The sequence below is a fragment of the Pseudoxanthomonas indica genome (genome assembly GCF_900167565.1).
In the GTDB taxonomy this organism is placed as follows: domain Bacteria; phylum Pseudomonadota; class Gammaproteobacteria; order Xanthomonadales; family Xanthomonadaceae; genus Pseudoxanthomonas_A; species Pseudoxanthomonas_A indica.
Window position 1 is genome coordinate 1,587,994 of record NZ_FUZV01000002.1, and the last position, 54,838, is coordinate 1,642,831.

The 54,838-nt window shown below is 64.5% G+C and carries 49 protein-coding genes (1 of these 49 cut by a window edge); 21 read left to right on the top strand and 28 right to left on the bottom strand.

Going from position 1 to position 54,838, the window contains the following annotated elements; translation table 11 throughout:
* The 3 genes from B5X78_RS18015 to B5X78_RS18025 all read left to right on the top strand — a co-directional run.
* Positions 1-442 carry the final stretch of a DNA translocase FtsK gene (locus B5X78_RS18015; RefSeq protein ID WP_079726093.1) on the top strand. The gene continues 1,934 nt to the left of window position 1, outside the view, so only the last 442 of its 2,376 coding nucleotides appear in the window; its start codon lies off the left edge, out of view; it ends in the stop codon at positions 440-442.
* A 122-nt stretch (positions 443-564) separates the two neighbouring features.
* Positions 565-1,191: an outer membrane lipoprotein periplasmic chaperone LolA gene (gene lolA, locus B5X78_RS18020; protein WP_139381624.1), complete on the top strand. Its 627-nt coding sequence runs from the start codon at positions 565-567 to the stop codon at positions 1,189-1,191.
* A 167-nt stretch (positions 1,192-1,358) separates the two neighbouring features.
* On the top strand, positions 1,359-2,651 hold the full coding sequence (locus B5X78_RS18025; RefSeq protein WP_079726269.1) for a replication-associated recombination protein A: 1,293 nt from the start codon (positions 1,359-1,361) through the stop codon (positions 2,649-2,651).
* A 6-nt stretch (positions 2,652-2,657) separates the two neighbouring features.
* Here the strand turns inward: B5X78_RS18025 and crcB are convergent, their stop codons facing one another.
* Entirely contained in the window at positions 2,658-3,056 is a 399-nt protein-coding gene (crcB, locus tag B5X78_RS18030; protein WP_229731097.1) for a fluoride efflux transporter CrcB, read from the bottom strand.
* Positions 3,057-3,425: 369 nt separating this feature from the next.
* Between crcB and B5X78_RS18695 the strand changes: the two genes are divergently transcribed.
* From B5X78_RS18695 to B5X78_RS18055, 5 genes are all read left to right on the top strand, one after another.
* A complete protein-coding gene (locus tag B5X78_RS18695; protein ID WP_217698690.1) occupies positions 3,426-4,562 on the top strand; it encodes a hypothetical protein in 1,137 nt (378 codons plus the stop codon).
* Positions 4,563-4,688: 126 nt separating this feature from the next.
* Positions 4,689-5,177, top strand: a complete 489-nt coding sequence (locus B5X78_RS18820) for a hypothetical protein (RefSeq protein WP_229731098.1) — start codon at positions 4,689-4,691, stop codon at positions 5,175-5,177.
* Between the two features lie 74 nt (positions 5,178-5,251).
* Positions 5,252-5,863 carry a C39 family peptidase gene (locus B5X78_RS18045; RefSeq protein WP_229731100.1) on the top strand — a complete coding sequence of 204 codons (612 nt, stop codon included), beginning with the start codon at positions 5,252-5,254 and terminating at the stop codon, positions 5,861-5,863.
* 13 nt (positions 5,864-5,876) lie between these two features.
* The gene (locus B5X78_RS18050; protein ID WP_139381625.1) at positions 5,877-6,398 is read left to right on the top strand and encodes a hypothetical protein; all 522 of its coding nucleotides are present in this window, start codon (positions 5,877-5,879) and stop codon (positions 6,396-6,398) included.
* A 25-nt stretch (positions 6,399-6,423) separates the two neighbouring features.
* Positions 6,424-7,878, top strand: coding sequence for an acetate kinase (locus tag B5X78_RS18055; RefSeq protein WP_079726097.1), 1,455 nt, complete (start codon positions 6,424-6,426; stop codon positions 7,876-7,878).
* 10 nt (positions 7,879-7,888) lie between these two features.
* Here the strand turns inward: B5X78_RS18055 and B5X78_RS18060 are convergent, their stop codons facing one another.
* From B5X78_RS18060 to B5X78_RS18070, 3 genes are all read right to left on the bottom strand, one after another.
* A complete protein-coding gene (locus B5X78_RS18060; protein WP_079726098.1) occupies positions 7,889-9,541 on the bottom strand; it encodes a GMC oxidoreductase in 1,653 nt (550 codons plus the stop codon).
* 138 nt (positions 9,542-9,679) lie between these two features.
* Positions 9,680-10,576, bottom strand: coding sequence for a DUF2950 domain-containing protein (locus B5X78_RS18065; protein WP_079726099.1), 897 nt, complete (start codon positions 10,574-10,576; stop codon positions 9,680-9,682).
* Between the two features lie 16 nt (positions 10,577-10,592).
* Positions 10,593-12,188 carry a DUF3300 domain-containing protein gene (locus tag B5X78_RS18070; RefSeq protein WP_079726100.1) on the bottom strand — a complete coding sequence of 532 codons (1,596 nt, stop codon included), beginning with the start codon at positions 12,186-12,188 and terminating at the stop codon, positions 10,593-10,595.
* Between the two features lie 151 nt (positions 12,189-12,339).
* Between B5X78_RS18070 and B5X78_RS18075 the strand changes: the two genes are divergently transcribed.
* Positions 12,340-12,972 (top strand): cation efflux transmembrane domain-containing protein, encoded by a 633-nt coding sequence (locus tag B5X78_RS18075; protein ID WP_079726101.1) that lies wholly within the window; start codon positions 12,340-12,342, stop codon positions 12,970-12,972.
* A gap of 24 nt (positions 12,973-12,996) precedes the next feature.
* Here B5X78_RS18075 and B5X78_RS18080 read toward each other — a convergent pair whose 3' ends face one another.
* From B5X78_RS18080 to B5X78_RS18120, 9 genes are all read right to left on the bottom strand, one after another.
* Entirely contained in the window at positions 12,997-14,235 is a 1,239-nt protein-coding gene (locus B5X78_RS18080) for an MFS transporter (RefSeq protein ID WP_217698691.1), read from the bottom strand.
* Between the two features lie 46 nt (positions 14,236-14,281).
* Positions 14,282-15,568: an MFS transporter gene (locus B5X78_RS18085; protein WP_079726103.1), complete on the bottom strand. Its 1,287-nt coding sequence runs from the start codon at positions 15,566-15,568 to the stop codon at positions 14,282-14,284.
* Between the two features lie 35 nt (positions 15,569-15,603).
* Positions 15,604-16,935, bottom strand: coding sequence for a guanine deaminase (gene guaD / locus B5X78_RS18090; protein WP_079726104.1), 1,332 nt, complete (start codon positions 16,933-16,935; stop codon positions 15,604-15,606).
* A gap of 17 nt (positions 16,936-16,952) precedes the next feature.
* Positions 16,953-17,861, bottom strand: a complete 909-nt coding sequence (locus tag B5X78_RS18095; protein WP_176140906.1) for an outer membrane protein OmpK — start codon at positions 17,859-17,861, stop codon at positions 16,953-16,955.
* A 150-nt stretch (positions 17,862-18,011) separates the two neighbouring features.
* Entirely contained in the window at positions 18,012-18,677 is a 666-nt protein-coding gene (locus B5X78_RS18100; protein WP_079726106.1) for a potassium channel family protein, read from the bottom strand.
* Between the two features lie 17 nt (positions 18,678-18,694).
* Positions 18,695-20,122 (bottom strand): efflux transporter outer membrane subunit, encoded by a 1,428-nt coding sequence (locus tag B5X78_RS18105; protein WP_079726107.1) that lies wholly within the window; start codon positions 20,120-20,122, stop codon positions 18,695-18,697.
* A 10-nt stretch (positions 20,123-20,132) separates the two neighbouring features.
* Positions 20,133-21,314, bottom strand: a complete 1,182-nt coding sequence (locus B5X78_RS18110; RefSeq protein WP_079726108.1) for an HlyD family secretion protein — start codon at positions 21,312-21,314, stop codon at positions 20,133-20,135.
* A gap of 3 nt (positions 21,315-21,317) precedes the next feature.
* The gene (locus B5X78_RS18115) at positions 21,318-21,893 is read right to left on the bottom strand and encodes a DUF3302 domain-containing protein (RefSeq protein ID WP_079726271.1); all 576 of its coding nucleotides are present in this window, start codon (positions 21,891-21,893) and stop codon (positions 21,318-21,320) included.
* Between the two features lie 5 nt (positions 21,894-21,898).
* Positions 21,899-22,321: a response regulator transcription factor gene (locus B5X78_RS18120; RefSeq protein ID WP_079726109.1), complete on the bottom strand. Its 423-nt coding sequence runs from the start codon at positions 22,319-22,321 to the stop codon at positions 21,899-21,901.
* 304 nt (positions 22,322-22,625) lie between these two features.
* Between B5X78_RS18120 and B5X78_RS18125 the strand changes: the two genes are divergently transcribed.
* Positions 22,626-24,503 (top strand): two-component system sensor histidine kinase NtrB, encoded by a 1,878-nt coding sequence (locus B5X78_RS18125; RefSeq protein WP_079726110.1) that lies wholly within the window; start codon positions 22,626-22,628, stop codon positions 24,501-24,503.
* A gap of 3 nt (positions 24,504-24,506) precedes the next feature.
* Positions 24,507-25,130, top strand: coding sequence for a response regulator transcription factor (locus tag B5X78_RS18130; protein WP_079726111.1), 624 nt, complete (start codon positions 24,507-24,509; stop codon positions 25,128-25,130).
* Here the strand turns inward: B5X78_RS18130 and B5X78_RS18135 are convergent.
* The 6 genes from B5X78_RS18135 to B5X78_RS18160 all read right to left on the bottom strand — a co-directional run bounded on the left by B5X78_RS18135 (position 25,119) and on the right by B5X78_RS18160 (position 30,972).
* Complete coding sequence (locus B5X78_RS18135; RefSeq protein ID WP_079726112.1) at positions 25,119-25,676, bottom strand: hypothetical protein; 558 nt, start codon at positions 25,674-25,676, stop codon at positions 25,119-25,121. The two genes, B5X78_RS18130 and B5X78_RS18135, sit on opposite strands and share 12 nt — an antisense overlap.
* Before the next feature lie 93 nt (positions 25,677-25,769).
* The gene (paoC, locus tag B5X78_RS18140) at positions 25,770-27,971 is read right to left on the bottom strand and encodes an aldehyde oxidoreductase molybdenum-binding subunit PaoC (protein WP_079726113.1); all 2,202 of its coding nucleotides are present in this window, start codon (positions 27,969-27,971) and stop codon (positions 25,770-25,772) included.
* On the bottom strand, positions 27,968-28,924 hold the full coding sequence (locus B5X78_RS18145; RefSeq protein ID WP_079726114.1) for an FAD binding domain-containing protein: 957 nt from the start codon (positions 28,922-28,924) through the stop codon (positions 27,968-27,970). The genes paoC and B5X78_RS18145 overlap by 4 nt, the downstream gene beginning before the upstream one ends.
* Positions 28,921-29,568, bottom strand: coding sequence for an aldehyde dehydrogenase iron-sulfur subunit PaoA (paoA, locus tag B5X78_RS18150; protein ID WP_079726115.1), 648 nt, complete (start codon positions 29,566-29,568; stop codon positions 28,921-28,923). The genes B5X78_RS18145 and paoA overlap by 4 nt, the downstream gene beginning before the upstream one ends.
* 104 nt (positions 29,569-29,672) lie before the next feature.
* Positions 29,673-30,161 (bottom strand): GNAT family N-acetyltransferase, encoded by a 489-nt coding sequence (locus tag B5X78_RS18155; RefSeq protein WP_079726116.1) that lies wholly within the window; start codon positions 30,159-30,161, stop codon positions 29,673-29,675.
* A complete protein-coding gene (locus tag B5X78_RS18160; RefSeq protein WP_079726117.1) occupies positions 30,121-30,972 on the bottom strand; it encodes a phytochelatin synthase family protein in 852 nt (283 codons plus the stop codon). Before B5X78_RS18160 ends, B5X78_RS18155 begins: the two co-directional genes overlap by 41 nt.
* A gap of 32 nt (positions 30,973-31,004) precedes the next feature.
* Here B5X78_RS18160 and B5X78_RS18165 point away from each other — a divergent pair, with 32 nt between their 5' ends.
* The 5 genes from B5X78_RS18165 (at position 31,005) to B5X78_RS18185 (ending at position 35,444) form a co-directional block, all read left to right on the top strand.
* Positions 31,005-31,319 (top strand): hypothetical protein, encoded by a 315-nt coding sequence (locus B5X78_RS18165; protein WP_079726118.1) that lies wholly within the window; start codon positions 31,005-31,007, stop codon positions 31,317-31,319.
* 208 nt (positions 31,320-31,527) lie between these two features.
* Complete coding sequence (locus tag B5X78_RS18170; RefSeq protein ID WP_425478750.1) at positions 31,528-32,358, top strand: hydroxypyruvate isomerase family protein; 831 nt, start codon at positions 31,528-31,530, stop codon at positions 32,356-32,358.
* A 31-nt stretch (positions 32,359-32,389) separates the two neighbouring features.
* Positions 32,390-34,075, top strand: a complete 1,686-nt coding sequence (locus tag B5X78_RS18175; RefSeq protein WP_079726119.1) for a GMC oxidoreductase — start codon at positions 32,390-32,392, stop codon at positions 34,073-34,075.
* A complete protein-coding gene (locus tag B5X78_RS18180) occupies positions 34,075-34,656 on the top strand; it encodes a gluconate 2-dehydrogenase subunit 3 family protein (RefSeq protein ID WP_079726120.1) in 582 nt (193 codons plus the stop codon). Before B5X78_RS18175 ends, B5X78_RS18180 begins: the two co-directional genes overlap by 1 nt.
* A gap of 44 nt (positions 34,657-34,700) precedes the next feature.
* On the top strand, positions 34,701-35,444 hold the full coding sequence (locus B5X78_RS18185) for a 3-keto-disaccharide hydrolase (RefSeq protein ID WP_139381627.1): 744 nt from the start codon (positions 34,701-34,703) through the stop codon (positions 35,442-35,444).
* 3 nt (positions 35,445-35,447) lie between these two features.
* Here B5X78_RS18185 and B5X78_RS18190 read toward each other — a convergent pair whose 3' ends face one another.
* The 5 genes from B5X78_RS18190 to B5X78_RS18210 form a co-directional block, all read right to left on the bottom strand.
* Entirely contained in the window at positions 35,448-35,747 is a 300-nt protein-coding gene (locus tag B5X78_RS18190) for a c-type cytochrome (protein WP_176140908.1), read from the bottom strand.
* Positions 35,744-36,613 carry a sugar phosphate isomerase/epimerase family protein gene (locus B5X78_RS18195; RefSeq protein WP_079726274.1) on the bottom strand — a complete coding sequence of 290 codons (870 nt, stop codon included), beginning with the start codon at positions 36,611-36,613 and terminating at the stop codon, positions 35,744-35,746. Before B5X78_RS18195 ends, B5X78_RS18190 begins: the two co-directional genes overlap by 4 nt.
* A gap of 72 nt (positions 36,614-36,685) precedes the next feature.
* Positions 36,686-37,810 carry a Gfo/Idh/MocA family protein gene (locus tag B5X78_RS18200; protein ID WP_079726122.1) on the bottom strand — a complete coding sequence of 375 codons (1,125 nt, stop codon included), beginning with the start codon at positions 37,808-37,810 and terminating at the stop codon, positions 36,686-36,688.
* Between the two features lie 11 nt (positions 37,811-37,821).
* Positions 37,822-39,039 carry a nucleoside permease gene (locus B5X78_RS18205; RefSeq protein WP_079726123.1) on the bottom strand — a complete coding sequence of 406 codons (1,218 nt, stop codon included), beginning with the start codon at positions 39,037-39,039 and terminating at the stop codon, positions 37,822-37,824.
* A gap of 27 nt (positions 39,040-39,066) precedes the next feature.
* Entirely contained in the window at positions 39,067-40,119 is a 1,053-nt protein-coding gene (locus B5X78_RS18210) for a sugar phosphate isomerase/epimerase family protein (RefSeq protein ID WP_079726124.1), read from the bottom strand.
* Positions 40,120-40,213: 94 nt separating this feature from the next.
* Here B5X78_RS18210 and B5X78_RS18215 point away from each other — a divergent pair, with 94 nt between their 5' ends.
* Positions 40,214-41,224 carry a LacI family DNA-binding transcriptional regulator gene (locus B5X78_RS18215; RefSeq protein ID WP_079726125.1) on the top strand — a complete coding sequence of 337 codons (1,011 nt, stop codon included), beginning with the start codon at positions 40,214-40,216 and terminating at the stop codon, positions 41,222-41,224.
* A 21-nt stretch (positions 41,225-41,245) separates the two neighbouring features.
* Here B5X78_RS18215 and hutC read toward each other — a convergent pair whose 3' ends face one another.
* From hutC to hutI, 4 genes are all read right to left on the bottom strand, one after another.
* Positions 41,246-42,031, bottom strand: coding sequence for a histidine utilization transcriptional repressor HutC (gene hutC / locus B5X78_RS18220; protein ID WP_079726126.1), 786 nt, complete (start codon positions 42,029-42,031; stop codon positions 41,246-41,248).
* 291 nt (positions 42,032-42,322) lie between these two features.
* Complete coding sequence (gene hutU / locus B5X78_RS18225; RefSeq protein ID WP_079726127.1) at positions 42,323-44,005, bottom strand: urocanate hydratase; 1,683 nt, start codon at positions 44,003-44,005, stop codon at positions 42,323-42,325.
* A 52-nt stretch (positions 44,006-44,057) separates the two neighbouring features.
* Positions 44,058-45,599, bottom strand: a complete 1,542-nt coding sequence (gene hutH / locus B5X78_RS18230) for a histidine ammonia-lyase (RefSeq protein WP_079726128.1) — start codon at positions 45,597-45,599, stop codon at positions 44,058-44,060.
* Positions 45,596-46,834 carry an imidazolonepropionase gene (gene hutI, locus B5X78_RS18235; RefSeq protein WP_079726129.1) on the bottom strand — a complete coding sequence of 413 codons (1,239 nt, stop codon included), beginning with the start codon at positions 46,832-46,834 and terminating at the stop codon, positions 45,596-45,598. Before hutI ends, hutH begins: the two co-directional genes overlap by 4 nt.
* A 295-nt stretch (positions 46,835-47,129) precedes the next feature.
* On the opposite strand from hutI, the gene B5X78_RS18240 reads away from it, so the two are divergent.
* From B5X78_RS18240 to B5X78_RS18255, 4 genes are all read left to right on the top strand, one after another.
* Positions 47,130-49,172, top strand: a complete 2,043-nt coding sequence (locus tag B5X78_RS18240) for a TonB-dependent receptor plug domain-containing protein (RefSeq protein ID WP_176140909.1) — start codon at positions 47,130-47,132, stop codon at positions 49,170-49,172.
* 90 nt (positions 49,173-49,262) lie between these two features.
* Positions 49,263-52,142 (top strand): sulfite reductase subunit alpha, encoded by a 2,880-nt coding sequence (locus tag B5X78_RS18245; protein ID WP_079726131.1) that lies wholly within the window; start codon positions 49,263-49,265, stop codon positions 52,140-52,142.
* Between the two features lie 15 nt (positions 52,143-52,157).
* Positions 52,158-52,643, top strand: a complete 486-nt coding sequence (locus B5X78_RS18250) for a hypothetical protein (protein ID WP_079726132.1) — start codon at positions 52,158-52,160, stop codon at positions 52,641-52,643.
* Positions 52,644-52,737: 94 nt separating this feature from the next.
* On the top strand, positions 52,738-54,672 hold the full coding sequence (locus B5X78_RS18255) for a S9 family peptidase (protein ID WP_139381628.1): 1,935 nt from the start codon (positions 52,738-52,740) through the stop codon (positions 54,670-54,672).
* Positions 54,673-54,838 lie beyond the last annotated feature (166 nt).

A 54,838-nucleotide genomic window follows, 5' to 3' on the forward strand; every position in this document is an offset into this window, starting at 1 on the left:
CGGTGCCGAAACCCTGCTTGGACATGGCGACATGCTCTATCTGCCGCCCGGCACCGCCATGCCCGAGCGTATCCACGGCGCGTTCGTCAGCGACGAGGAAGTCCATCGCGTGGTCGAACATCTCAAGGCCACCGGCAGCGCCGACTACATCGAAGGCGTGCTGGAAGAAGTGCAGACCCTGGGCGATGGCATCGTGGTCGGACCCACCGGATTGCCGGAGAGTGGCGGCGGTGCGGGCGATGAAAGTGATCCGTTGTACGACGAAGCCGTGCGCATCGTCACCGAGAGCCGGCGTGCTTCGATCTCCGGCGTGCAGCGTCGCCTGAAGATTGGCTACAACCGTGCGGCCCGCTTGATCGAAGCCATGGAAGCCGCCGGCGTGGTGACGCCGCCCGAACACAATGGCGATCGCCAGGTGCTGGCGCCGCCGCCGCCGCGCTAGCCCCTCGGCTGAACGCAGCCGGGCCTACGTCCGCGTTGGCGGGCCCGGCCATGCATCCGATTCATCTTGTTTGTCTCACACTCCCGCCCATTCCCCTCACGTCGCCCAGGACGCCCACGACGATGAAAGCCATTGCCCGCCCCGTACTCTTTCTCGCCACCGCCTTGCTCGCCAGCCAGGCCTGGGCCGGCGCACGCGATCAACTGAAGACGTTCACCACCGGCCTGAAAGGGCTGGACGGCCAGTTCGTACAGCAGGTGCATGACGGGGGCGGCAAGCTCAAGGAAACTTCCAGCGGCAGCGTCGCGCTGTCGGCGCCGCGCCTGTTCCGCTGGGAATACAACAAGCCATTCGAGCAGTTGATCGTGGCCGATGGCAAGAAGGTCTGGGTCTACGACCCGGATCTGAAGCAGGCCACCGTGCGCGATCAGGGCGTGGAAGAACAGAACAGCCCACTGTCGGCGCTGATTGACCCGGGCAAGCTGGACCAGCAGTTCAACGTCAAGGAAGGTGGCAGCCAGAACGGCCTGGAGTGGCTGACGCTCACGCCCAAGCGCGAAGGCGACGCCAGCTTCCAGTCGGCGCGTCTGGGTTTCAATGCCCAGGGCCTGGCGCAGATGGAAGTGGTGGACGCGGTTGGCCAGCGCACCACGCTCAAGTTCAGCGGCTGGAAGCGCAACCCCAGCTTCGCCAGCGGCACCTTCAAGTACGCCCCTGGCGCCGGCGTGGACGTGGTCGGCGGCGACTGAGGCCAGGTAGGCGGGGATCGATGCCCCTGTAGGAGGGGTTGGCCAGACGTGCGTCTGTCAGAAGCCAGCCCCGAAGCCGTTACAATCCCCGGGTGCCCAAGGCGACCCGGAAAAACCGCAGCCCCTTCCAGCAGCACGATGATCTGCTGAGCGTGGATCGCACGGCGATGCGGCCGCTTGCCGAACGCATGCGGCCGCACACGCTGGACGAGATGGTCGGTCAGCGCCGCCTGCTCGCCGAAGGCAGCGCACTTCGCCGCGCGGTGGAATCAGGCCGCATCCATTCAATGATCCTGTGGGGTCCGCCCGGTTGCGGCAAGACCACCCTGGCGCTGTTGCTGGCGCAGTATGCCGAAGCCGAATTCGTCGCCATTTCCGCCGTGCTGTCCGGCTTGCCGGAAGTGCGCGCGGTGCTGGCCGAAGCGGCGCAGCGTTTCGCCGAAGGCCGCCGCACGGTTCTGTTCGTCGACGAAGTGCATCGCTTCAACAAGACCCAGCAGGATGCGTTCCTGCCGCATATCGAGCGCGGCACCATCGTGTTTGTCGGCGCCACCACGGAAAACCCTTCCTTCGAACTGAACTCGGCGCTGCTTTCACGCTGCCGCGTGCATGTGATGGAAGCCGTCTCCACCGACGACATCGTCCAGGCGCTGCAACGTGCACTCGACGACGAGGAACGTGGCCTGGGCGGGCAGGGCATCGTGGCCAGCGCCGAATCGCTGCGCGAGATTGCCGGCGCCGCCGATGGCGACGTGCGCCGTGCGCTGACCCTGCTGGAAATCGCCGCCGAACTGGCGGCCGATGAAGGCAATTCCATTACCCCGCACACGCTGGCGCAGGTGCTGGCCGATCGCACGCGCCGCTTCGACAAGGGCGGCGAACAGTTCTACGACCAGATTTCGGCGCTGCACAAGTCGGTGCGCAGTTCCAATCCCGATGGCGCAGTGTACTGGCTGGCGCGCATGCTCGATGGCGGTTGCGATCCCGTGTACCTGGCGCGTCGCCTGACCCGGATGGCGGTGGAGGACATCGGCCTGGCCGATCCGCGCGCGCTGCAGATGGCGGTGGATGCGTGGGATACCTACGAACGGCTTGGCAGCCCGGAAGGCGATCTGGCGCTGGCGCAGGTGGCGATCTATCTGGCCAGCACGGCCAAGTCCAACGCCGCTTACATGGCTTTCAACCAGGCGCGCAGCGATGTGCGCGAGTACGGTACGCAGGACGTGCCACTGCACCTGCGCAATGCACCGACCAAGCTGATGAAGCAATTGGGCTATGGCAGCGGCTACCAGTACGACCACGATGCGGCAGGCGGCATCGCCCTGGATCAAACCGCCTTCCCGGATGCCATGGGCGAACGAGTTTACTACGAACCGGTCGAGCGCGGCCTCGAGATCAAGCTCAAGGAGAAACTCGATCGCCTGCGCACACAACGGCGACAGGCGCGCGGCGAAGACTGAGCGCGCTCAGCGCAACAGGCGCACGCTGGCAATGCCCAGCGCGGTCATCAACAACGAGCCGAACACATGGCTGCCAATCACCGTGGCGGCCCAGCCGTATTGCTGGCGCAGGATCAGTTGCATGGTCTCGGCCGAGAAACTCGAGAACGTGGTCAGCCCGCCCAGCAAACCGGTGATCACGAACAGGCGCCACTCCGGCGACACCTGCGGGTGGGTGGAGAACCACGCCATCGCCATGCCGATCACATAGCCGCCAATCAGGTTCGCGGCGAGCGTGCCATAGGGGAAGGGACCGTCCGCCGGGTTGAGCCAGATACTCAGTCCCCAGCGGGCCCAGGCGCCCAGCGTTGCGCCCAGGGCAATGGCGAACAGCGACTGCAACACCGGCATTACCTCGCGTGACAACGTTGAGAACAGGTCTGGCGACCTCGACAGAAGGCCGGACGGATCGCCGATGTGCTGCCGCTTGAACGCTGGCCCGCACCGGCGCCGGCTACCGATTGTCGGTCGAAAAAAGACCTTTTTGTGCGGCAGACGAGCGGCAAACGCCTTAGCGGAATCATAACAACTGGGCCAGAGATAACTAACATTTAATGTGCAAGCGTGACGGGCGTCGTTTTTTAGCGCCTCCCCTGGGCGCCAGACGACTCAAGGAGAAAAACAATGTGCACACGTAAGACTCTCATTGCATCCGCGGTGCTTCTGGGACTCGGTCTTTCGGGACAGGCATTCGCACAGGCAACAAGCAACGAAAGTGGTGCTGGTGATGACATCGTGGTCGCGGTCGACCTGGATGCCACCGACAGCAGCACTCATGATGACAGCGACAACAGCAACCACAGCAAGGCCTGGTCGGACGGCTACGGCACGGCAGCCGCCAGCAATGGCAGCACCGCGACCTCGACCTTCTCCAACTCGTTCAACAGCAGCAAGGCGATCGCCGAAACCAAGCTGATCGGCAGCGTTTCGGGCGTGGGCGTGAGCGACATTGGCAACTCCGCCAAGAACTGGGGCAGTGCTGATGGCGGACGCGGCGGCAGCGGTGGCGACGGCTACGGCGGCAAGGCCTATGCTGGTGACGGCGATGGCGGCAAGGCGATCGGCGGCGACGGCGACAGTGGCCGGGCATCCGGTGGCGGCGGCTACAGCGGCAAGGCCTATGCCGGTGACGGCGACGGCGCCCGCGGCAGTGGCGGCGACGGCGGAGACGGTGGCAATGCCAAGGGTTACGGCGCAAGCGGCGGTGACGGCAAGGCCGGTAGCGGTCATGCCCTGGCCGGCAGCGCAGCCGGTGGTGGCGGTGCCAAGGCCGGTGGTTGGGGCGGTGGCAAGGCCAACGGCGGAGACGGCGGAGACGGCGGCTACGTGCGTGAGCGCGGTGCTGGCGATGCGTCCGGCGCAGGTGGTGCAGGCGGCGCCGGTGGCGCAGGCGGCACCAATGGCGATGGCACTGCAACCGCAACGGGCGGCGCAGGCACCTCGGGCGCAGCAACGTCCACCAGTGGCGCAGCCACCGGTACCGGCGGTGCCGGCGGCTCCGTGGCCTCCAATGGTGGTGCGGCAGGTGCAGGCGCAGCCGGCACCGGCGGTTCCGGCACGGGTGGTGCGGCAACCTCGGGTGATGGCACCGGTGGTGCCGGCACGTCCGGCGACGGCACCGGTGGCTCGGCCACGGCAGGTGCGGGCACCGGTGGTGGTGCCTGGGGTGGTGCAGGCACCGGCGCAGCAGGGGGCGCAGGTGGTGCAGGCGGCGCGGTGACCAACGATGCAGGTGCGTTCAACATGTCGAACAACATGACCAGCGTCGGCCAGTCCGCCGCGGGCATCATGGTGGCGGCACAGAACAGCGGCATGGCCTCGCTGATCCAGCAGGGCATCACCGTGCAAGCCAACCTGACCGTAGGCCCATAAGCGCTCCTGGTCTGCCTGTCTGCTCCTGCAGACAGGCAGCCTGCATGCGCGAAATCCGATCCCGCCCGCGTGGCGGGATCGGTACTGCTGTCAGTCGCGCATGGACGGAACGCATGGCAAAGGAGAATGACCATGCAGTCCCCAGTTTCCGAGCAATTGCGGTCAACCCGGTTGCGACGTCGGCTCCTCTTGTGGGCTGGCCTGGCCAGTCTCGTGCTGCCCGGCATGGCGTGGGCAGCCGATCCGGCTGCGGTGGTCGCGGATCCGGCACAGACCAGCGCCGCGGCCGCGCCTGAAACGACTCTTCCAATCCCGCTGCCCAGCCAATGGACGGCAATGAAAGAACGCAGCGTCAACCTGCTGGGCGCGCCGGTCGGCGTGGCCCGCCTGGAGACGATGCGCGGCGGCGAAGACAAGCACGAGAGCGTCATCCTGGTCGATGGCAAGGTCGACAACAACACGGCCGATCACATCATCAGCGGTAGCAACACCATTACCGATACCGCCTTTGACAGCGCCAACGGCATCAACACCATCATCCAGAACACCGGGACCAACGTCCTGATCCAGAACGCGATGGTGGTGAACGTCAACTTCGGGGGCACGCCACAGTGAAATCGCGGCGCATCGCCAGCATCCTTCTCATGCTGTCGGTGGCATGCGCACCGTTGCGTGCCGCGGAGGTCCAAGTGCGCGTGCCCACCGGCGGCGCCTACACCATGCGCGTGACCAGCCTGAAGGAAGCGCGCTTCGGCACCACCATTCCGCAGCAGTACGACTTCAGTTGCGGATCGGCGGCGATCGCCACCTTGCTGACCTACCAGTACAACTATCCGGTCAGCGAGGAAGAGGTCTTCATGCGCATGTATACGCATGGCGACCAGGCGCGCATCCGCCGCGATGGTTTTTCCCTGCTCGACATGCGCCGTTACCTGCAGTCGCTTGGCTACGAGGCCGACGGCTTCGAGCTGCCGTTGGAAAAACTGCTGGAAGAGGGCGTACCGGCGATCGTCCTGCTCAACGACCGTGGCTACCGCCATTTCGTGGTGGTCAAGGGTCTGAAGAATGGCCGCGTGCTGCTGGGCGATCCGGCACGCGGCACCCGCGCCATGCCGCGCTCGCGATTCGATGCGTTGTGGGACAACCGCGTGATGTTCGTGGTCCACAACCGGCGCGAACTGGCGCAGTTCAACAATGCACGCGATTGGCGCACGGCGCCGCCGGCGCCGCTGGATATCGGCATCCAGCGTGACGGCCTGCGCAACTCCACTACGCCACGTCGCGGGCCAGGAGACATCTGACATGGAATGGACAATGGGAAAATCAATCAGCGCCTGCGCGCTGATGCTCGGCGCCCCCTTGGCGCAACAGGCCGCCGCACAGGACGTGGACGCGGCCAACAGCTCACCGGCCAAGAATGGCTTCGGCGACGAATGGGTGCCGGTCGATCCCGCCCGGCTGGACGAGATGCGCGGCGGCTTCGAGTTGCCGTCGGGGCAGGTGCTCTCGTTCGGCATTGAGCGCGCGGTCTACGTCAACGGCGAACTGCTGGCCAGCAACACCTTGCGCATCTCTGACCTGTCCAAGGTCAGTGCCGCCGATGTCAAGGCAATGACCGAGTTCAACAAGGGCCTGGTCGTGCAGATAGGTGACAACAACACCTTCGAGCCTGCCAAGGTGCCGGGTGCGGTGGTGATCCAGAACACCCTGGACAACCAGCACATCGTCAGCATCACGCGCATGGACATCGGCAGCAACGTCTTGTCCAGCTTCCAGGAAATGAATGCCAGCAATGCATTGCATGACAGCCTGATCAACGCAGCCAGCTACTACTAACCCCCACCCACGTGAGGATTCGCAGATGAAAGGGACGTCGCCGCTGAACCTGATGCTGCTGCCAATGGCCATTGCCGCCGGCCTGTCATCGCCGAATTCCGCGCAGGCCCAGCAAGCCGCGCCTGCGACGGCGCCGCCTGCGGTGCCGGCCGCCGCGCCCGGTGCGAGTTCGCTGGAAGATTTGCAGCGGCAAATCAACGAGCAGCGCCTGCGCCTGGAGCAGACGCAGCAGCAACTACAGGTGCAGCAGCAGGAACTGATGCGGCTGCAGGGTGCGTTGAACCAGGAGATTCTCGCCAGCGCACGCGCGCGTGGAGCGACGGCGCCGGTGCTGGTGCCGTCGTTGAACCAGGGCCCGGTGATGGTGTCGCCGCCGGCGCCGGCGGCACAAGGCGCGGTGGTCGCGCAGAACGCGGCCGCGTCCGCACCGGCAACGACCGCCGTCGCCGCAGCGCAGGACCCGGCCAAACCGCCTCAAGAGAATGCGCCACAGCCGGTGGGACAGGCGCCGGAATCCGACTCACGCCCACCGGAGGTGGCGCAAATTTTCGATCAGCCCGGCGTGCTCACGCCGCGCGGGAAATTCGTGCTCGAACCCTCGGTCCAATACGGCTACTCGTCCAATGATCGCGTGTCGCTAGTGGGCTACACGGTCATTCCCGCGATCCTGATCGGCCTGATCGATGTCCGCCAGGTCAAGACCACCACGGCGGTGACCACCCTGACCGGGCGCTACGGTCTGACCCGCCGTTTCGAACTGGAAGGCAAGCTGCCTTACGTCTACATCAACGGCGACACGGTCAGCCGCGAGATCTTCACCGGCACCGCGCAGGATCGCGTCTTCAATGCCGATGGCAACGGCATGGGCGATGTCGAGATGACCGCCCGCTACCAGATCAATGAAGGCGCGGCCGACAAGCCGTTCTACATTGGCTGGCTGCGCTACAAGAGCCGCACCGGCCGGGATCTGTTCGAAGTGGTCACCGACTGCGTGACCCGCTGCGTGCAGAACACCACCGGCACCGGCTTGCCGCTGGAGCTGCCGACCGGCAGTGGCTTCGAAGCCGTGCAGCCCGGCCTGACTTGGTTGTTCCCGTCCGACCCGGTGGTGTTCTTCGGCAGCCTGAGCTACCTGTACAACTTCGAACGCCACAACGTGCAGCGCAAGCTGCTGCTCGGCCAGACCGAGGAACTCGGCAACATCAAGGCCGGCGACATCATCGGCCTGAATCTAGGCCTGGGCCTGGCCTTGAATGAAAAAGCCGCCATCAGCATCGGTTACGAAATGAACAGCATCGGCAAGACCGAACAGAATGGCCGCGACGCGCCCGGTTCGGTGCGCATCACCCTGGCCTCGCTGCTGCTCGGCGGCACCTATCGCTTCAACGATCACGTCTCGCTCAACGTGGCGCTGGGCGCGGGCGTGACCGGTGATACCCCCGATGTCTCGCTGACCGCGCGCGTTCCGATTACCTTCTGAGCGCGCCGGCTCAGTACAGGAACAGATAGTCGCGCAGGTGATCGGCCAGGCGCATGCTCAGCGCGGCGATGGTGAAGGTGGGGAAGGCCCAGCCGCCGGTGGGAAACACCGAGCTGCCGACCACGTGCAGGTTGTCCACACCGTGCACGCGACCATTGCGATCGACCACGCCGCTGCGCGGGTCATCGGACATGCGGGTGGTGCCCATATGGTGGGCAGTGCCCTGCAACGCCGGTGCGGCGCCGCTTTCCTGCAACCAGTCATCCATCTGGAAGCGGCCACCGCAGGCGCGCGCCAGCTCATCGCCGAACAGGCCGGCGGCGGTGCGGTAGGTGTGCCAATCCAGATCGGTCAGGCGCCAGTCCACGTTGACCTGGCGCAGTCCCAGCGCGTCGGTATCGGCGCCCAGGCGCACCCGGCTGTCCGGATTGGGCGCCTGCTCGAAGTAGCCGATGACATCCACGTGATCCGCCTTGACCAGTGGCTGGCGGGCGAACTTGTTCAACATCCCGCGGGCGATGTCGCCCATGCCGGGCGCCATCTGCAGCGCCAGCCGCGCCATGCCCTCCGCGGGCTCGGCGGTTTGGGATTGCTGTGGGTACAGGCTGAGCGAGGCCGACATCTGGCCTTCCAGTGACTGGCCCTCGTCCGGCTGCTCACGGCGCATGCGTGAGCGCAGCTTGCGCATGGCGCGGATGCCGGGCGGTGCTTCGCCTTCCACCGCGACTGGTCGCACGCGGCCACTGAGCAGGCCATGGCGGCGCATCGCGGCATCGGCCAGGCACAGTTCCGGAAACGCGGGCGCCGGCCCTTTGCCGCCGGTGCGATCGTAGGGACGGGTCAGGCGCGTGGTCGAATCGGCATGCAAGGTGCCCAGCCGACCGCGCGGGTGATCCATGAAGTAGCGGCCCACCAAACCATGTTCATTGCCAAGACCATGCGACTGCACCGAATCGGACAGCAGCAACAGCCGGGCGTTCTCGATGCCGCCGGCGGCCAGCACGAACTGGCGCGCACGCACGTGCCCGCGGCGTCCATCGAGCGAACCGATGCTCGCCTGCTGCACCAGATCGCCTTGCGGGCTGGCCTGCAGCTCCAGCAGGTTGGCATTCAAGACCAGTTGCACGTTGCGCGACTGTTCCAGCTCGCGTCGATAGCGGTGGCCGAAAAACACCGGGCTGAGGACGAAATTGCGGTTGACCAGGCGCTCCTGATCAAACTGCAGCGGCGCGCGCGCCGCCGGGGTATGAAAGCCATGCTCGTCGAACTCGTGCTGGCTGATGTCCAGCATGGCGCGGGCGCGCTGGTAGTAGGGGTGCAGGTCGGTGTAGTCGAGCGGCCAGCCGCTGTCCGGCACCCACTCGCGTGTGTCCAGGTCCATCCGGCTCAGCGGCATGCAGCCACCACCCCAGACATTGGTGCTGCCGCCAAAGGCACGCAGGCGGCACCGCGCGGGATCCAGTTCCGGTTCGCCCACGCTGGCCCCGGCATACAGGGCCTGCACTTCGGGATCACCGGCCAGCCCACCGCCTTCCAACAGGCAGATGCGGATGTTGGAGCCCAGGAACTGATGCGCCAGGATGATCCCTGCCGGTCCCGCCCCCACGATGCACAGGTGCGCATCAAAGTCGTCCGGCCCATTCTGGCGGTAGTCGAACAGCATCACGTCTCCCCAAGGCGCCACCGACGTGGCAGCCGCCACGTCTTCGAAGTGGAAACGGCAGGAACGGCCCGCGCAGGCCACGCACGCGCACGCTGCCGATCCGGCCGTCAACGCGAGGTGAGGGAAGCGGTGGTCCGGCTAGGGCGCGGCGGCGGTCGGGGTATCCAGCTTCCAGCTGTCATCCGGGTCGAAGGACTTCAGCGCACGCGCCACGCGTTCGCCGCCGGCGCCCAGATCCTTCTCGAAGACATCGCCTTCGTGGCTGATCATGAAGCTCATCACGCCGGTGTCGTTGTAGCGGGCCGGCCACGCCACCATCGCAAAGCCGCGGCTCATGTTGTCGCCCAGCCGGTAGCTGTAGGCGCCGCCGGGCGCGGAAGGTCCCTGCGCGTCGAGGATGCGGAAGTGGTATCCGTGCCACTCGCCATTGGGCGTTTCATCACCGAACAGCGGGCCGAGCGGACTGATTTCGCCGCTGTCGTCGTCGGCCCAGTACAAGCCGTCATGTTCGCCGTCGCTGCTGACGAACTTCTGCGCGTACTCCAGCACGCCGTCGCCATCGCGATCGTCGTGCGCGTATTCCGATTGCGCATCGTGGTAGGCGAGCATGGCCTGCAACACCGCCAGTTCGTTGTTGCCGATGCGGCGGGCGCGGATCTCGTCGGCGCCGCCCTTGAGGTCGAACGACCAGCCACCGGCGCTTTGCCGCAACGGCACCGGCAGCACCCAGGCCTCCTTGCCCACGCTCAGACGCGACTTGCCATCGCTGCCGGTTTCAATCGCGTGGCGCTCGCGGTACTTGCGCAGGAAGGCATCCACATCCTTGCGCTCGACCTGGTCGGTGGGGATGTAGTCGCGCCATTGCTTGCCCAGCACCGTGGCCAGCTTGGCCGCGTCGGCCTTGTCCGTTCCGAGTGCATCGACCAGCGCCTGGCTCGCCGCGTCGGCACTGGGGTAAGCCTGTTGCGCCAGCGCCACGCCCACCACCAGCGCAGCGGTGCAGGGCAGCAAGGTCCAGAGCAAGCGTGTCTTCATGGCGGGCCTCATGGATTCAGCGATGGCGTCCGCCGCCACCCTGGCGTTGCGGTGGATGCGAAGCGCGGTTGACCTGATGTCCACCGCCGCCGCCGCGGGCAGAGGCGGTCGAGCGGTTGCCGGCGGCGCGGCTGTTGTTGCCGCGTTGCGTGGCCGCATGCGAACCGCCGGAGCGGCTGGCGCCGGCGAAGGCGTTGTTCTGCGCCGAGCCGCCGCCACGGTTGCTACCGGCGTTGTGTTGGCGCGCGTTGTTGCGTGCGGCGTTGTTGGCCTGGCTGCTGCGCGGCCGGTTGGCGGAGGCGCTGCGGTTCTCGCCGGAGTGGGCGCGATCCCGCGCCTGGTGCGACGACGCCGTCGAGGCTGCGCGATCGCGCGCGGCGTCGCGTCCGCCGGCTTGCGGTCGCGGCTGGCGCTGGTTGAGGTTGTCGAGATCGCGACCGGCATGGCTGCGGCCGGCCTGATCGCGGGCCTGGCGCGCCGAATCCCGCGCCTGCTGGTTGTTGCGCGCGGGCGCATCCACGCCGCGTCGCTGCATGGATTCGCTGGCGCGTGCGCGCGCCTGCGCGCGCGAGGCATCGTCGCCACGGAATTCGTTGCGGCGATCGGCGCCGTCCAGTTGCCGACCATTGCGTTCGCGATTGGCGCTGTCGCGATACGGCACGCCATCGCGATGGCGCGGGTCGTGCGTCCAGCGGTTCTGGTTGACGTCCAGGCGGTTGTTGACGTTGACATTGTTGTAGCGGTTGACGTTGATGTCGACGTCGTTGTCGTTCCAGTCGAAGCCGCCCCACAACGAATCGGTGATGGCCAGGCCCACGCCGAACGCCAGGCCGCTGGCCAGCGCCGTACCCACCGGGTAGTACGCCGATGGCGGCGGGTAGTAGGCCGGTGGATACGACGGATAGGCCCATGCGCCATACACCGTGGTGGGGTTGTAGCTCGGCACGTACACCACGTCGGGGCTGGCCGGTTCGATCACGATGATCTGATCACCGCCGCCACCGCCACCACTGTCGGCAGCGACAGCGGCAGAGCTTTGCGCCGGCGCGCTGCCGCCGCCCGCGGCCGGCTGCACGGCGACCTTCTGGTATTCGTTGCTCTGCAGGTTGCCGGCTGCCTGCGCCTGCCGGCGCAGTCGCTGCACGGCGTCCATCACATCATCCGGCTGCGCCAGAAACGCATCTCCCAGTCGCTGCACCCACCCCGGATCCTGTCCCATCAACGCCAAGGCCTGCGGAAACGCGACCAGCGATTGCACGCTCGGATCCCAGGGCTGGGTGGCCACCTGCTTCACCGCCTCGTCGCCCTGCGCCTTGGGGTTGGCCTTGGACCACGTCACGGCATCAGCCACATCGCCAGGGTAGGTGGCGGCCATCAGCACCTGTGCAAGCAGCGAGTCCGGGTAGAGCGCAATCGGCGCGACCATCTGATCCAGTTCCGCCTGTTCGAATACGGCTTCCTTGGCGGCAGGAACTGGCGCGGGTGCGGGTGCTGCGCTACTGGCGGCGGGCGTGGCGGCGGGAGGCGTTGCCGCCGGCGTGGGCGCTTCCTTCTTGCAAGCGCTCAGGGCCAGGGCGGCGATCAAGGCTGAGGTCACCAGTGAATAGCGCATGGGTCGGCTCCTTGCCGGCCCGTCAGGGCGGCGCTGGCACCTTGAGCCCGAGCTTGTTAGGTGACGGTGAATGCGTAAGAAGGTGCGGAATTCCCGCCAAAAACACCCATGCTCGCCGTTAAGATGGGCGCGATAGCGGAGTGTCGATTCCATGAGCGATTGTTGCGGTTGCGGCAAGACCATCGATGTCAAAGCCATGCAGGCCGGGCAACGGCGGGTGTTGCTGATCGTCCTGGTGATCAATGCGGCCACCTTCTTGATGATGGTCGCGGCTGCGGTGTACAGCCATTCCTCGGCACTGCTGTCCGGTGCACTCGACAATCTCGGCGATGCCTTGACCTACGCGCTCAGCCTGGCGGTGATTGCGGCCAGCCCGCTGGCCAAGGCGCGCGTTGCATTGTTCAAGGGCCTGTTGATCCTCGCGGCGGCCGGTGCGGTCGCCGTGCAGATGGCATGGCGCCTGGCGCATCCGGCGCTGCCGCTGTTCGAAGGCATGGGCGTGGCCGGGCTGTTGAATCTGGGCATGAACGCGGTCTGCCTGTATCTGCTCACGCCGTTCCGCAATGGCGACATCAACCTGTCGTCGGCCTGGGAATGCGCACGCAACGATATCTACGAGGGCATGGCCGTCATCGTCGCTGCCGCGCTGGTCTGGCTATTCGGCGCGGGCTGGCCGGATCTGCTGATCGCCGCGGCGCTGCTGGTGCTGTTCCTGCGCTCGGCGCTGCGGGTGTTGCGCGGGGCGTGGCAGGAACTGCGACAGGGCGTGCACGCTGCCGGATAAGCCGCCAGGTTTGCCGCGGCGCGTTCAGTGCGTGCCGTGACCCGGATACGTTTCGCGCATCAACGCCGCGATCACCCAGGCGATGCCGATTCCCAGCAGCAGCGGCCGGGCCGCAAACTGCGCCATCGCCAGGCTTCCCGTCGCCACGCCGGCATCGGCCGCCACACTGGCCCGCATGCCGGGCCGGCTGATCATCAAGCCGCCGACGATGAACATCAGTCCGTTGACGATGGCGGCGGAGGTTCCGATCCGCGCCGGTTCCACCACATCGGCCGCCGTGCTGAAAGCCAGCATGTGCGCCGCGTTGCCGAAGCCGAACAACAGGCACAGCGCGATATCAAGCCAGGCGCCCTGTGGCGGCAGATACAACAGACTGGCCAGTGCGACCAGCTGCAGCGCGATGCCCACGAGGACCGGCCCTTTGCGTCGACGCCAGTGGTCCGAGGCCCACGGCGCCACGAAACATCCCGCCGCCAGACCGAGCCACAGCATCGATGCGCCCAGGTTGGCCATGTCCGCGGGCAGCCCGCGCACCATCAACAGCTTCGGCCCCCACACCACGCCCAGGGCGAGCATCGCGCCAAAACACAACGCGCCAAACGCCGCCGCCACCCACACATGCCCGCGGCGCGCCACGCTCGCCAACGATTGCAGCACGCCTGCCAGGAACGGTGCGTGGCCGTGGCTTGTCACCGGTGCGGGATCACGCAGCCAGAGCACGGCCGCGAGCAACAGCAGCACACCCATGCCGCAGACCCGCGCGAACAGAGGACGCCACGCCAGCGCCTCCAGCGCCACGCCCAGCAGGTTCTGATTGAAGGCCGAGAACAGCGATGCCGAGAACTGCACCAGCCCGAACATGAAACTGAACCTGGCCCAGCCAAACCAGCTGCCGCCCACATAGCCCGCGCCGACAAAGCCGGTGCAGGCGCCCAGCGCGATCACCAGCTGCGATAACAGCAACATGGCAAAGCTCTGCGCGCTGGCAAACATCCCGATGCCCAGGGTGACCAGCACGATGGCCGGCAACAACACGCGGCGCGCACCCAGCCGATCCAGCAAGGGACCGCTCAGGAACTGACAGGCGGCGAACATCCAGGTGTAGACCGCTGCGATCACCCCCACCTGGGCAATCGACAGACCCACATCCTTCTGCACGCTGGCGTTGACGATCGAGTAGCCGGTCTGGAAGCTGAAGTAGTAGACGACAAACGCCACCGCCGTGGCCCACGCCAGCCAGGCGCGCCGACGGCCGCCTGGCAAGGGGGAAAGCGCGGGAGCCTGCATGGGCGGGCAGCGGCGCGGGTGCTCAGTGGTGCGCCGGATACGTCTCGCGCATCACCAGCGCGATCAGCAGCGCCAGCACGCACGCCACCAGCGCCGGCAGCGCCGCGTACTGGGCCAGCTGCAGCGAAGCGGGCGGCACGCCGGCTTCCAGGCCCCAGCCGATGCGCACGCCGGGACGATTCATCAGGATGCCGCCGAAGATGAACATGATGCCGTTGACGATCGCGGCCGAGGTCCCGATCTGGCTTGGCTTCACGACATCGGCCGCCGTGCTGAAAGCCAGCATGTGCGCGGCATTGGCGAAGCCGAACAGGAAGCACAGGATGAAGGCGAACAACAGGCCGATGCCGCCGAGGTAGAGCAGGATCAGCAACGCCAGCAGCTGCACTACCGCGCCCACGATGATGGGCAGCTTGCGGCGCTGGATCACATCCGACCAGTGCGGGATCACCGCGCTGCCCGCGGCCAGGCCGAACCACAGCATCGACGCGCCGAAGTTGGAGGTGCCTTCGCTGAAACCATGCACCTGCAGCAGCTTCGGCATCCACACCACGCCCAGCGCCAGCATCACGCCGAAGGAGTAAGCGCCACCCAGCGCCGCGACCCACACATGGCCGATCTTGGCCACCTCGGCCATGTTGCGCAGCACCGAGCCGAAGAACGCGCCGATGCCGCCTTCATCGTGATGCTCCACCGGGGCGGGATTGCGGATGTACATCAAGGCGAGCACGAACAACACGATCCCGGAGATTGCCGTCCAGTTGAACAGCGTGCGCCAGGTGGTGGCGCTCAGCGCCAGGCCGATCAGGTTGACCGAGAACGCCGAGGTCAGCGCCGCGACCACCTGCACCAAGCCGAACATGAAGCTGAACTTGGCCATGCCGAACCACTGGCCGCCGACATAGCCGGCACCGACGAAGCCAGTGCAGGAACCGATGGCGATGATCACCTGCGACAGCAACAGCATGCCGTAGCTGTGCGCATTGGCGAACATGAAGATGCCCAGCGTCACCAGCGCGATCGAGATCGGCAACACCTTGCGCGAACCCAGCCGATCCAGCAGCGCGCCGCCAAAGAACTGGCAGATCGCGAACGCCCAGGTGTAGACGGCGGCAATCGTGCCGACCTGGGTGATGTTCAGGCCGACATCCTTCTGTACGCTGGGATTGACGATCGCGTAGCCGGTCTGGAAGCTGAAAAGATAGACCACGAAGGTGACGGCAAGTATCCATACCCACCACGCCATGGTGCCGCCCAGCGGGAACGAGCGGGTCGGAGGCGAAATGGCGCCGGGATTGGTGACGGACATGGCAGGTTCTCCGTGGGTGGTTGAGGTAATCCGGCTCAGGCGGCGCGTTGGTAACGCAATTCGCCGGCAATGTAGGTGGCCTGCACGGCGCGGTCGTCGCCCAGGGTCATCTGTACGAACAGCGCTTCATGGATGTCTTCGACAAAGCTCATGCGGTAATCGATGATCGGCGTGGATCGCATGTCCAGCACCACGATGTCCGCTTCCATGCCCGGCGCCAGGCTGCCGACCTTGTCTTCGATGTACATGGCGCGCGCGGTGCCGCGCGTGGCCAGGTAGTAGGCGTGGCCGGCGGTCAGCTTGCGGCCGTTGAGCTGGGCGGCCTTGTAGGCCTCGTTGAGCGTGGCCAGGATCGAGAACGACGTGCCCGCGCCGAGATCCGTGCCCAGCCCGACGCGCGCCGGCCGCCGTGCATCCTGCGCCTTGAACACATCCAGATAGCCGCTGCCCAGGAAGAAATTGGACGTCGGGCAGTGCGAGATTGCCGAGCCCGTGCCGTGCACGGTCTGCAGTTCGTCCTCGGTCAGATGGATGCCGTGACCAAACACCGCACGCGGGCGACACAGCGCATGGTGGTCGTAGACATCCAGGTAGCCCTTGCGATCCGGGAACAGCGACTTGACCCAGGCCACTTCGTCGACGTTTTCCGAGACGTGGGTCTGCATGTAGCAGTCGGGAAACTCGTTCCACAGTTCGCCGGCCGACTGCAGCTGGTCACCGGTACTGGTGGGCGCGAAACGCGGGGTGATGGCATACATCAGGCGGCCGCGACCATGCCACTGCCGGATCAGCGCCTTGGAGTCGTCATAGCCGCTCTGGGTGGTATCGAGCAGGTAGTCCGGCGCGTTGCGGTTCATCAGCACCTTGCCCGCGGCCATGCGCATGCCCAGGCGCTCGGCCTCCTCGAACAAGGCGTCCACCGATTGCGGAAACACCGTGCAATACACGCAGCTGGTGGTGATGCCGTTGCGCAGGCACTCTTCCAGGAACACCTTGGCCACCGACGCGGCAAAGGCCTTGTCAGCATATCTGCGCTCGGTGGGGAAGGTGTACTTGTTGAGCCAGTCCAGCAGTTGCTCGCCGAAGGCGGCGATCATCGGCGTCTGCGGGAAGTGCACGTGGCTGTCGAGGAAGCCGGCCGAGATCAGCGCATCGGCGCCGTATTCCTTCACCGCCAGGCCGGCAGGCAGCTGCGGCAACACCTGCGCGGCCGGACCGAAATGGGTGATGCGGCCATCGGCCATCGCCACGACCGCGTCGGACTCGTAGACCATCGTCGCTTCCAGCCCCTCCTGGAACGGGTCGCCGCGAAAGGTCAGCGCTGGCCCGCGGATGGCGCGGGTGGGTTGCGATGGGTTCGCTGCCATGTCGTTTGCTCCCACGATCAGAAGTGGTACTTGAACAACAGGCTGGCGGCCTGCTGGTGAGTGTCGAAGCCGGACGAGTTGGGGATCTGGTACTTGTTCCACCACAGATCGACCTCGACGCCGGCATAGAATTTCCTGGGTGCGTAGCCGGCCAGCTCGCCCAGGTCCACGGTCAGTTGCGGATTGAGGTGGTAGCTCCACTGCTCCGAGCCCAGACCCAACACCCAGTCGTAGTAGCCGTCCAACAGCCAGTCGCTGCCGCCGACGGTGAACGGATAGCTGGCCACCATCGTGATCTGCATGTCGCGGAAACCGTGCTCCGTGCCTTCGGTCAGTTCCGCGCGGCCATAGATGTTCAACTGCACGTAGTTGAACTTGCCCAGCCCACCCAGCAGGCCGGCTTCGCGCACATCCAGGTTCAGTCCCAGTCCGACCAGGGCCGCTTCGGCCACGTCCGGGTCTTCGCCGCGTTCGTACTGCAGCGCCAACAACACGTCCTTGATCTCGAACAGGCTCCGCTTGAAGAACGTGTGGCTCAAGTCCTTGCCCGAGAGTTTGCCGAAGCTCAGGCGCGGGCCGAACTCGCCATACCAGGTGTCCTTGTCGAGCCCCGCCGGTGCACCATGCATGCGGGTGAAGTCGACGAACATGAAGAGGTCACCCACCTTCGATTCATGCGCGTGCTCCAGGGTGATCGTGGACTGCTCCGAAGGGTCGACTTCAAACCCGGTGCCCCAGGGCAGCACCGACACGCTGGTGTCGGTCCACAGGAAGAACGAGTCAGCCGCCGGAGGTGTGGCCGGCGTCGCAGCCGCATCAGCCGCTGTTTCCTGCGCGAACGCGGGCGTCAGGGCGCCCGCGATCCACGCGATGGCCCAGGCCAGTGCGTGACGACCGCCGAACTTCAACGAGCAGCAGGTCAACACCCAATTCTCCCGACGGCAGCGCCGTGGCCGCGGCGCGCGAGCGTACGTCGTGGAATACCGTCTCCACACCGATCGCCACGCTAGCGCGGAACCGGCGACGGCAGAATTGGCCCTTGGCCCAATGAAATCCCGCCGCTCCCACGTGCGCGTTCACCCGGAGCGGACTGCACCGCGCAGGCCGACGAGTCGTGCGATCAGCAGGGCCAGATAGAGCTGGCCGACGATGCATTCGAACAGCGCCAGGCCACGCATGACCTTGCTGGCCGGGGTGATGTCGCCGTAACCCAGCGTGGCCAGGGTGACGAAACTGAAGTAGAGCGAATCGCCAAAGTCCAAGCCTGTAGTGGCCGGCTGACCGCCCACCATCATCGACCCCGGCCAGACAGTGGACAGCGTCGCCACGATCACGCCACCGCACATGCCGAGCAGCAGGTAGCCGCTCAGGGCCGCGTAGAAGTGTTCGACATCCACCGCCACCGCCGACAACGAGTAGCGGATGGAATGGTAGGCCGCCATGCCGCCCAGACCGCACCACAGCACGGCGCCGGCGATGGGAATCACGTTGGTGTCGACATCGCGCGCCAGCCAGCGCAGCAGCTGCACGGCCAGGACCAGCAGCACCAGCACCGCCCGCCGGATCTTCACGCCGATCGGAAACACCGCGGCGATCAGGCAGCCGAACAGCAGCGCTTCCATGGCGTCATCGCCGAAGTGCAGCGCATCCAGCAGCGGGCCTACCGAGATCGTGGCCAGCAGGCTCCAGAACAACAAGGCGTAGCGGTGGCCTTGCAGCAAGTGGGCGGGCGAGGCACGCATGGAGTGGCGCGCCACACTCACTCGGTGGCAAGCGCTGGCGGCGGACCGAAGTCGCCGCCCAGCGCCAGGTGCAGATCCAGCCGTCGACTCAGATGTTCGCGCTGCACGCCCAGCAGCGCGGACTGCGCCGCCAGTGTCGCCATTTCCTGCGCATGCACGGCGCGCATGTCCGACTTGCCGATCCGCCACGAATCACGCACCTGCAGCGTGGCCTGCCGGTTTGCCGCCAGGCTGTCGGCCAGCACGCGCTCGCGCTCGGTCAATACGCGTTCGGCCGAGAGCGAATCTTCCACTTCCGCCAGCGCCAGCAGCGCCCGCCGGGTGTAGTCGGCCACGGCCTGCTTCTGCTCGGCGCTGCGCAGTCGCACCTGACCGGTGAGGGCGCCGCCGGTGTAGAGCGGCATCACCCCGGTCGCCGCCACGCTGGACGTGGTCTGCTCCAGATCCTCGCGGGTCTCGATCACCTCGTTGCTCAGCCGGCCATAGCCTGCGGAGAGAGAGAGTGTGGGCAGCATTGCCGCACGCGCTTCGCCAACGCGATCAAACGCGGCGGCGACACGGCGTTCGGCGGCAAACAGATCCGGACGGCGGTTGAGCATGTCGGCCGGGATGCCGGCCGGTACCGGCGGCGGCACGGCGGGCAGCGTGTCGGCCGTCTGCAGGGTGGCGCCGGGATAGCGGCCCAGCAGCAGTTCCAATGCGCGCACCGCCGAAAGGTGGGCCAGCTTTGCCTGCTCACTGGCATCCAGGTAGCTGGCCGTGCTGGCGCGCGCGGTCAGCGTTTCGGTGTTGCTGCCGATGCCGGTGCGCTCGCGCTGCTCGGCCAGCGCGACCAGGCGCAGCCCGTGGTCGGCCATCTGCTCGGCCAGCTGTTGTTGTTGGCGCGCCTCGGTGGCGACGAACCACGCACGCGCCACGCTGGCGGCCAGCGACTGTTGGGCGTAGCGGTAGTCGGCATTCTCGGCATCGCTGGCGGCGATGGCGGCGTTGCGCGCGTAGCGGAGCCGGCCCCACAGATCCAGTTCCCAGCTGACCCGCAGCATGATGCCGCTGAGCAGCGGCACCAGATCGGCAATCGGCTTGGAACCGGCACGGCCAATCAGTCCCACCGCAGGCATCAGCTGTGACCGTGCGATGTCCACCTGCGCGTTCGCCTGTTCGACCCGCGCCGCGGCGATCAACAGATCCGGATTGCTCTGCAGCGCCTGATGCACCAGTTCGGTCAGGCGCGGATCCTCGAAGCTCGCCAGCCAGCCCTGGTCAACCTGCGACTGCAGCGCCTGGGCTGACCAGTTGGGCGGGATCGCCACGGTGGACAAGGCCTGGTTGCGCACCTGTTCTCCATCCGGTTCGGGCAGTACGGCGCAGGCCACCAGCAGCGTGCAGGCCAACGCGCAGGCGGCGCCGCGCAGGGCAGGTGAGGGGCGTGAGCGGTTGGGTGCCATCGCGCCGGTCTCAGTGCAGTTTCAGGACCAGCCAATCGAGCTTGGTGCCCACCCGCAGGATCACCTTGCGCACGATATGGATGAGCGCGCCTCGCTCGGTGTAGATCGCGCCCTGGCCCTGCGCGCCCATGGCAATGAACGTGTGCTCGTCCTTGCCGGTCGGGCGCAGCCGCACGGCGATCCTTCCCGGCGGCAGTGGCGTGGTGCCGCTTTGCGGAATCATCCCGCTGATCGGCAGCTGGCCGGTGGCCGAGGCCCAGACCACCGAGTCCACCTTGCACTTGATGATCCGGTTCGGATAGACCTTGAGCGCAATCTCGGCCTCGTTGCCCGGGGCCACGTTGGCCAGCTCGTTCTGCGAGTACATCGCCATCACCCACTGCTCGCGCTCGACGAAGCTCATCACCGGCGTCAATGGCAGGCTCGCCGCATAGGAGCCTTCGCGCAGCTGCAGATTGATGACGGTGCCGTCGGTCGGCGCGCGAACCGTGGTCTGGTCCAGTTGCCAGCGTGCCTGCACGACCTGCGCCTTGAGCTGCTCCAGCGAGGCATGCGCCTGCGCGACTTCCGACAGTTGTCCATCTTCGGTCTTGGCCGAGAGCTTCTGTTGCACCTGCGCCATCTGCGCGCGGGTATTGACCAGATCCGAGCGCAGGCTGGCGGCTTCGGTCTGCGCCTGTTCGTAATCGAAGCGCGAACCGGCGCCGGTCTGCGCCAGTTCGCGGGTCTGGCGTTCGCGCCGTTCGGCCAGTTGCAGGCGCGAGGCCAGCGCCTCGCTGCCGGCGCGCGCGGACCGCAACTGCTCACCCAGCTCGCGCTGATAGGCCTGCGCGCTGTCGAGTTTGGCGGTCAGCTCGGGCACCTTGGCTTCGAGCGCGGCCAGCTCCTGCCGGTACGGCACCGGATCGATCCGGAACAGGACCTGGCCCTTGCGAATCGGCCGGTTGGCTTCCACCGGCACTTCGATCACCCGGCCGGTCACCCGCGGCACGATCTGCACCACGTAGTTGACCACGCGCACGTCGGAGGAAGAGGGCGCCACCACGTTGAGGATCAGGATCAGCGCGGTCAGGCCGAAGATCGGCAGCGAGAACACGATGATCTGGGAAACGAAATTCCACGGCAGCCATTTGAACTTGAAGAAGATCAACCAGACGAAGAAGGAGTAGATCAGCAGCAGGATGATCTCCATGACTCACTCCCTGGTCGGCGTGGGGGGAGAAACGTGTGCGGGCGCGGCAATCCGGGCTTCCAGTTCGGCCAGGCGCCGGGTCAATGCCTCCACCTGCTGCTGCAGTTCGGCACGCGTGGCGGAAGCCGGCGGCGAAGGCTCGGGCGGGGATTCGGTCCTCGCATCATGCAGCGGCGTCAATGCCTCGCCGCCATGGGCGTGGTCATCCACATCGGTGCCGTACGCCATTTTGTGCAGGACGGGTTTGGTGTAGGCCCACAGCCAGGCCAGCGGCCAGAGCAGGCCACCGAACGCCAGCGACAGCAGGCACAGGGTCTTGATCGCGGCCAACTGCGGATGGCGGCGCTTCTCCGCAATCTTCTCCGGCAGGATGTGGACCATCCAGAACGCGGTGATCAAGGCGACCGGAACGATGATCAGCGCCAGCCACGCGACGATGTTGGCCGCGGTGTCCAGCGCTTCGCCACTCAAAAGCGAGGCATGCGCGACCTGCGGCAGGCACGCCAGCAGCAGGGCCACGCTGGCCAGCAGGGGGGAAGGGCGCGCATGCGCACGCGCGGCCGTCGAAGGGGAGGGCATGGCCTTCATGGAGGCGTGGTCGCAGAGGGGGAATGGGCGCCACGGCCGCGATTGCGTCCGTGCTCGATGGCCTGGATCACTGCATCAATCAGGGCGTCGGCATCCACCGGCTTGCTCAGGTAGGCTGCTGCGCCGTTGTCCATCGCCTGCTGCCTGCTGTCGCTGCTCTCGTTGCCGGTCAGCACCACCACCGGTATGTCCAGCTGCTGTTCGATCAGCTGCCGCTGCACGTCGAAGCCGCTGGAGCCGGGCATGCGCAGATCCAGCACCACGCAATCGGGATTGCTGCCGGCGGCATGACGCAGGAACTCCGACCCCGAACCATAGGCCAGAACGTCGAACCCGGCCGAACGAAGCAGTCGGCGCAATGCCTGCCGGACGTCGTCTTCGTCGTCGACCACTGCCACCAGTGGCTCTCTTTCGCTCATCGCCGCTAAAGTCGCTTGCCGGCGATGGCCACGCAATTGGCCCTTGGCCCCATGGGGTCACTCATTGCGGCGCACTGCGGGCCTGTTCAAAAAGCGACATCAATGCGCGCGCCTGCGTGCATCCGGCCGAAACAGGCGGAATTACCGGTAGTTTTACCTAGGCAGCGCCAGCAGATTCCGCAATGACAGCACGCTGCGACATGGCCACACTGTCAGCCCGGAGGTAGCCGTACACGCAGCCAGTCAGGAGACAGGAAGTCGCATCGCACGAAGTCAACGGGGGCTGTTACTTCAGGGTAATTCGATGAACTGGGTCGAGCTAGTGTGGCCAATCGTGGCGGCAGTGAGCCTGGTGTTCGGTCTGGTGCACCTGCTGGTATGGGCTGTGCGCAAGCGCGAATACGCGCATCTGTCGCTGTCGATGGCCGCCTTCAGCCTGGCGGTGCTGGCGGTGCTCGAGCGCCTTGCGTTGTTCAGCCCATCGCCCGCCACCACCGAAGTCGTCATCCGCTGGATGCATGTGCCGGTAGTGATCCTGGTGGCTTCGCTGCTGTTCGCCGTGCACACGGTGTTTGGCCATGGCTCGGTCTGGCTGGCCGGACTGGTACTGGTGACCCGCCTGGTGGCGCTGGTGCTGAACTTCACCACCGGGGCCAACCTCAACTTCCTGCACATCGACGACATCCAGTGGACCCACTGGTGGGGTGTGGCCGTGGCGCATCCGCTGGGGCCACCCAATCCTGCCATGGGCGTGGCGCTGCTGAGCAACGTGCTGTTGCTGATCTATCTGACCCAAACGCTGCTGCGCGGACTGCAGCGGCAACCCGAGCGTTACCGCGCCCTGCTGGTGATCTGCGGCTCGTGCATGCTGGTCACCAGTCTGCTGATCGCCGCTTCGATGACGTGGGCCATGCAGATCCCGCGCATCCCGATCACGCTGCCCGCGGTACTGGTGCTGCTGCTGGCGGTGGGCTGGCAGTTGAGCCGCGACCTGATTCGCTGGAACCGGCTGGAGGTTCTGCTGCAGCAAAGCGAGTCGCGCAGCGCAGGACCGGAGCGCGAAGCGGGTCAGACCGAACCGGCACCGGCACCCGGCCGCACGCGGGAGGCCGAGCGACGTCGCGGCGAGGATTCGCAATTGCGCGCGGTCCTGGATTCCTCGCCGACCGCGCTGCTGCTGATCGACAATCAGCACCACATCGCCTACGCCAACCAGCAGGCGCGCAGCATTTTTGGCTATGGCAAAGAAGACATGGCAGGCGTCGGCATCGATGCGGTGCTGCCACAGGTGCGTACGGCGGGCCGCGTACGGGCTGGCGTTGCGGGGGGACGCGAGATGACCGCCCGCCGCCGCAGTGGCGCGGAATTTCCGGTGGACGTGGCGCTCAGTCCGTTGCAGATGCAGAGCAAGGGCTACAGCGTGGCGGCGGTGAGCGATCTGAGCGCACGCCGTTCGTTGGAGCAGGAACTGGCGTTCGAGCGGGAGAACATGGCCCACATGTCACGCGTGGCTTTGATCAGCGAGCTTTCCGGTTCGCTGGCGCACGAGCTCAATCAACCCTTGGCTGCCATTCTCAGCAACGCCCAGGCGGCACAGCGCATCCTGCGGAGGGATCCCACCGAGCTGTCGGACATCCGCGAAATACTCGATGACATCGTCGACAACGATCGCCGCGCCGGCGAGGTGATCAGCCGGCTGCGCGGCCTGCTGAAGAAGGAACACCGCGAGTTCGCGCCGCTTTCCATCGCCGACCTGGTGCAGGACTCATTGCGGGTCATCCGCAGCGACCTGATCAGCCGGGGCATCGAGTACCGCATGGATCTGCCGGCCAACATCGCCCGGGTGAAGGGCGATCACGTGCAATTGCAGCAGGTCCTGCTCAACCTGATCCTCAATGCCTGCGACGCCATGGCCGCCAGCAGCCCGCGCGTGCTCACCGTGCGCACCTCCGCGACCCGCGGCCGGCAAGTGAGGGTGGAAGTACGCGACACCGGTTCGGGCATTGGCGAAGACCTGCTGGAAGTCGTCTTCGCGCCGTTCCATACCTCCAAGCCCAATGGCATGGGCATGGGGCTGGCCATCTGCCGCACCATCATCCGCGCCCACGGCGGGCGCATCTGGGCCAGCAACGTCGCCTCCGGCGGCGCCTGCGTCTGCTTCGAACTTCCGCAAATGGAGTAAGCCATGACTGCCGTAGTCCACATTGTTGACGACGATCCCGGCGTGCTCACCGCCATGGCACGCTGCCTGAAAGCCGACGGGCTGAACGTGAGCATGAGCCAGTCCACCCGCGAATTCCTCGATCGCTACGATCCCGGCGCAGGCGGATGCGTGGTGCTGGATCTGCAGATGCCGGGCATGGACGGGCTGCAACTGCAACGCCTGCTGCAGGATCTGGAGCAGCGCCCGCCGTTGATTTTCGTCAGCGGCCAGGCCGATGTCGCCAGCTGCGCGCATGCCATGCGCGCTGGTGCGCTGGACTTCCTCACTAAACCAGTGGAGTCCGACGTACTGATCGCCGCGGTGCTGCACGGCCTGCAGACCGACGCCGAGCAACGTGCGCGACGCGATGTGGAACGCAATGCCGAGCAGCGTTGGAGTTCACTGACGCCGCGCGAGAAGCAGGTGCTTCCGCACATCCTGGCCGGGCGCCTCAACAAGCAGATCGCCGTGGAACTGGGCGTGGCGCTGAAGACCATCAAGGTGCACCGCGCCCGGATCATGCAGAAGCTGGGGGTGCGCTCCGTGGCCGAGCTGGTGAGGGTGAGCGAATCCGCACACGTGCAGGTGGCCGGTTCACGGTGTTGAGGCAGCCACCTTGTCATTGCTGCCTGCGTTGTCCGCCGCCGCCAGCACCCAGGCTTCGACCGCCACGCCATCCTGGTCCCGCACCGTCGAAGGCAGGTCCAGTTCGCGCGCGCCCAGCGCCTTCCATCGGTTGACGTTGGCGCGGCACGCCTTCGATGTGCAGTGATCGTCGGCGATGACGAATACCCGTGCGTCGGCCTTCAGTCGACGGGGCTCGGATGTGCGGCCCCACAACTGTCCGGCAATGGCCTGGTCAAGGTCGCCGGAGGCATCGTCGCCGCCACCACGCAAATCGACAATGACGTAATCGGCCTTTTCCACCCGCAGGTCCTGGCGCAGTTGCGCGACCACAGCGTCGGACGCGGCAGCATCGGCGCCATCCACTTGGCCACGCGTCAGCCACAAGCCGTGATTGCCGTAGGTGCCGCGCAGCGTGTCAGCCGTCGTGGTGCTGCTGGCAGCGGGAGCGGGCTGGGAAGCCAGGGACGTAGAGACGGCCAGGCCGAGCCACAGCCAGGCGTGAGCAAAAGGAAGCAGTGAGGACATGGGAAAACCAGCGGGGGAGGGAGGGGTTTCCCTGCTTCAACGCCGCTGGAAACGGCAACCGGACAGGCGTTCCGACCGGCGGTTTGCGGCGCGTCAGCTGATCGCGGGGAGATGCCCGAGTAGTTTATCCAGCGTGATTGGATAATCGCGCACGCGGAAGCCGGTGGCGTTGTGGATCGCATTGGCCACCGCCGCGCCGACGCCGCAGATGCCCAGTTCACCCACGCCCTTGGCTTTCATCGGCGAGGAAATCGGGTCGGTCTCATCCAGGAAGATCACCTCCTGGTGCGGGATGTCGGCATGCACCGGCACTTCATAGCTGGCCAGATCGTGGTTGACGAAGAAGCCCAGCCGCTTGTCCACCACCAGTTCCTCCATCAGCGCCGCGCCCACGCCCATGGTCATGGCGCCAATCACCTGGCTGCGCGCGGACTTGGGATTGAGGATGCGGCCGGCGGCGCAGACCGCCAGCATGCGGCGCACGCGCACTTCGCCGGTATCGGCATGCACGCCCACCTCGCAGAAGTGCGCGCCGAAGGTGGACTGCTGGTACTGCTTGTCCAGATCGCCGTACTCGATGAGATCTTCCGCCACCAGTTCACCATCGCGGGCGGCCTCAGCCAGCGCCACGCGCTTGTCGCCGGCGATCACCCGGCCATCACTGAATTCTGCACTCGCCACGTCAAAGCCGAATTTCTGCGCCACGCTCTCGCGCAGCTTCATGCAGGCGGCGTACACGCCCGACGTCGAATTATTCGCACCCCACTGGCCACCGGATCCGCACGAGGCGGGGAAGCTGGAATCGCCCAGCTTCACCACCACGCTCTGCAAGGGCACACCCATCATCTCCGCCGCCGTCTGCGCGATGATCGTATAGGTACCCGTGCCGATGTCGGTCATGTCGGTTTCGACCGTGACCACACCCTGCTTGTCGAGCCGCACCCGCGCCGCCGATTTGGTCAGCAGGTTATTGCGGAAGGCACCGGCCACGCCCATGCCCACCAGCCAGCGGCCGTCGCGCACGCTGCCCGGCCTGGCCTGGCGTTTGTCCCAGCCGAAACGCTCCGCACCCGTGCGCAGGCATTCGACGAAGCGACGCTGAGAAAAAGGACGCTCCGGCTTATCCGGGTCCACCTGGGTGTCGTTGAGGATGCGGAACGCCACCGGATCCATGCCCAGCTTTTCGGCCATCTCGTCCATCGCCACTTCCAGCACCATCAAACCCGGCGCCTCGCCGGGCGCGCGCATGGCATTGCCTTCGGGCAGATCGAGCGTGGCCAGGCGCATCCGGGTGATGCGATTGGCGCCCGCGTAAAGCAGGCGGGTCTGCTGCACGGCGACTTCCGGGCCTCCGCCGGGCAGATCGCCCGACCAGCTTTCGTGGCCGATCGCGGTCAGCTTGCCGCTCTTGTCAGCGCCCAGACGCACGCGCTGCAAGGTGGCCGGCCGATGGGTGGTGTTGTTGATCATCAGCGGGCGCTGCAGCGCCACCTTGACCGGGCGCTTGGCCGCCTTGGCTCCGAGCGCCGCCAGCAGCACGTCCGAACGCAGGAACAGTTTTCCGCCAAAGCCGCCGCCGATGTAAGGCGAGACCAGGCGGATGTTTTCCTTGGGGATGCCAAGCGTTGCGGCCATGTCGCCGACGCCCCAGGCAATCATCTGGTTGGACGTCCACACGGTCAGTTGGTCGCCTTGCCATTCGGCAATCGTGGCATGCGGCTCCATCATCGCGTGCGATTCGTCGGGCGTGGAGTAGCTCTGATCCAGTTGCACCGGCGCCTGCTTGAACGCGCCGTCGAAGTCGCCCGCCGAGGTGTCGGTTTCGCCCTTGCCAGTGGGCATGGTGGCGGCATCCTTCTCCCGCGCCAGATCGTAACGCCCCTTGCTTGGAGCGTAGTCCACGCGAATGGATTGCGCAGCGGTACGCGCCTGTTCGAATGATTCTGCCACCACCAGCGCGATGGCCTGGTGATAGTGCTGGATCTCCGGACCGCCGAGCAGATGCGCGGTGTTCATCCGGCCCTTGCCGAGCTTGCCGGCATTCTGCGCGGTCACCACCGCCAGCACGCCCGGCGCCTTGCGCGCGGCGCTGTCGTCCAGCAGGACGATCCTGCCCTTGGCGATGCCGGCGCCCACCACATAGCCGTAGGCCTGATGGGCGGCCACGTCGTGGCGCTCATAGGCGTACGGCGCCGTGCCGGTGGTCTTCAGCGGGCCGTCGATGCGATCGGTCGGCTTGCCGATGACCTTGCCCTGATCGATCGGATTGGTGGTCGCGGGTCGATCGAATTTCATGCGAACCTCCCGGCATCCACCAGCACCGAGGCAATCGTGCGCTCGACCAGTGCAGGTTTGAAGGCGTTGTCGTGCGTAGTGCGTGCGCCTTCGAGCAGGCTCGCCGCCACTGCCTTGGCGCCGCGGGGCAGGGCAGCATCGGCCGCCTCCACCCGCCACGGTTTGTGCGCGATACCGCCGGCTGCTATCGCACCGCTGCCATCGCGCTGAATGATCGCGGCTATCGACACCAGCGCGAAGGCATACGAGGCGCGGTCACGGACCTTGCGATAGATCTGTTGTCCGCCTACCGGCTTGGGCAGGGTGACCGCGGTGATCAACTCGCCAGGCTGCAGCGTGGTTTCGACATGCGGCGTGGCACCGGGCAGGCGATGCAGCTCCGCCATCGGGATGACGCGGGTCTGGCCGGAGGGCGAAACGGTTTCGACGCTTGCATCCAAGACCCGCATCGCCACCGCCATGTCGCTGGGATGGGTGGCGATGCAGGCATCGCTGACGCCGACGATCGCATTGTGCCGACTGAATCCCTGCAGCGCGGCGCAGCCGCTTCCCGGATGGCGTTTGTTGCAGGCTTGATGGGTGTCGTAGAAGTAGGGACAACGCGTTCGTTGCAACAGGTTGCCTGCGGTGGTGGCGCGGTTGCGCAGCTGCCCCGAGGCGCCGGATACAAGCGCCCGCGACAGCACGGCGTAATCCTTGCGTACGCGCGCATCAGCCGCCAGGTCGGTGTTGCGCACCAGTGCGCCGATGCGCAGGCCGCCGTCATCGGTTGCGGAGATTTCATCGAGCCCCAGTGCGTTGACATCGATCAGCTGCGCGGGAGTCTCGATTTCCAGCTTCATCAAGTCGAGCAGGTTGGTGCCACCGGCGATGAACTTCGCACCGGGCGTGCGCGCCGCTGCTGCAGCCGCCTCGTTGGGCGAACGGGCGCGTTCGTAAGCAAAGGCCTTCATGCCAGGCCTCCCGCCACCTCGTCGATGGCCTCGACGATGTTCGAATACGCGCCGCAGCGACAGATGTTCCCGCTCATGCGCTCGCGGACTTCCTCGGCACTGAGCTTCGGGCGCGAGGTCAGGTCCGCGGTCACATGGCTGGGAATGCCAGCCTTGATCTCCTCCAGCACCGCCACCGCCGAGCAGATCTGGCCGGGCGTGCAGTAGCCGCATTGATAGCCGTCGTGCTTCACGAACGCCGCCTGCATGGGATGCAGATGCTCGGGCGTGCCCAGTCCTTCGATGGTGGTCACCTTGTCACCGTCGTGCATCACCGCCAGGGTCAGGCAGGAATTGATGCGCCGCCCGTCCACGATCACCGTGCAGGCGCCGCACTGCCCATGATCGCAGCCCTTCTTGGTGCCGGTCAGGTGCAGATGCTCGCGCAGGGCATCCAGCAACGTGGTGCGTGTATCGAGCTCAAGCGCATGCACCTTGCCGTTGACGTTGAGCTTGACCGAAGACAGGACCGCGGGTCGCGTCGGCGTGGGCCCGGTCAATTCGGCGGCCAGACTGCCCGCCACTGGCAATACGGTGGCGGCCGCAGGTGAGGCGCCGGCAATCAACACCTGCCGACGGGTCATCTTCAGAGGAAGCTTGTCCATGGGTTCCCGATCCTGGCGAATGGCTTGGGGGGCACGCGCAGGGATCTAGTAACACGCCGATTGTGAGTGGGCCGTGTTGAGGCGCAGCTCACGCCACCGCGGCATCAGCGCTGGGGCGCGTACCGCATCGCCACGTCGCAGCGCTGATAGCGGGCGCCGTAGCGGGCCATGATGTCTGCGTCGTGCTGGAAGCCGAGCTTCTCGTAGAGGTGGATGGCCGGGGCGCACTTGGAACTGGTGAGCAGATAGAGCGGATCGGCTTGCAGGGTTTCGGCGCGTTCGAGCACCGCCGCCAGCAGGTACTCGCCGATCTTCAGCCCACGCGCCGATTCGAGCACGCCCATCTTGGTCAGCTCGTAGCTGGCGGGACCGGTCTTCTGCAAGGCGCAGGTGCCGACGATGCCCAGGCCTTCCACCTCGGCGAACAGGATCACGCCGCCCGGGTCGATGATCCTGCTGCGCGGATGATCGAGGACTTCGCGATCGGTGTCTTCCAGGCGGAACATCGAACTGATCCACTGCGCATTGATGTCGCGGAAATACGGCGCGAGTTCATCGCGGAATTCGTGGATGGTCGGACGTGTCGGGCTCATGGGGCGTTTTATACCCGAGCCGGGGTAGGCGGTAAACCTGGCGCCGGGGCAAGCCGCTGACCTCGACGAAACCGCGCGTGCGCGACGTCTCCGGATTCAGCGGCACCTGCATCGCCTTCCACAGCGATTCGATCGTGACCCACACCGGTGGGTACTTGTGCGCGGCCACGTCGAGCACCAGTACGCTGTCCGTGCCGGCGTGATAGGCCGCGATTGGCGAAATGTGGCCTGAGGCTTCCTGCCCCAGTTCGGCGCGCTGGTAGTTGACCAGCAGATAGTCGCCTTGCGACTGCAGGTTGCGCCGGGCCAGGGTCCGGAACGCCGACGCTTCCGTCTCGCTGGCATAGGTCATGGCGACGTGCGCGCCGTGGGCACGCAGGGCATCCGCGAACTGGCGCAGTGACATGCCGCTGACGCTATGCCGGAGCGGGGCCAGCACGTGGAAGTCGGCCGTGCGGAAGAAGGTCGACTGGTCCAGTCGGGGTTGCCCCGGGTAGAGCGCATTGAGCGTGGTGACCGCACTGGCCACGCCGCAATAGCCGCGCCTGGATTGGCCGACAAAGTGGGCCGCCAGGCTCGGGTAATCGACGCGGGCGTCACTTTCGGCGAGCAGTCGTTTTCCCTGTGCTGTCTGCAACGAGACCATGTCAGCCGGCAGCAATCCCGCCTGCGCAGGCGGTGCTCGCAGATAGTGCTGCCAGAACGCGCCCGCCGCTACCAGCATGAGCACGAGCAAGCCTGCGGCCGCTGCGCGAAGCATGCGCCGATGGCTTCGTCGGGATGAGGGTTCATCGCGATGCTGATCGTTCATGCTGAGCTCCTTGCCAACGCGGCGGCGTTCGCATGCAGTCCGATCCCGGAAAGGTGCGCCCGGCGCTGTGCAAAGAAAATGCGTTCCGCCATGCCCCGCAGGCGATCACGGGACCGGCGACGGGCGGCCTTTTCGCGCACACCACGCGCCCGCCGCGCCTGCACTGCATCATTGACGTGGGCAGGGTCGGCGCATCTGCGTGTTCATTGTTGCTGCGCAGCAACGACTGGCACGGCGTGCGAACGGTGCGCGAGTGCGTCGGTTGCGAGCGCACGCTTCAATACTTGATGGTTTCCGACTCGAATGCAGCAGAGAGCGCCCGATTCATGGTGCTTCGCAGCATGTAGTTTGTGACTGAAGCCTTTGCATTCCACGACGCCGCTGCTATCGTGCAATCGATTGCACAGGCGGTAAGTTCGTTCCGTGGACGGGGGCCGGTTGGTGAAAGAAACCACAGTGATCGCATCGACGCAGCCGCGTGCCGAGCACGACGTCGCGCCAGGTCATGCGAGTACGGCGACCCGCTTCACTCGACGCACTTTGTTGCGCACCACCGTGTTGGGCGGAGCAGGGCTGGCGGCATCGAGCCTGTTGCCCGCCGCTGCGGATGAAGTCGCCGCCTTGAAGGGCAATCTCAAGCATTCGGTGGCGCGTTGGACGTTCGCCAATCAGTCCGTGGCGCAACTGTGCCAGACCGTCAAAAGCCTGGGCTTTGCGGCCATCGATCTGGTCGGCCCCAATGACTGGCCGACGCTGAAGGCGCATGGCGTGTACAGCTCGATGTGCAACGGCGCCGAGTTGGGCCTGGACAAGGGCTTTGCCGGCCGACAATTCCACGACGAGCTCGTGCAGCGTTACACCCGTCATATCGATCTGGTCGCCGATGCCGGCTACCGCAATCTCATCTGTTTTTCCGGCAACCGCAACGGCATGGATCCGTTGGAAGGCCTGTCCAACGCCGAGGCCGGACTCAAACGGATTCTCGGACATGCCGAGAAGCGCGGCGTTTTGCTGGTGATGGAGCTGCTGAACTCGAAAGTCGATCACCCCGATTACCTCTGCGATCACTCCGCATGGGGTGTGGAACTGTGCAAACGGATCGGTTCGGAGCATTTCGGTTTGCTGTATGACATCTACCACATGCAGATCATGGAAGGCGATGTCATCGCCACCATCCGCCAGCATCACGCGACCTTCAAGCACTACCACACGGCCGGTGTGCCTGGCCGGCACGAGCTTGGCGATGATCAGGAATTGAACTATCCGGCCATCTGCCGCGCGATTCGCGAGACCGGCTTCCAGGGCTATCTGGCGCAAGAATTCATGCCCACGGCCGCCGATCCCGTCCGCTCCCTCCGCGAGGCGATCCGCCTCTGCGACGTCTGAAACCGATATCCACCTAGGTGACTGTATACCCATGGCAGACAATCATTACGACGCCATTGTCGTTGGCTCTGGAATCACTGGCGGTTGGGCTGCCAAGGAACTGACCGAGAAAGGCCTGAAAGTCCTGATGCTGGAACGCGGGCGCAACATCGAGCACGTCAAGGACTACGTCAATGCGATGAAGGAGCCGTGGGACTTTTCCCACCACAATCGCCCGACCCAGGCGATGAAAGCCGCTTATCCCGTGCGCATCCGCGATGGCGGCCTGGGTGAGAACACCCTGGACATGTGGGCCAACGAGAAGGACTGCCCCTACACCGAGACCAAGCGTTTCGATTGGTACCGCGGCTATCACGTCGGTGGACGTTCGCTGCTGTGGGGCAGGCAGAGCTACCGGCTTTCCGACCTGGATTTCGAGGCGAATCTGAAAGAAGGCATCGCCACCGACTGGCCGATCCGTTACGCCGACATCGCGCCCTGGTATGACCATGTCGAGCGCTTCGCCGGCATCGCTGGTACCCGCGAAGGTCTGGACGTGCTGCCGGATGGCCAGTTCCTGCCGCCGATCCCGCTCAACATCGTCGAGAAGGACGTGGCGGCGCGCATCCAGAAGGCCTTTGGCGGCACCCGCCATTTGATCCACTCGCGCACGGCCAACATCACCGAACCAAAGACGGAGCAGGGCCGGGTCAATTGCCAGTACCGCAACAAGTGCGTGCTGGGCTGCCCGTTCGGCGCCTACTTCTCGACCCAGTCGGCGACCCTGCCGGCGGCGATGAAGACGGGCAACCTGACCCTGCGGCCGTTTTCCATCGTCAAGGAAGTGCTGTACGACAAGGATCGCAAGCGCGCCCGTGGCGTGGAAATCATCGATGCCGAGAACGGCCAGACCTACCAGTACACGGCGAACGTAATCTTCCTCAATGCATCGTCGTTCAACTCCACCTGGCTGTTGATGAACTCCGCCACCGATATCTGGGACGGTGGCCTGGGCTCGTCGTCGGGCCAGCTGGGACACAACGTCATGGACCATCACTTCCGCGTCGGTGCATCGGGACGGGTCGACGGTTACGAAGACAAGTACTACTTCGGGCGCCGCCCGTGCGGCTTCTACATTCCGCGCTTCCGCAACGTCGGCGCTGACAAGCGCAGTTATCTGCGCGGCTTCGGCTACCAGGGCGGTGCCAATCGCCGCGGCTGGTCACGCGAGGTGGCCGAGCTCAACATCGGCGCCGAACTGAAGGATGCGTTGACCCAGCCGGGTGACTGGTCCATCGGGATGACCGCCTTCGGCGAGATGCTGCCGTACCACGAGAACCGGATCAGCCTGGATCCCGAACGCAAGGACAAATGGGGCCTGCCGATTCTGGCCATGGACGTGGCGATGCGCGAGAACGAACTGGCCATGCGCAAGGACATGGGCGCGGACGCCGCTGAAATGCTGGAGGCCGCAGGCGTCCTGGACGTCAAGGTGCATGACGATGACTACGCGCCCGGCATGGGCATCCACGAAATGGGCACCGCCCGCATGGGGCGCGCTCGAAAGAACTCCGTGCTCAACGGGCACAACCAGGTGTGGGATGCCCCCAACGTCTATGTCACCGACGGCGCCGCCATGACGTCCGCGTCCTGCGTGAACCCGTCGCTGACCTACATGGCGATGACCGCGCGTGCGGCCGACCATGCGGTGCGTGAACTCAAGGCGGGGAACCTGTGATGGAACGTCGCGAACTTCTGAAGATGATCGCCGCCGCCACCGGCGCGGCGATGATTGGCATGCCGGCCCTGGTACTGGCAGAAGAGCAGGGCACCGTGGCCCATGCGAACAGCGCCTTCTCGCCCGCCGAGGTGGCACTGCTGGACGACATCGCCGACACCATTCTGCCGCGCACGAAAACCCCCGGTGCGAAGGACGCGGGCGCAGGTGCGTTCATGGCGCAATTCGTCACCGATTGCTATACGGCCAAGCAACAAACGACGTTTCGCGCTGGCCTGGCCGACATCGAGCAGCGCGCCAAAGGCCGCTTCGTGACCCTGAAGCCGCAGGCGCGCACCGAACTGCTGCGCGCCCTGGATCTTGAAGCCAAGGCGCTGCTGCGCGTGCCGGACGTGGCTGGTGGCGCAAAGGGCGCGGCGGTGACGCCGCATTACTTCACGATGATCAAGCAGCTGGCGATTTTCAGCTTCTTCACTTCGCGCGCGGGCGCCACCGAAGCGCTGCAGTACGTCGCCGTCCCCGGCCGTTACGACGGCGATCTGCCGTACGTGCCAGGCACGCCCGCATGGGCGACCGACTGATGGCCACGACATACTCATCCCTGCGGCTCACCCCGGGAAACCCGATGATCAAACCCGTTCTATTGACCGCTTGCCTGCTGGCGGCGGCTCCCGTACTCGCGCAGACCAGCGGCGAGCCAGCGCGTGATCCCGCCAAGACCGAAGTGTGGAAGCCGGTTCCCGCGATCGTGGCGACGCCGCCGAATGCCGCGCCTTCCGACGCGGTCGTGCTGTTCGACGGCAAGGATCTCTCTGCATGGGAAGGCGAGCAGGGGGGCAAGGCACCGTGGCGCATCGCGAACGGCGCGTTCACCGTGGTGCCGGGCAGCAAGGGGATCCGCACGAAGCAGAGCTTCTGCGACGTCCAGTTGCACATCGAATGGCGCACACCGGCCGAGACGAAGGGCTTCGACGGCCAGGCGCGCGGCAACAGCGGCATCTTCCTGCAGGAGGTCTACGAGCTGCAGGTGCTGGACAGCTACGACAATCCCACCTACTCGAATGGCCAGGCCGCTTCGATCTACAAGCAGGCCATTCCGCTGGTGAATGCCTCACGCAAGCCGGGCGAATGGCAGGCCTACGACGTCATCTGGAAGGCGCCGCGTTTCTCCGAGGGCGGCGGGCTGCTGTCGCCGGCACGCATCACCGTGCTGCACAACGGCGTGCTGGTGCAGAACGACACCGTGGTGTCGGGCAAGACCGAGTACATCGGCGCGCCTTCGTATCCACCGCATGGCTGCGCGCCGATCTTCCTGCAGGATCACGACGCCACGGTGAGCTACCGCAACGTCTGGGTGCGCGAGCTGTAAGCCTTACTGCTTCAGGAAGGCGGTGATGTCTTCGATATCCTGCTCGGACAGTTGACTGAAAGGCGGCATCAGTCCGCCGCCTTTCTTGATCTTGTCCTTGATCTGAGGACCGTCGAGGCGCTTGCCCACATCGGTGAGCGCAGGCAACGTGCCCGGGATGCCGGCGCGGTTGGCGCCGTGGCAGGCCGAGCAGTTGGACGCATAGAGCTGGGCGCCCGCGGCGACATCGTCGGTGGAATACGCGGTGGACACGAGTGCCAGCGCGGACACGGTCAACGCGGCCAGGATGGATTTCTTCTTCACGGGTTCTCCTTCATGTCCTGGGCCTTTGCGCTGGCGGGCAGGTGTGCACGCAGGTAATCCGCGCCGGCCTTGATCACGGCTGCCGGATCCCGCGGCTGATCATGCTCGACGATGTACCACTGCACTCCCGCCGCCGACGCGGCCGGAAGAATGGCATTCCAATCCAGCACGCCCTTGCCGACGGTGGCAAAACCGCCCTCATCGGCGGCCTGGCCCTTGGGCGCGTTGTCCTTGGCGTGGATCGCGAACACCCGACCCCTGAACTTGCCCAACATCGCGGCGGGGTCGTAGCCCGCGCGTGCCACCCAGGCCACATCCAGCTCGGCCTTGAGGTCCGGACCGGCCGCGTCGAACAGCAGGTCCAGACCGGTCTTGCCTTCGAAATCCACCAGCTCGAAATCGTGGTTGTGGTACGCCAGTGTCATGCCCTTGGCCTTGGCACGCTTGGACAGATCGCCGAGTTCCCGACCCAACGCGGTCCAGCCGGCCGCATCGCGCGGACGTTGATCTTCGGCCAGGTAAGGCACCACCAGCACTGTATTGCCGATCGCCTGGTTGAAGGCGACGACGCCGTCCAGATCCTTGCGCAGGTCAGCCAGCTGCGCGTGCGTGGACACCGGGGTGATCTGATAACGACCCAGCAGTTGCTTGAGCTCGGCGGCACTGACGTTCTGGGTGCCAACCGTCTCCACGGCATGTATGCCTGCGTCATGGACCAGCTTGAGCTGCTCCTCGAGCGAGGCCACATTGCGCAGCGTGTACATCTGCACGGCGATGGGCTCGGCCCTGGCCGCGCTCTCCTGCGCGAAGCCGGGCAGGGCGGACAGCATCAGCAACACACCGGCAGCGAGCAAAGAAGGGGTCATGCGCATACGTGGGTTCTCCCGGAAACTCGATGGTGACAGGTCAGAAGTGGGCGAGAGGTGAGCGCCGTTGGCTCAACCGATGGCGGTCCATGCGCGCGCGCGCGCCGAGGTGATGACGCGATCGACGATCATTGCCGAGCGCAGGCCGTCCGCGAAAGTCGGCAGACCTTCCGGTTGTTCACCGTCGATGGCGCGATAGGTGTCGGCGACAAAGGCTTCGAAACAGTTGCCATAACCTTGTGCATGACCGGCGGGAAACACGGACAGCCGACGCTGTTCGGCCGAACCCGCAGCGGGGCCACGCACGAAGGTTTCCTCGCGCTGATCCGGCAGGCCGATCCACAGGCGCTCGCAGTCTTCCTGGTCGAAGGCCACGCTGGCGTGGGCGCCATCGATTTCGAACCAGAGCCGGTTCTTGCGTCCGGCCGAAACCTGGCTGACGGTCAGCGAGGCCAGCGTGCCGTTTCCGGTCTTGAACAGGGCCGCGGCCACATCCTCACTCGACACCGCCTGCATCGCGCCGCCTGCCGCCGGCGTGGCGAAACTCTGGCCGGTGGCGGCGGCGCGCTCGGCGATGACAGTTTCGAAGGCGGCGCTGACATCGACGAAACGTTCGCCGCTGACCCATTCCACCAGATCACACCAATGCGAGCCGATATCGGCGAATACGCGCGAAGTGCCGCCGAGTGCGGGGTCGACGCGCCAGTTGTTGCTGGCCGGATCCAGCAGCCAGTCCTGCAGGTAGCTGCCATGGATCAGGCGCAGCGGTCCCAGCTCGCCCTGGGCGATGCGTGCACGCGCTTCGCGCACGACCGGATGATAGCGGTAGACGAAGGGCACCGTGGCGATGAGGCCGGTCGATGCGGCCAACGCTGCCAGGGCTTGGGCATCGTCCAGCGTCGTGGCCAGCGGCTTCTCGCAGACTACGTGTTTGCCGGCTTCCAATGCCGCCTGCGCCAAGGGTCGGTGCAGGTGATTGGGGGTGCACACGTGCACCACGTGTACGTCCGGGTCGGCCAGCGCCTCCTCGACATCACGATAGACGCGCGGCACATTCCACGCCTGCGCCACCTCCTTCGCGCGCTCAGGCGAGGACCCGACCACACCGCGGACAGTGGCGCCCGCCAGCAGGGCGGCACGGCGATGCACCGCGCCAATCATGCCGGTGCCGACGATGACGACTCCAAGCTTGCTCATCGTTCTGGACCTCAGGTCGCGGCCGGCGCCGTGGCAGCGGCCGGCCGGTCACGGAACAGCAGCAGGAAGGCAAGCAACACCACGAACGCCACCCCCGCCGGGAACAGCCAGATCTGCTGCCAGTCCGGACCGGTCGCCGTGGTGTAGTGCTCCACCACCGCACCGGACAGGAAGGTGCCGATCAACATGCCCACGCCGTACGTGGCCAGGGTGATGAAACCCTGCGCGCTGCTGCGGGTGTCGGGACCGGCGTGCGCGTCGGTGTAAATCTGGCCGGTGACGAAGAAGAAGTCGTAGCAGATGCCGTGCAGCACGATGCCGATGACCAGCAGCGAAAAGCCCGAGCCGGCGTCGCCGTAAGCGAACATCACGTAGCGCAGCACCCACGCCGCCATGCCCACCGCCAGCATCGTCTTGACGCCCAGGCGCACGAACAGGAACGGCATGGCCAGCATCAGCAGCACTTCGGAGACCTGGCCCAGCGATTGCAGGCCCGCGGCGCCACGCACGCCCAGATCGTTGAGATAGGGATTGGTGAAGTTGTAGTAGAACGCCAGCGGGATGCAGATGGCGATCGATGCCAAAAAGAACACCAGGTACGAGCGCGACTTGAGCAGGCGCAGGGCATCCAGCCCGAGGATTTGCCCCACCCCCGCCGTGCGCTGGCGCGCCAGCGGCGGCGTGTGGGGCAGGGTGAACGCATACAGGCCCAGCAGGAGCGAAGCCGCCGCGGCCATCCGGAACGTCAGTTCCAGGCGATGCGCCTGTTCCCAGCCCAGCCAGCCAATCAACACGCCGGCAACGATCCAGCCGATGGTGCCGGCGACCCGCACGTAGGGGAACTGCTTCTCAGGCGATTGCATGTGGCGCATGGCGATGCTGTTGACCAGCGCCAGCGTCGGCATGAACAGCAGCATGTAAGCCATCACGCAGGTGGCGAAGGTGTTGAAGTCGGCGGCAGTCGATGCCACCCATAGCAGCGCGGCACCGGCCAGATGCAGCACCGCCAGAATGCGTTGCGCCGCGAAAAAGCGATCCGCGATCAGCCCCACCAGGAAAGGCGCGACGATCGCGCCGATCGACTGGCTGAGGAAGGCCGTCGCGACCTGGCTGGCGCTGGCTTTCAGCGGACCCTGCACCAGATAGGTGCCGAGCGTGACGAACCAGCCGCCCCAGATGAAGAACTGCAGAAACATCATCGCGCTCAGGCGCGACATGGTGAACGTCATGACTTCCCCTCCCAGGTCGGTATTGGTTCAAATCCCCAGCATGCCGCGCAGTGCCGCCGGATCGGCGCCGCTGTCGGCAAAATCGTCGAACGCGCGCTCGGTGACGCGGATGATGTGGTCACGGATGAAGGGCGCGCCCTCGCGCGCGCCTTGTTCCGGATGCTTCAGGCAGCACTCCCACTCCAGCACGGCCCAGCCGGGGAAGTCGTACTGGGCGAACTTGGAAAAGATGCCCTTGAAATCGATCTGGCCATCGCCCAGCGAACGGAATCGCCCCGGACGGTCCAGCCAACCCTGATAGCCGCCATACACACCGCTGCTCGCACTGGCGTGGTACTCGGCATCCTTCACATGGAAGATGCCGATGCGCTCGTGATAGCGATCGATGAAGCCCAGGTAGTCCATCTGCTGCAGCAGCAGGTGGCTGGGGTCATAGAGGATCTTGGCGCGCGGGTGGTGATCGACAAGTTCAAGGAAGCGCTCAAACGTGGCGCCGTCGTGCAGGTCTTCGCCCGGATGGATCTCGTAACACAGGTCCACGCCGCTGGCGTCGAAGACATCCAGAATCGGGCGCCAGCGGCGAGCGAGTTCGGCAAAGGCTTCTTCGACCAGACCGGGCGGACGCTGCGGCCAGGGATAGAAGTAGGGCCAGGCCAGCGCGCCGGAAAAAGTGGCATGCGCGGTCAGCCCGAGCCGTTGACTGGCCTGCGCCGCCAGCGTCAGCTGCTCGACTGCCCAGGCCTGCCGGGCAGGTGGATTGCCGCGCAGTTCCGGTGGTGCGAAACCATCGAACAAGGCGTCGTAAGCCGGATGCACCGCGACCAGTTGTCCCTGCAGATGCGTGGACAGCTCGGTGATGCGGATGCCGTGAGTGGCCAACATGCCGCTGACCTCGTCGCAATAGGTCTGACTGCGGGCGGCTTCGGCGAGATCGAAAATGTGCGGCGCACTGGTCGGTACTTGTACGCCAGAATAGCCAAGCCCGGCCGCCCATTCGGCCAGGGAATCCAGGCGATCGAAGGGAGGCTTGTCACCGATGAACTGCGCAAGGAACAGCGCCGGGCCTTTGAGCGTCCTCATGCCTATTTGCCTTCATGCAATCGATTGCACCATCCTAGCATCCACGGTTGGACACACATGTTGTGCGTCGCACCAGAGCAGGCGAGACTGAGTCATGGCCACGATCTACGACATCGCCAAACGCGCCGGCGTCTCGGCAGGCACCGTCTCGCGTGCGCTCTCGCGGCCGGAGAAAGTCCTTCCCGCCACGCGCCAGCGCATCGAACAGGCAGCCGCCACCCTGGGCTACGTGCCCAACGTGGCCGCCCGAACGCTCAAGACCCAGCGCAGCGGCAAAATCCTGGTGACGGTTCCCGACATCGCCAATCCATTCTTCGCACAAATCCTGCAGGGCGCCGAAGAAGCCGCGCAGGCCGCCGACTATGCCGTGCTGCTGGGAGACACCCAGCACATGGTGGAGCGCGAAGAACGCTACGCGCAGATGTTGCCGCGCAACGAGGCCGATGGGTTGATCGTGCTCGGGCATCGGCTGCCGCCCACCGCGCGGGAAATCGTCCGCCAACTCGGCGCAAGCGCACCGGTGGTCAATGGCTGCGAGTTCGACCCGGCACTTGGGATTCCGAGCGTGCACATCGACAACGCCGCCGCCGCGCGGACGGCGATGGAACATCTCTACGGATTGGGGCACGAGCGGATTGCCGTCATCGGTGGTCCGCCGGAAAACCCGCTGCATCAGCAACGGCTGGAAGGGGTCAAGGCTGCGGCCAAGGGGCGAGGGCGCTTGCGCCAGTTGGCTGTTGTTCCTGGCGACTTCTCGGTGGAATCCGGCTACGCGGCAGCCAGGCAGTTGCTGGGGCAGACGCCCGCGCCGACGGCGGCTTTCTGTTTCAGCGATCAGATGGCCTTGGGTGTGTTGGCGGCGTGCCGGGAGTCGGGCATCCGTGTGCCGAAAGATTTTTCGATTGTGGGCTTTGATGACCTGGCGTCATCGAGGTATCTCAGTCCGCCGCTGACGACGGTGAGTCAGCCGATGCGGGAGATTGGGGTGCGTGCGGTGAACCTGTTGCTGGCTATCCTCGGATCGGTTGAGGTGGCGCATCAGCAGACGCTGGATTTCGAGCTGATGGTGCGGGGGTCGACGGCTGGGCCTTCACAGGGCGCCTAGGAAGAGGGCCTCTGCGCACCCTCATTTCGAAGCGGGGCGTGCCTTCTTGGCGGGCTTCGGCCGGGTTGCGCCGGGTTTGCTCGATTCGGGTCCGAACCTGGCATACAGCTCGTAGCTGTCGCCTGCAAAGACCTGCTTGACGTAGGTGATTGCCTGGCTTCCCAGCCATGTCCTTCGTTCCAGGACCAGACAAGCCGTATTGGGCTCAATCTTCAGATGTTGCGCGAGCTTTTCGCTTGCATTGACTGCCGTGATCCTGTGCTCGGCCCGGCTCCATGGAATGTTGACCAGCAGCCAGCTGCCAGGGGGCTTGCCGTCGAATTCATTGGTCATGGCATCCGGCACTGCCTGCAAGGAAATCAATCTCTCCTCGAAGGCGAACGGGTTGCCGTCAGCCTCGTGCAGGCTCTGCATCGCCACCAGTTCTCCTTTATGAGCCAACTCCAGCTCGTACGGGACCGAACTCTTGGCGGCACGCTTGCGCCGGACCAGACGACGATATCCGTAGCTGTGACCGCGCTGAGCCACTTCCACGGGAATATCGGGAATCTCCATGGCGACCGATTCGATGTGAGGGTGCAGGCGAGCCACGAACGTACCCGCCTTGCGCTTCCTCTCCACCATGCCTTTTTCCGCCAACAGGCTCAGGACCTTGTTGACCGTCATCCGCGAACATCCATACTTCGCCATCAGCTCGTGCTCGGAACCAATGCGAAAGCCGGGCGGCCATTTTCCACTGACGATCTTTTCTTCGATGTCCTGGCGGATTCGATTCTTGAAAGTGTCGGTGGAGCGGGTCCTGACCACAAAACCTCCTGTGCGCTGGCGCCGGGACTGGCCCCATTCTTGCCTTGTGCCGAATGCAGCGCACAGCACAGCGAAGCACCGGGAACCGGTCGCGCCATGTATGCCGAACTGTGGCGAGAGGCTAGCAGTTTCCTCCGAAACTGGCGATGCAGCCTGCTGGCGCTCCCACCCGGCAGACTGCCCGCTAATGCGTGACGTACGTCACAGTAAGTTCGGGTTGATGCCCAAGCCCCCATTACCGGCGTTCCATCCTCCTTTTTTGAGGAATGCGAGTACGTGACCCCACACTGGCTAGACCAGGATCCCGGGAAGGTCGAGTCCCTGATCCTTGGCGCATTGCCTCGCGATCCCGTACCCGGCATCCGCATGCCGCATCACACCGGTGCCGGGATCGTTCCACAGCACCCGGGCAATGCGCTTGTCCGCTTCCCTGGTACCGTCGCAGACGATCACCACGCCACTGTGTTGGCTGAAGCCCATGCCAACACCGCCGCCGTGATGCAGTGAGACCCAGGTGGCGCCACCGGCGACGTTCAACATGGCATTGAGAAGCGGCCAATCGGAGACCGCATCCGAACCGTCCAACATTGCTTCCGTCTCGCGATTGGGCGAGGCGACACTGCCGCTGTCCAGATGATCCCGTCCGATGACGATGGGTGCCTTGAGCTCGCCATTGCGCACCATCTCATTGAAGGCCAGGCCCAGCTTGTGCCGCAGCCCCAAGCCGACCCAACAAATACGCGCCGGCAGACCCTGGAAGTCGATGCGCTCGCGCGCCATGTCCAGCCAGCGATGCAGATGCTCGTCATCAGGGATCAGTTCCTTCACTTTGGCATCGGTCTTGTAGATGTCTTCCGGATCACCGCTGAGGGCGACCCAACGGAACGGGCCGATGCCGCGGCAGAACAGTGGCCGAACATAAGCCGGCACGAAGCCGGGAATGTCGAAAGCGTTCTTCAGCCCCTGGTCGAAGGCGACCTGGCGTATGTTGTTGCCGTAGTCGAATGTGGGAACCCCCATCTGGCGGAACGCCAGCATCGCCTCGACGTGCACGCGCATCGAGTGTTTCGCGGCAACCTGCAGGCGCTCCGGGTCCGCCTTCTGGGCATACAGCCATTGCTCCACGGTCCAGCCTGCGGGCAGGTAGCCATGCACCGGATCGTGCGCGCTGGTCTGGTCGGTGACGGCGTCCGGTCGAACGCCACGCCTAACCAGTTCCGGAAGGATCTCCGCCGCGTTGCCCAACAACGCCACGGATATCGCATGGCCCTGGGCCGTGTGCTTGGCGATGCGCGCAAGCGCATCGTCCAGATCAGTGGCCTGCTCATCGACATACCGTGTCTTCAAGCGGAAATCGATGCTGCTCTGCCTGCATTCGATATTCAGCGAACACGCGCCCGCCAGCGAAGCGGCCAAGGGCTGCGCGCCGCCCATTCCCCCCAGGCCTGCGGTCAGGATCCACTTTCCGGCGAGGTTGCCGCCATGGTGCTGGCGCCCCATCTCGACAAAGGTTTCGTATGTACCCTGGACGATGCCCTGGCTGCCGATGTAGATCCATGAGCCGGCCGTCATCTGGCCGTACATCATCAATCCCTTTCTGTCGAGCTCGTTGAAGTGTTCCCACGTGGCCCAGTGCGGCACCAGATTGGAATTGGCAATCAGCACGCGCGGCGCGTCGGCGTGTGTCGGAAACACGCCCACCGGCTTGCCCGATTGAATCAACAAGGTCTCCTCATCGCCGAGGCGCTTGAGCGTCTCGACTATCTTGTCGAAGCTGGCCCAGTCGCGTGCGGCGCGTCCGATGCCACCGTATACGACCAGGTCCTCCGGACGCTCGGCCACATCGGGGTGCAGATTGTTCATCAACATCCGGAGTGGTGCTTCTGTCTGCCAGCTCCTTGCATTCAGGCGTGTGCCGACGGGACTGCGGATGCTGCGAAACTGCGATAGATCAGTGCTCTGTAGACGGTTCATTTGGGGCCTTTTGAAAGTTCACGCATGACGATCTGGATGGGTAGTGACGGACTCACGCATCTGTCGTCATTGCACCCGGAAGCGGGAAGTCGATACTGCGGATAAGCTCTCCCGACCGGATCAGCGATGCAGCGGCCTCCAGATCGGGATGGAAGAATCTGTCCTCCAGCAGGGCGGGTACCGCGCGACGTACGGTCGAGCGAACAGACTCCAAGGCGGCGCTGCTGTGCAGGGGAGCGTGGAAGTCGCAGCCCTGCACGCTCGCGAGCAACTCGATGGCCAACACATGTTCCAGGTTCTGCGCCATGAGCAGGAGCCTCCTGGCGCCATGCGCCGCCATCGAGACATGATCTTCCTGGTTGGCCGACGTCGGGATCGAATCAACCGACGCGGGATACGCCATCTGCTTGTTCTCGGAAACCAGTGCCGCCGCGGTGACCTGGGGAATCATGAAGCCGGAGTGCAGACCGGGATTCCGGGTCAGGAAAGCGGGCAACCTCGACAGCGCAGGATCGACCAACATCGCGATTCGCCGTTCGCTGATCGAGCCGATCTCGCATGCTGCCATCGCCAACATGTCCGCCGCGAACGCGACCGGCTCGGCATGGAAATTTCCACCTGAGATGGCTTCCAGCGGTTCATCGAACACCAGAGGATTGTCGGACACGCCATTGGCTTCGATCTGCAACGTGCGAGCCGCGGCCTGTAGCACATCCAACACGGCGCCCATGACTTGCGGTTGGCACCTCAGGCAGTAGGGATCCTGGACCCGCTGGTCGTTGTCGAGATGGGAAGCTCGGATCGCCGAACCCTGCATCAACCTGAGCAGCACCTCGGCCACGGCGATCTGGCCGGGTTGACCGCGGAGCGCATGGATGCGTGCATCAAACGGAGCATCCGAGCCCTTCGCTGCCTCAGTCGACAGGGCGCCCGTAAGGAGGGCGGTGCGGAAGGCGTTCTCGATCCGGAACAGGCCCGCCAACGCATTGGCCGTGGAGAACTGGGTGCCATTCAGGAGAGCGAGGCCTTCCTTCGCGCCCAGCGTGATCGGCTCCAGACCCGCGTGCCTCAAGGCGTCCCGGGCGGGCATGCGGGTGCCGTCGAACCATGCTTCACCGACGCCGATCATGGTGGCCGCCATGTGCGACAGCGGGGCCAGGTCGCCACTTGCGCCAACGGATCCTTGAGACGGCACCAGTGGAATGACGCCTCGCTCCAGCATCGCCTCAAGCAGCCTGATCGTTCCCGTCTGGATGCCGGAAGCACCGCGCGCCAGACTTGCCACTTTCAGCGCCATCATCAACCTGGTCACCGACGTCGACATCGGTTCTCCGACGCCTGCTGCATGCGACAGGACGATGTTCTGCTGCAGTTGGGCAAGGTCTTCGTCGCCAATGCGGACGCTGGCCAGCTTGCCGAAGCCCGTGTTGATGCCGTAGACCGGCCTTCCCTGTCGAATGATGGCCTGCACTGAAGAGGCGTTGCGAGCCACCCGCTCCAGGCATTCTGGAGAGAGCCTGAGCCCGGCCCCCTCGGAAATCATGCGCCACTCGGAAAGACTGACCGTACCAGGATTGAGCACCAGCGTTTTCATTCATTCTCCAGATGTGAGCCACGCACGACGCGTGCATGGAGTGGGTTCATACCCATCCGATAGACAAGCTCACCAGGTGAGGAGATGTCCCAGATGGAAAGGTCGCAATCGAGTCCCGTGCGCAGGCGACCCGTGCGTTCCTGCAGGCCGAGCGCGCGCGCCGCTTCGCGTGTGAAGCCGGCAATGCATTCCGCGACCGTCAGGCGAAACAGGGTGGCTCCCATGTTCATGGCGAGCAGGGGGCTGGTCAGTGGAGACGTACCGGGATTGCAATCCGTGGCCAAGGCAATGGGTACGCCGTGCGCGCGCAGCGCTTCCACGGGGGGAAGAACCGTCTCGCGGGTGAAATAGAACGCGCCGGGCAGCAGCACCGCCACCGTTCCGGACGCCGCCATTGCCTTGATGCCCGCCTCATCGAGGTGCTCGAGATGATCGGCAGAAAGCGCGCCGAAGCGTGCTGCCATTTCGGCACCGCCTTGATGGCTCAACTGCTCGGCGTGGACTTTGACGGGAAGATTGTGCTGCCGGGCTGCTTCGAAGACCTGCGATACCTGCCGCGACGAGAACCCGATCGCATCGCAGTAGGCGTCCACTGCATCCGCCAGCCTGCTGCCGGCGACTTCCGGAATCCTGCGCGCACATACGTCGTCGATATGCGCTTGCTTGTCCTGGTTCGAAGGAACCGCATGCGCCGCCAGGAAGGTCGTCACGACACGCACTGAGCGAATGCGCCCCATCTGGCGCGCCGCACGAAGCTGACGAAGTTCGGCATCCAGACTCGTCCCATAGCCGGACTTGATCTCGACCGTGGTGATTCCTTCCGCGAGAAGTGCATCCAGGCGGGGCAGGGAAGCTGCCAGGAGTTGTGCTTCGCTGACCGAGCTTGTCGCTTGCATCGTCGACGCAATTCCGCCACCAGCACGGGCGATTTCCTCGTATGAAACACCCTCGAGGCGCATCTCGAACTCGTCTTCCCTGCTGCCTGCGTAGACCAGGTGCGTATGGCAGTCGATCAAGCCCGGAGCAATCCAACGCCCGCCGCAGTTCACGGATTCGCCCGCGCAGAGGTGCATCGGCATGGCTGCGGATGCGCCGACGTGGGAGATCTTTCCGTTGGTGCAGGCAATGAAACCATCGCGTATCACACCAAGGCCACCACCTGCCTCGTCCAGGGTAAGCAGGTTGGCGTTGAACCAAAGCGTATCGCAACGTTCGGGCAGGTCGGTGATCTTCATATGTATAGACAATATGGTTGATCGAACTAATTGTCCAGCGGCCCGCACGCATGTTTCGCGCAGACTTCGCAAGTCTGGCGTTGCCAGCACCAATTTCGTTCGCGGCCGCAGACCCTCTGGCCTGTGCAGAGTGCCTTTACCTATTGACAACTCATATGTATAGACATAAAAGGTGGTTCAGGGAGCGGCATCCAACACCGGAAATATTGTATACACATGAAACTAATGGGCCACTTGCGGCCCAACGGCAGACTGTTCTGAACAATCACGGGAGCATGAGATGGGGGGTAACGCCATGAGCTGGAGCGTGAAAGGGCATTTCCGAGCGAACAAGCTGTTCATAGCAATGAGCTTGCTGCTTTCGGCTCCATATGTATCCGCGCAGACCGCAAGTGTTGCAGAGGGAGTGGAAGGTAAGCAGGCCACCCGGCAAGCAGTGGACCTGGATGGTGTGACTGTCTCGGCGCAGAGACTGGAGGAAAGCACACCCATCGAGCTGGCGAAGTACGGCAACCGACTGCAAGTCATCGAAGGCGAGGAGATTGCACGCCGCAGCTTCGTGGACCTTGCGCAGACGCTTCAACAAATGGCGCCCGCGCTGTTCCTGATGCCGAAGTCGGGGGCATTCGACTACGTCTATCCGTCTCTGGAGGGTTCGCGATCCGGCGAGATCCTTTGGCTTGTTGATGGCGTCAGAATCAACAACCGCCTGTACTCGACCACGACGCCACTCGACACCATTCCTGCCTCCATGATCGAGCGGGTGGAGATTCTTGAAGGCGGTCAGGGCCTGTTCTACGGAACGCAAGCCGTTGCCGGCGTGGTGAACGTGATCACGAAAGCCACGTTGTCGACCGGTACGGACGGCCAACTCTCGATTGGCGCCGACAGCAACGAAGGTCGCCATCTCTCGGGAAATGTGCGGACGGCCATTGGTCCGCACCAGTTTGTGGCCTACGCGTCGAGTGACCAGGCCGACGGCTACCAGGCATTTCACAAGGACGACTACCAGCCGAGCGGCACTGATCGCGAGCGTGGATACGACGTGACCACGGCTGGCCTGAAATATGCGATCAACTCGGAACGCGTGCGGGTCAGCGCCGGCTACCAGAAGACCGACGCAACCCTGGACTACGCGGCACCCAACCTGGAGCGGGTGTACTACAACAAGAGAACGGAAGACCTGGCGAACGTGAAGCTGGATTGGGAATCCAGTGAATCCTTCGGCTTCTATGTAAAGGGCTACTACCACTCCTGGCATTCCTACATCAACCGGCTTCGCAACGTCATTGGAAGCCCGGGAGCGGTGGTGGTCTACCGGGACAACGTATTCTGGGGATACGAAGACTATGGCTTGAATGCAATGGCCAAGCTGGCGCCTGGCAATGGCTTTGAGTACTACCTGGGCTACGACTACCAGAATTACTCGGGCAAGGACGAGTCGCTCCTGATTGCCGAACAGGAGGAGGAAGTCCATGCCCTCTTCGGCCAGGTGAGGATGACGCCGGACGTCGTGGAAGGCTTGGCGCTGAGCGCCGGCGTTCGCCACAACGCACCGAAGCACGGTGAAAATGCCACCATCTGGAACGTCAGCGGTCAGTATGACGTCAACGAAAACCTCTTCTTCCGCGCTACCGGCGGTACGGCCTATCGACTCCCGGATGCCGAAGAACTGTTCGGTATCGACCCATGCTGTACACAAGGCAATCCCGGATTGCAGGCGGAGGAGAGCCGCAACCTCAATGCATCGGTTGGGGGCTACTTCGACATCGGGCAACGCTCCGCGTCCTGGGAGCTGGTCGGATTCGCACGCAAGGTCGACAACCTGATTGCCGGCGTGGTGGACCCGGTCACCGAGGTGGAAACGTACCAGAACACTTCGGATTCCACGAAGGTCAATGGATTTCTCGCGACAACCACCTTGCCGATTGCCGAGAGTCTGACGGTGACCGCCAGCTATACGAAGACAGACGCCAAAGCGAATGGTCGACAGATTGACCGCATTCCCGAATCGTCGGCCAAGTTGATGCTGGATTTCGCTCCACCCGAGAGCAACTTTGGTGGGTCACTCATCGCCACCTACGCAGGTGAGACCACCCAGACAACCTCACTGGGCGCCAAGACGTATGGCCAGTACTGGTTGCTGGATCTCTCCGGATACCTCCTGTTCGGCGATGACGGAAAGCATCGTCTCTCCGGTCGCGTCGAGAACCTGACGGACAAGCTCTACATCACGAACGTGCTTAGGACCGTCCCGGACTCTGGGGGGGCGCCGTACCTGGCGAGGAACATCGGTTCGCCACGGACGTTCTATCTCACCTACAGCTATGCGTTCTGACCACCATGCCTGCCGGGGCCGGCCGCGATATCAGCGTTCGGCCCTGGCAGGGAATCGCCATCAGCTTGGGCGAGTAGAGGGCACGGGAAGATGATCAATCTGCGGATTTTCGACACATGCATCGCGAGCCCTGTTCCCTCCGTTTCGGAGGTGGCCGGGGAGGGCGCTCGTTCGAACGGCAAGTCTCGCAGCTTCGGAGAAGCGTTTGAACGAGCGATCCTGCTGATTCACCGATGGATTGGCATATTCGCCTGCGTACTTTTCGTCACCTGGTTCATCTCCGGTGTCATCCTGGCTTACGTACGTTGGCCAGCGATGGATCGAACCGAACGTGTCAATGTGCTCAAGCCCATTGAATGGTCGAGCGTGGGCGCCAGCCCGACGGCGGCGCTGCAAGCCCTGCAGCTGCAAGACTTTCCGAAAGACTTCCGCCTGGAGATGTCCGGTGGAAAGCCGGTCTATCGGGCGATTGGTTGGGACAAGCGTGAACGTGTCGCGACCGAGGCACAGACGGGAACTGCCGCGATCGAGCAGCCGCCCGTTTCGGGCGAAGCGGGGCTCGCCATCGTGCGGGAGCAGCTCAGTGCACCGGCCGCCACCCTCGAGACGGCCGATCTCGAGCGCGATCAATGGACCGTGACCGGCTACTTCAACAAGCATCGGCCATTCCATCTCGTGTCATTGAACGACGAGGCGGGATCAAAGTACTACGTATCCGTGGCGACAGGCGAGATTGTCCTGGACACGAAGCGGAAGGAACGATTCTGGAACTGGCTGGGCGCGATTCCACACTGGATCTACTTTCCGATCATCCGCAAGCATGAAGGCAAGTGGACCTGGATGATCTATGGCCTATCCGCGGCCGGCATCTTTGTTGCCATCAGCGGAGTCTGGATAGGCATAAAGCGGGTTCGACTTTCGCGGCGTTACTCCAATGGCAAGCGAGTTCCCTTTTCCGGGTGGCTACGGTGGCATCACATCCTGGGCCTGATTGGCGGCTTCTTCCTTTGCATGTGGGTCATCAGCGGCCTGTTGACCATGTACCCGGGTGGGTTTCTGGAAGGCCGTAGCCTGACCAAGACGGATTTCGAGCGTTTCAGGGGCGTGAGTGCACCCAGATTCCCCCGCGTGGACTTCAACGCGCTGGGCAGCGTCGCCGGAGACGCCAGGCGCATCACGTTCAACTACATGGCGGGTGTTCCCATCCTGGTGCTCGAGTATCCAGGCGCCTCATCACGTGTGTTGGACGCACGCTCCCTGAAGCCCATCACCTACCAATCCCCTCTCTATCGCCAGGCAACGGAAGCCCTGGTTCCCGAAGCAAAACTCCTGTCGATGAGCTGGATCCAGGATGGAGACGAGTACTGGCACACGGGGTTTGCCAGCAAGAAGTTGCCGGTCGTGCGCGCCATCTTCGATGACCAGGTCTGGTTCCACATTGATCCCGAGGCGGGCGCAGTCATCGATGTCATGGACCGCACCGCGCGCGTGGACCGCTGGACCGCAGTGGGTATTCACGACCTCGATTGGTATTGGCTGCTGAAGAAGCGGCCGCTCTGGGATTTCGTCCTGCTTGTCACCATCATTCCGGGCCTGGCCATCAGCGTCACTGCGCTGGTCATCGGATTCAAGCGGCTGAGAAAATCGGTGGAGCCGGACTTGGCATTCGAGCCGGAGAGTTTCGAGGATAGCGGCGCCGAGGAGAGCGGTGCGAACCTCGTCCACACATCAACCGCGCGCAAGGCGATGGTGGTCTTCTCTTCCCAGACAGGAACTGCAGAAGAGCTTGCCGAACAGTTGCGTACGGGATTGGTACACGCCCGGATGGAGGTACAGAAGCGCGATCTGGCGGAATTGTCTCCAGATGACATCGCCCAATGCGAACTCGCGCTCTTTGTCATTTCCACCACCGGCGAAGGTGAGCCGCCCGACAAGGCGATGGCATTTGTCAGAAGGCACATGAAGCAGCCAGCAAATCTCGTCGCTACCGCCTACGCAGTGATTGCTCTGGGTGACTCGGAGTATCCGAAGTACTGCCAGTTCGGTCGCCAGGTCGATGCATGGCTGATGCAGTCCAAGGCTCGACGCTTGTTCCGCACTGCGCTGGTGGACAAGGGCGAAGACGCTGCCATCAAGACATGGGTGCAGAACCTGGAAGCCAGCCTGGAGCGGACGATTCATGTCGAAAGGAATGAACTCTTCTCACGCTGGAATCTGATTGACAGGACTTGCATCAACGAGGGAAGTGCAGGGGAACCCATTCTCCGGATAAACCTGGCATCACCGGAGGCAGGTCACCACTGGCTGCCGGGTGACATCGCGCGCCTTCAAGCTGGTATCACCTGGGATGAATACGCGCTTGGCCAACGAAGCATCGTGCGCGACTACTCCATCGCCTCGGTCGAGACTGAAGGCTGCATCTCCCTGCTGGTGCGGCTTGCAAGAAAGCCCGACGGTTCGATTGGAACAGGCTCCGGTTGGCTTGCGAATGCACCGATCGGAACTTCAATGGTCCTGCGCATCCGCTCCAACCCGGGCTTCCACCCGGCACCAGGCGGAAGCCCCGCCATATTCATCGGCAACGGTACCGGCTACGCCGGACTCCGTGCACACCTGATGGAACGGGTCGCCCATGGCAGTGGCAGGAATTGGCTGGTGTTCGGCGAGCGCAATCGAACGACTGACTTCGTCTGCTCCGAGGACATCAAGGCGTTCAGTGACGCCGGCCGGCTGGAGGCGTGCGACCTGGTGTTCTCACGTGATCAGCCAGTGAGGCGTTATGTCCAGGATGCACTTCGCGAACGGAGCGACAACATTCGCCACTGGGTTGAACAGGGGGCCTATATCTTCGTCTGCGGTAGCCAGCAAGGGATGGCCCCGGGTGTGCATTCGGCCCTGCAGCGTGCGCTGGGAGAAGAGTTCCTGCAGGAACTTGCGGAAACAGGTCGATACCGACGTGATGTCTACTAAGGAGCGGAAACAGCAATGATGAACGCGAAGAGTGGTGTGATGTGTTTCCTGGTCATGATGGCGACAGTCTGGAGTGCCCAGGCTGCCTCCCAGGAACAGAAGAAGCCCGAGATCAGGACCTCCAAACTTGCCAATCTCCTGATCGAAAGGCCGTATGCCGAGTCGTACGCAACGGAAGAGCAGACGTTCGAGCTGGCGCCAGCCAATACGCCAGGTTGGCGTCTCGAGTACATGGTGACCATGAAGGCGGGCGATGCCTTGCTGTACTCGCTCACCGCAACCGAACCTGTCGTGACCGAGTTCCATGGCGAGTTCAATGATGCGCTCGTCTTCTATCGCGAGGAGCCGGACACACGCCAGGCCCATGGACAGCTGATTGCGCCCGCTGATGGAAAGCAAGGCTGGTACATCGCCAACACGACCAGCAAGCCAGTCACCGTGAAGCTCCGTTTGAGCGGACGCTACGACAAGATTCCCGGACTGACGCGCATCGGCAAGTAGCCGAGCGGCGTGGCTCGTCCCGACGAGCCACCCCAATTCCTGCCAACCAAATCCTGTGAACGGGAACGGCTTCGGCCTTCCCGAAGGGGAAGTCATGTTTAAGAACATCTCGGCCGCAGGCCTGATGCTGGGCTTGCTTGTCCCGGGCATTCTGCTTGCACGTACGACGGTTGATGATTCGTCGATTGAAATGAAGCTCGCGAGCCAGGTGCGGACGAGTGAGATCGGTTACGCGCGGAACGGCGAGTGGGCTGCTTTCAGCACCCGCGAGCCGGGTGACAAGCTGCCTCTCAAAAGCCGAATCTGGGTCTACAGGAAGGGAACCCATCAGGCCGTGCCCCTGAGCAATCTCGAGAGCGATCAGTCTGTACCGCGCATCTCGCCAGAGGGAACCCGCATTGCCTACATCGATAGAACCGACGCCAAGAAGGAACGCGTTGGTATCGCACAGCTCGGCGAGCCAGGCAAGGTGGTGGCGTTCGAAACAAAGGGGGCCATCGATATCGCGTGGCTCGGCGATGGGTCAGGCATCGCCATCCTGGCCGAAGAGGACGAAGACCCCGGCCTCGAGAAGGGCATGGTCGTCGGCAGTCAGTACTACAAACGCAAGCAGATTCGAGTTCTCGACGCGCGCACGGGCGCAGTAAGGACGCTGACCGCGTCAGCGTGGAATGTGGGCATGTTTGCTCCCATTCCTGGGAGCAGGGATGTCGTCATTACTGCGGAAGATGAGCTGAAGCCTGAGCAGGTTGTTCGACGTCTGTTCGTTGTCGAAGGAAACACGGGCGCCATGCGCGAATTCGGGGCGATTGAAGGCGTCGAGTACGACAAGCTGAGAGTCTCGCCAGACGGACGCCGTCTTGCGTTCATTGGCTCCGTCGACGGACCCACGGGCTTCGACCTGTTCGTGCAGGACATTGCCGGCGAGGGCAAGGCGGTCAATCTGACGGGACCCAGCGGTTCGTCGATTGATCGGATGGTGTCCGACTATGACTGGGTCGCCAACGACTCGCTCGTGGTCTCGGTGCAGGAAGGATTCGGCGACCGGGTGTATCGGGTGGGCATGGAGCGGTCGAAGCAGATCCTGAAGAGCTTCGACGATGCGACCCTCCTTGCCTTGGGTATCGACGGCGAGGCGTCGCTTGTCTACGCAAAGGGAAGCGATACGGCGCCACCGGAAGTCTGGATCAGCGACGAGGCTGGTGACCGGCAGATTTCGCGACTCAACAACGCCATCCCCGGATTGGTGGAAGGCGAAGTCGTTGCCTACAAGAGCTGGGATGGCCGCAGCATCCAGGCAAAGCTGTTCAAGCCCAGCAAGGGCGTGGCGCCCTATCCCACGGTGATGCTGATCCATGGCGGGCCAGCAGGACGCTGGAGCAACAAAATCATCGAATGGGCACAGGTACTGGTCGCCGACGGCTTCGCAGTGATGGCGCCCAACATTCGCGGCTCGTCAGGACACTCGCAGGCGTTCATGACCAGCAATCGCGCTGATTGGGGAGGCGGAGACTTCAAGGACGTCATGTCGGGCGTGGATTGGCTGGTGGAGAACAACCTCTCCGACCCCGATCACCTCGGCATCGCGGGCTGGTCGTACGGCGGTTACATGGCGGCGTGGGCGGTCACACAGACCGATCGCTTCAAGGCCTCGGTGGCGGGCGCCGGAATGATCGAATTGAACCTGCAGTGGGGTGCGGGCCTGCCCGAAGTGGTGCCTTACGACAGCTGGTTCCTCGGCACGCCATGGTCCCAACCTGAAAATTTCTCGCGCATGTCTCCACTGACGCATGTGAAGTCGGTGAAGACGCCGACGATGCTCATTGCCGGTGAGGCGGACCGCGTCGATCCCGCGCTTCAGAACTGGCCGTTCCATCGCGCGCTTCGAATGAACGGCATCGACACGGAGCTTTTGATCTACCCCCGGCAAGGTCATTCATTGCTGGAACGGAAGCATGCAGCGGATGCGGCAAGAAGGACAGCCGACTGGATGAAGAAATACGTCTCCAAGCCGACGGCCACCAACTGAGACGCGGCCACCTTGTCAATTCATTGGTCAACGCAACGATGAGCAGTACGGATACAGATCAGGACCTGCTGAAGCAGGCCGCCCTCGAGTATCACCGTCTCTCCCCACCGGGCAAGATAAAGGTCACTCCGACCAAGCCCATGCTGACCCAGCGCGACCTGGCGCT

What these genes read in the sequence shown, in the direction of transcription:
- lolA (WP_139381624.1), top strand. Translation starts at nt 565, where the DNA reads ATGAAAGCCATTGCCCGCCCCGTACTCTTTCTCGCCACCGCCTTGCTC.
- B5X78_RS18025 (WP_079726269.1), top strand. Translation starts at nt 1,359, where the DNA reads ATGCGGCCGCTTGCCGAACGCATGCGGCCGCACACGCTGGACGAGATG.
- B5X78_RS18820 (WP_229731098.1), top strand. Translation starts at nt 4,689, where the DNA reads ATGACCATGCAGTCCCCAGTTTCCGAGCAATTGCGGTCAACCCGGTTG.
- B5X78_RS18050 (WP_139381625.1), top strand. Translation starts at nt 5,877, where the DNA reads ATGGGAAAATCAATCAGCGCCTGCGCGCTGATGCTCGGCGCCCCCTTG.
- B5X78_RS18055 (WP_079726097.1), top strand. Translation starts at nt 6,424, where the DNA reads ATGAAAGGGACGTCGCCGCTGAACCTGATGCTGCTGCCAATGGCCATT.
- B5X78_RS18060 (WP_079726098.1), bottom strand. Translation starts at nt 9,541, where the DNA reads ATGCTGTTCGACTACCGCCAGAATGGGCCGGACGACTTTGATGCGCAC.
- B5X78_RS18065 (WP_079726099.1), bottom strand. Translation starts at nt 10,576, where the DNA reads ATGAAGACACGCTTGCTCTGGACCTTGCTGCCCTGCACCGCTGCGCTG.
- B5X78_RS18070 (WP_079726100.1), bottom strand. Translation starts at nt 12,188, where the DNA reads ATGCGCTATTCACTGGTGACCTCAGCCTTGATCGCCGCCCTGGCCCTG.
- B5X78_RS18075 (WP_079726101.1), top strand. Translation starts at nt 12,340, where the DNA reads ATGAGCGATTGTTGCGGTTGCGGCAAGACCATCGATGTCAAAGCCATG.
- B5X78_RS18085 (WP_079726103.1), bottom strand. Translation starts at nt 15,568, where the DNA reads ATGTCCGTCACCAATCCCGGCGCCATTTCGCCTCCGACCCGCTCGTTC.
- guaD (WP_079726104.1), bottom strand. Translation starts at nt 16,935, where the DNA reads ATGGCAGCGAACCCATCGCAACCCACCCGCGCCATCCGCGGGCCAGCG.
- B5X78_RS18100 (WP_079726106.1), bottom strand. Translation starts at nt 18,677, where the DNA reads ATGCGTGCCTCGCCCGCCCACTTGCTGCAAGGCCACCGCTACGCCTTG.
- B5X78_RS18105 (WP_079726107.1), bottom strand. Translation starts at nt 20,122, where the DNA reads ATGGCACCCAACCGCTCACGCCCCTCACCTGCCCTGCGCGGCGCCGCC.
- B5X78_RS18110 (WP_079726108.1), bottom strand. Translation starts at nt 21,314, where the DNA reads ATGGAGATCATCCTGCTGCTGATCTACTCCTTCTTCGTCTGGTTGATC.
- B5X78_RS18115 (WP_079726271.1), bottom strand. Translation starts at nt 21,893, where the DNA reads ATGCCCTCCCCTTCGACGGCCGCGCGTGCGCATGCGCGCCCTTCCCCC.
- B5X78_RS18120 (WP_079726109.1), bottom strand. Translation starts at nt 22,321, where the DNA reads ATGAGCGAAAGAGAGCCACTGGTGGCAGTGGTCGACGACGAAGACGAC.
- B5X78_RS18125 (WP_079726110.1), top strand. Translation starts at nt 22,626, where the DNA reads ATGAACTGGGTCGAGCTAGTGTGGCCAATCGTGGCGGCAGTGAGCCTG.
- B5X78_RS18130 (WP_079726111.1), top strand. Translation starts at nt 24,507, where the DNA reads ATGACTGCCGTAGTCCACATTGTTGACGACGATCCCGGCGTGCTCACC.
- B5X78_RS18135 (WP_079726112.1), bottom strand. Translation starts at nt 25,676, where the DNA reads ATGTCCTCACTGCTTCCTTTTGCTCACGCCTGGCTGTGGCTCGGCCTG.
- paoC (WP_079726113.1), bottom strand. Translation starts at nt 27,971, where the DNA reads ATGAAATTCGATCGACCCGCGACCACCAATCCGATCGATCAGGGCAAG.
- B5X78_RS18145 (WP_079726114.1), bottom strand. Translation starts at nt 28,924, where the DNA reads ATGAAGGCCTTTGCTTACGAACGCGCCCGTTCGCCCAACGAGGCGGCT.
- paoA (WP_079726115.1), bottom strand. Translation starts at nt 29,568, where the DNA reads ATGGACAAGCTTCCTCTGAAGATGACCCGTCGGCAGGTGTTGATTGCC.
- B5X78_RS18155 (WP_079726116.1), bottom strand. Translation starts at nt 30,161, where the DNA reads ATGAGCCCGACACGTCCGACCATCCACGAATTCCGCGATGAACTCGCG.
- B5X78_RS18160 (WP_079726117.1), bottom strand. Translation starts at nt 30,972, where the DNA reads ATGAACGATCAGCATCGCGATGAACCCTCATCCCGACGAAGCCATCGG.
- B5X78_RS18165 (WP_079726118.1), top strand. Translation starts at nt 31,005, where the DNA reads ATGCAGTCCGATCCCGGAAAGGTGCGCCCGGCGCTGTGCAAAGAAAAT.
- B5X78_RS18175 (WP_079726119.1), top strand. Translation starts at nt 32,390, where the DNA reads ATGGCAGACAATCATTACGACGCCATTGTCGTTGGCTCTGGAATCACT.
- B5X78_RS18180 (WP_079726120.1), top strand. Translation starts at nt 34,075, where the DNA reads ATGGAACGTCGCGAACTTCTGAAGATGATCGCCGCCGCCACCGGCGCG.
- B5X78_RS18185 (WP_139381627.1), top strand. Translation starts at nt 34,701, where the DNA reads ATGATCAAACCCGTTCTATTGACCGCTTGCCTGCTGGCGGCGGCTCCC.
- B5X78_RS18195 (WP_079726274.1), bottom strand. Translation starts at nt 36,613, where the DNA reads ATGACCCCTTCTTTGCTCGCTGCCGGTGTGTTGCTGATGCTGTCCGCC.
- B5X78_RS18200 (WP_079726122.1), bottom strand. Translation starts at nt 37,810, where the DNA reads ATGAGCAAGCTTGGAGTCGTCATCGTCGGCACCGGCATGATTGGCGCG.
- B5X78_RS18205 (WP_079726123.1), bottom strand. Translation starts at nt 39,039, where the DNA reads ATGACGTTCACCATGTCGCGCCTGAGCGCGATGATGTTTCTGCAGTTC.
- B5X78_RS18210 (WP_079726124.1), bottom strand. Translation starts at nt 40,119, where the DNA reads ATGAGGACGCTCAAAGGCCCGGCGCTGTTCCTTGCGCAGTTCATCGGT.
- B5X78_RS18215 (WP_079726125.1), top strand. Translation starts at nt 40,214, where the DNA reads ATGGCCACGATCTACGACATCGCCAAACGCGCCGGCGTCTCGGCAGGC.
- hutU (WP_079726127.1), bottom strand. Translation starts at nt 44,005, where the DNA reads ATGAACCGTCTACAGAGCACTGATCTATCGCAGTTTCGCAGCATCCGC.
- hutH (WP_079726128.1), bottom strand. Translation starts at nt 45,599, where the DNA reads ATGAAAACGCTGGTGCTCAATCCTGGTACGGTCAGTCTTTCCGAGTGG.
- hutI (WP_079726129.1), bottom strand. Translation starts at nt 46,834, where the DNA reads ATGAAGATCACCGACCTGCCCGAACGTTGCGATACGCTTTGGTTCAAC.
- B5X78_RS18240 (WP_176140909.1), top strand. Translation starts at nt 47,130, where the DNA reads ATGAGCTGGAGCGTGAAAGGGCATTTCCGAGCGAACAAGCTGTTCATA.
- B5X78_RS18245 (WP_079726131.1), top strand. Translation starts at nt 49,263, where the DNA reads ATGATCAATCTGCGGATTTTCGACACATGCATCGCGAGCCCTGTTCCC.
- B5X78_RS18250 (WP_079726132.1), top strand. Translation starts at nt 52,158, where the DNA reads ATGATGAACGCGAAGAGTGGTGTGATGTGTTTCCTGGTCATGATGGCG.
- B5X78_RS18255 (WP_139381628.1), top strand. Translation starts at nt 52,738, where the DNA reads ATGTTTAAGAACATCTCGGCCGCAGGCCTGATGCTGGGCTTGCTTGTC.